The 57,043-nt window shown below is 61.7% G+C and carries 51 protein-coding genes and 1 pseudogene (1 of these 52 cut by a window edge); 27 read left to right on the top strand and 25 right to left on the bottom strand.

Features of this window, described 5'->3' with window-relative positions:
- The 8 genes from proP to PC358_RS03415 all read right to left on the bottom strand — a co-directional run.
- A protein-coding gene (gene proP, locus PC358_RS03450) for a glycine betaine/L-proline transporter ProP (RefSeq protein ID WP_033697543.1) crosses the window boundary here: on the bottom strand, positions 1–754 show its 5' portion. It extends 749 nt beyond the left edge of the window; 754 of the gene's 1,503 nt are visible here — the first part of the coding sequence; its start codon is at positions 752–754; its stop codon lies beyond the left edge, outside the window.
- A 247-nt stretch (positions 755–1,001) separates the two neighbouring features.
- Positions 1,002–1,976, bottom strand: coding sequence for a porphobilinogen synthase (hemB, locus tag PC358_RS03445; protein WP_033697542.1), 975 nt, complete (start codon positions 1,974–1,976; stop codon positions 1,002–1,004).
- A 155-nt stretch (positions 1,977–2,131) separates the two neighbouring features.
- The gene (locus tag PC358_RS03440; RefSeq protein WP_033697541.1) at positions 2,132–2,965 is read right to left on the bottom strand and encodes a substrate-binding periplasmic protein; all 834 of its coding nucleotides are present in this window, start codon (positions 2,963–2,965) and stop codon (positions 2,132–2,134) included.
- A gap of 34 nt (positions 2,966–2,999) precedes the next feature.
- Positions 3,000–3,668: an amino acid ABC transporter permease gene (locus tag PC358_RS03435; protein ID WP_033697540.1), complete on the bottom strand. Its 669-nt coding sequence runs from the start codon at positions 3,666–3,668 to the stop codon at positions 3,000–3,002.
- Positions 3,665–4,306 (bottom strand): amino acid ABC transporter permease, encoded by a 642-nt coding sequence (locus PC358_RS03430; protein WP_033697539.1) that lies wholly within the window; start codon positions 4,304–4,306, stop codon positions 3,665–3,667. The genes PC358_RS03435 and PC358_RS03430 overlap by 4 nt, the downstream gene beginning before the upstream one ends.
- Entirely contained in the window at positions 4,306–5,097 is a 792-nt protein-coding gene (locus tag PC358_RS03425) for an amino acid ABC transporter ATP-binding protein (protein WP_152604613.1), read from the bottom strand. Before PC358_RS03425 ends, PC358_RS03430 begins: the two co-directional genes overlap by 1 nt.
- 24 nt (positions 5,098–5,121) lie before the next feature.
- Complete coding sequence (locus tag PC358_RS03420) at positions 5,122–6,432, bottom strand: M24 family metallopeptidase (protein ID WP_033697536.1); 1,311 nt, start codon at positions 6,430–6,432, stop codon at positions 5,122–5,124.
- A gap of 96 nt (positions 6,433–6,528) precedes the next feature.
- Positions 6,529–8,565: an NADH:flavin oxidoreductase gene (locus PC358_RS03415; protein WP_033697535.1), complete on the bottom strand. Its 2,037-nt coding sequence runs from the start codon at positions 8,563–8,565 to the stop codon at positions 6,529–6,531.
- A gap of 126 nt (positions 8,566–8,691) precedes the next feature.
- Here PC358_RS03415 and PC358_RS03410 point away from each other — a divergent pair, with 126 nt between their 5' ends.
- Entirely contained in the window at positions 8,692–9,333 is a 642-nt protein-coding gene (locus PC358_RS03410) for a TetR/AcrR family transcriptional regulator (protein WP_033697533.1), read from the top strand.
- A 46-nt stretch (positions 9,334–9,379) separates the two neighbouring features.
- Here the strand turns inward: PC358_RS03410 and PC358_RS03405 are convergent, their stop codons facing one another.
- From PC358_RS03405 to glaH, 4 genes are all read right to left on the bottom strand, one after another.
- A complete protein-coding gene (locus PC358_RS03405) occupies positions 9,380–10,273 on the bottom strand; it encodes a PA4780 family RIO1-like protein kinase (RefSeq protein WP_033697531.1) in 894 nt (297 codons plus the stop codon).
- 111 nt (positions 10,274–10,384) lie between these two features.
- The gene (gene gabP / locus PC358_RS03400; RefSeq protein WP_033697528.1) at positions 10,385–11,776 is read right to left on the bottom strand and encodes a GABA permease; all 1,392 of its coding nucleotides are present in this window, start codon (positions 11,774–11,776) and stop codon (positions 10,385–10,387) included.
- Positions 11,777–11,921: 145 nt separating this feature from the next.
- Complete coding sequence (lhgO, locus tag PC358_RS03395) at positions 11,922–13,172, bottom strand: L-2-hydroxyglutarate oxidase (protein ID WP_033697527.1); 1,251 nt, start codon at positions 13,170–13,172, stop codon at positions 11,922–11,924.
- Positions 13,173–13,194: 22 nt separating this feature from the next.
- Positions 13,195–14,172 carry a glutarate dioxygenase GlaH gene (glaH, locus tag PC358_RS03390; RefSeq protein WP_033697526.1) on the bottom strand — a complete coding sequence of 326 codons (978 nt, stop codon included), beginning with the start codon at positions 14,170–14,172 and terminating at the stop codon, positions 13,195–13,197.
- Between the two features lie 195 nt (positions 14,173–14,367).
- Here glaH and csiR point away from each other — a divergent pair, with 195 nt between their 5' ends.
- Entirely contained in the window at positions 14,368–15,063 is a 696-nt protein-coding gene (gene csiR, locus PC358_RS03385) for a DNA-binding transcriptional regulator CsiR (protein WP_033697524.1), read from the top strand.
- Between the two features lie 89 nt (positions 15,064–15,152).
- On the opposite strand, the gene PC358_RS03380 is transcribed toward csiR, so the two are convergent.
- Complete coding sequence (locus tag PC358_RS03380) at positions 15,153–15,413, bottom strand: EamA family transporter (protein WP_033697522.1); 261 nt, start codon at positions 15,411–15,413, stop codon at positions 15,153–15,155.
- Positions 15,414–15,491: 78 nt separating this feature from the next.
- On the opposite strand from PC358_RS03380, the pseudogene PC358_RS26825 reads away from it, so the two are divergent.
- Positions 15,492–15,911, top strand: a pseudogene (locus tag PC358_RS26825) (helix-turn-helix domain-containing protein); the annotation flags it as partial.
- Positions 15,912–17,387: 1,476 nt separating this feature from the next.
- Here the strand turns inward: PC358_RS26825 and PC358_RS03375 are convergent.
- The 3 genes from PC358_RS03375 to PC358_RS03365 all read right to left on the bottom strand — a co-directional run bounded on the left by PC358_RS03375 (position 17,388) and on the right by PC358_RS03365 (position 20,965).
- Entirely contained in the window at positions 17,388–18,281 is an 894-nt protein-coding gene (locus PC358_RS03375; RefSeq protein WP_033697521.1) for a dihydrodipicolinate synthase family protein, read from the bottom strand.
- Between the two features lie 220 nt (positions 18,282–18,501).
- The gene (locus PC358_RS03370; protein ID WP_033697520.1) at positions 18,502–19,737 is read right to left on the bottom strand and encodes an aromatic ring-hydroxylating oxygenase subunit alpha; all 1,236 of its coding nucleotides are present in this window, start codon (positions 19,735–19,737) and stop codon (positions 18,502–18,504) included.
- Positions 19,738–19,999: 262 nt separating this feature from the next.
- On the bottom strand, positions 20,000–20,965 hold the full coding sequence (locus tag PC358_RS03365) for a LysR family transcriptional regulator (protein WP_033700014.1): 966 nt from the start codon (positions 20,963–20,965) through the stop codon (positions 20,000–20,002).
- A gap of 335 nt (positions 20,966–21,300) precedes the next feature.
- Between PC358_RS03365 and PC358_RS03360 the strand changes: the two genes are divergently transcribed.
- The 9 genes from PC358_RS03360 (at position 21,301) to PC358_RS03320 (ending at position 32,578) form a co-directional block, all read left to right on the top strand.
- Complete coding sequence (locus PC358_RS03360) at positions 21,301–22,461, top strand: quaternary amine ABC transporter ATP-binding protein (protein ID WP_033697519.1); 1,161 nt, start codon at positions 21,301–21,303, stop codon at positions 22,459–22,461.
- A 48-nt stretch (positions 22,462–22,509) separates the two neighbouring features.
- Positions 22,510–23,493 (top strand): glycine betaine/L-proline ABC transporter permease ProW, encoded by a 984-nt coding sequence (gene proW / locus PC358_RS03355; protein WP_276325164.1) that lies wholly within the window; start codon positions 22,510–22,512, stop codon positions 23,491–23,493.
- Positions 23,494–23,544: 51 nt separating this feature from the next.
- Complete coding sequence (gene proX, locus PC358_RS03350) at positions 23,545–24,573, top strand: glycine betaine/L-proline ABC transporter substrate-binding protein ProX (RefSeq protein WP_033697516.1); 1,029 nt, start codon at positions 23,545–23,547, stop codon at positions 24,571–24,573.
- A gap of 151 nt (positions 24,574–24,724) precedes the next feature.
- Positions 24,725–26,068 (top strand): dimethylsulfonioproprionate lyase DddP, encoded by a 1,344-nt coding sequence (dddP, locus tag PC358_RS03345; protein WP_033697515.1) that lies wholly within the window; start codon positions 24,725–24,727, stop codon positions 26,066–26,068.
- A gap of 193 nt (positions 26,069–26,261) precedes the next feature.
- On the top strand, positions 26,262–27,275 hold the full coding sequence (locus PC358_RS03340) for a GlxA family transcriptional regulator (RefSeq protein WP_033697514.1): 1,014 nt from the start codon (positions 26,262–26,264) through the stop codon (positions 27,273–27,275).
- Between the two features lie 50 nt (positions 27,276–27,325).
- Positions 27,326–28,645, top strand: coding sequence for an NAD(P)/FAD-dependent oxidoreductase (locus PC358_RS03335; protein ID WP_033697513.1), 1,320 nt, complete (start codon positions 27,326–27,328; stop codon positions 28,643–28,645).
- Between the two features lie 144 nt (positions 28,646–28,789).
- Positions 28,790–30,118, top strand: a complete 1,329-nt coding sequence (locus tag PC358_RS03330; protein WP_033697512.1) for an MFS transporter — start codon at positions 28,790–28,792, stop codon at positions 30,116–30,118.
- 64 nt (positions 30,119–30,182) lie between these two features.
- A complete protein-coding gene (locus tag PC358_RS03325) occupies positions 30,183–31,085 on the top strand; it encodes a dihydrodipicolinate synthase family protein (protein ID WP_033697511.1) in 903 nt (300 codons plus the stop codon).
- A 2-nt stretch (positions 31,086–31,087) separates the two neighbouring features.
- Positions 31,088–32,578, top strand: a complete 1,491-nt coding sequence (locus tag PC358_RS03320; RefSeq protein ID WP_033697510.1) for an aldehyde dehydrogenase — start codon at positions 31,088–31,090, stop codon at positions 32,576–32,578.
- Positions 32,579–32,591: 13 nt separating this feature from the next.
- Here PC358_RS03320 and PC358_RS03315 read toward each other — a convergent pair whose 3' ends face one another.
- Entirely contained in the window at positions 32,592–33,023 is a 432-nt protein-coding gene (locus tag PC358_RS03315; protein ID WP_033697509.1) for a multidrug/biocide efflux PACE transporter, read from the bottom strand.
- A gap of 93 nt (positions 33,024–33,116) precedes the next feature.
- Between PC358_RS03315 and PC358_RS03310 the strand changes: the two genes are divergently transcribed.
- From PC358_RS03310 to PC358_RS03295, 4 genes are all read left to right on the top strand, one after another.
- Positions 33,117–33,971: a LysR family transcriptional regulator gene (locus PC358_RS03310; protein ID WP_033697508.1), complete on the top strand. Its 855-nt coding sequence runs from the start codon at positions 33,117–33,119 to the stop codon at positions 33,969–33,971.
- 168 nt (positions 33,972–34,139) lie between these two features.
- The gene (capB, locus tag PC358_RS03305) at positions 34,140–35,885 is read left to right on the top strand and encodes a caprolactamase subunit beta (RefSeq protein WP_033697507.1); all 1,746 of its coding nucleotides are present in this window, start codon (positions 34,140–34,142) and stop codon (positions 35,883–35,885) included.
- Positions 35,886–35,898: 13 nt separating this feature from the next.
- On the top strand, positions 35,899–37,983 hold the full coding sequence (capA, locus tag PC358_RS03300; RefSeq protein ID WP_033697506.1) for a caprolactamase subunit alpha: 2,085 nt from the start codon (positions 35,899–35,901) through the stop codon (positions 37,981–37,983).
- Between the two features lie 149 nt (positions 37,984–38,132).
- The gene (locus tag PC358_RS03295; protein ID WP_033697505.1) at positions 38,133–39,089 is read left to right on the top strand and encodes an AraC-like ligand-binding domain-containing protein; all 957 of its coding nucleotides are present in this window, start codon (positions 38,133–38,135) and stop codon (positions 39,087–39,089) included.
- A 27-nt stretch (positions 39,090–39,116) separates the two neighbouring features.
- Here PC358_RS03295 and PC358_RS03290 read toward each other — a convergent pair whose 3' ends face one another.
- Together PC358_RS03290 and PC358_RS03285 are read right to left on the bottom strand one after the other, a co-directional pair.
- The gene (locus PC358_RS03290; RefSeq protein WP_050506043.1) at positions 39,117–40,025 is read right to left on the bottom strand and encodes a DUF2950 domain-containing protein; all 909 of its coding nucleotides are present in this window, start codon (positions 40,023–40,025) and stop codon (positions 39,117–39,119) included.
- Positions 40,022–41,377, bottom strand: a complete 1,356-nt coding sequence (locus PC358_RS03285; RefSeq protein ID WP_033697504.1) for a DUF3300 domain-containing protein — start codon at positions 41,375–41,377, stop codon at positions 40,022–40,024. The genes PC358_RS03290 and PC358_RS03285 overlap by 4 nt, the downstream gene beginning before the upstream one ends.
- A 180-nt stretch (positions 41,378–41,557) precedes the next feature.
- Here PC358_RS03285 and PC358_RS03280 point away from each other — a divergent pair, with 180 nt between their 5' ends.
- Positions 41,558–41,809 carry a hypothetical protein gene (locus tag PC358_RS03280; protein WP_033697503.1) on the top strand — a complete coding sequence of 84 codons (252 nt, stop codon included), beginning with the start codon at positions 41,558–41,560 and terminating at the stop codon, positions 41,807–41,809.
- 12 nt (positions 41,810–41,821) lie between these two features.
- Here the strand turns inward: PC358_RS03280 and PC358_RS03275 are convergent, their stop codons facing one another.
- The gene (locus tag PC358_RS03275) at positions 41,822–42,166 is read right to left on the bottom strand and encodes a hypothetical protein (protein ID WP_033697502.1); all 345 of its coding nucleotides are present in this window, start codon (positions 42,164–42,166) and stop codon (positions 41,822–41,824) included.
- Between the two features lie 179 nt (positions 42,167–42,345).
- Here PC358_RS03275 and PC358_RS03270 point away from each other — a divergent pair, with 179 nt between their 5' ends.
- Together PC358_RS03270 and PC358_RS03265 are read left to right on the top strand one after the other, a co-directional pair.
- Positions 42,346–43,065 carry a TorF family putative porin gene (locus PC358_RS03270; RefSeq protein WP_033697501.1) on the top strand — a complete coding sequence of 240 codons (720 nt, stop codon included), beginning with the start codon at positions 42,346–42,348 and terminating at the stop codon, positions 43,063–43,065.
- A gap of 287 nt (positions 43,066–43,352) precedes the next feature.
- On the top strand, positions 43,353–43,670 hold the full coding sequence (locus PC358_RS03265; protein ID WP_033697500.1) for a hypothetical protein: 318 nt from the start codon (positions 43,353–43,355) through the stop codon (positions 43,668–43,670).
- A gap of 50 nt (positions 43,671–43,720) precedes the next feature.
- Here the strand turns inward: PC358_RS03265 and PC358_RS03260 are convergent, their stop codons facing one another.
- Positions 43,721–43,933 carry a PLDc N-terminal domain-containing protein gene (locus PC358_RS03260; protein ID WP_033697499.1) on the bottom strand — a complete coding sequence of 71 codons (213 nt, stop codon included), beginning with the start codon at positions 43,931–43,933 and terminating at the stop codon, positions 43,721–43,723.
- Between the two features lie 500 nt (positions 43,934–44,433).
- Here PC358_RS03260 and PC358_RS03255 point away from each other — a divergent pair, with 500 nt between their 5' ends.
- Positions 44,434–45,441: a GlxA family transcriptional regulator gene (locus PC358_RS03255; RefSeq protein WP_033697498.1), complete on the top strand. Its 1,008-nt coding sequence runs from the start codon at positions 44,434–44,436 to the stop codon at positions 45,439–45,441.
- 6 nt (positions 45,442–45,447) lie between these two features.
- Here PC358_RS03255 and PC358_RS03250 read toward each other — a convergent pair whose 3' ends face one another.
- The gene (locus PC358_RS03250) at positions 45,448–46,119 is read right to left on the bottom strand and encodes a TetR/AcrR family transcriptional regulator (protein WP_033697497.1); all 672 of its coding nucleotides are present in this window, start codon (positions 46,117–46,119) and stop codon (positions 45,448–45,450) included.
- Between the two features lie 180 nt (positions 46,120–46,299).
- Between PC358_RS03250 and PC358_RS03245 the strand changes: the two genes are divergently transcribed.
- A complete protein-coding gene (locus PC358_RS03245; protein WP_033697496.1) occupies positions 46,300–47,184 on the top strand; it encodes a DMT family transporter in 885 nt (294 codons plus the stop codon).
- A gap of 4 nt (positions 47,185–47,188) precedes the next feature.
- Here PC358_RS03245 and PC358_RS03240 read toward each other — a convergent pair whose 3' ends face one another.
- Positions 47,189–48,073: an NHL repeat-containing protein gene (locus PC358_RS03240; RefSeq protein ID WP_033697495.1), complete on the bottom strand. Its 885-nt coding sequence runs from the start codon at positions 48,071–48,073 to the stop codon at positions 47,189–47,191.
- Positions 48,074–48,296: 223 nt separating this feature from the next.
- On the opposite strand from PC358_RS03240, the gene PC358_RS03235 reads away from it, so the two are divergent.
- The 4 genes from PC358_RS03235 to PC358_RS03220 all read left to right on the top strand — a co-directional run bounded on the left by PC358_RS03235 (position 48,297) and on the right by PC358_RS03220 (position 52,322).
- A complete protein-coding gene (locus tag PC358_RS03235) occupies positions 48,297–49,277 on the top strand; it encodes an aliphatic sulfonate ABC transporter substrate-binding protein (RefSeq protein ID WP_033697494.1) in 981 nt (326 codons plus the stop codon).
- A 16-nt stretch (positions 49,278–49,293) separates the two neighbouring features.
- Positions 49,294–50,685: an LLM class flavin-dependent oxidoreductase gene (locus tag PC358_RS03230; RefSeq protein ID WP_033697492.1), complete on the top strand. Its 1,392-nt coding sequence runs from the start codon at positions 49,294–49,296 to the stop codon at positions 50,683–50,685.
- A 106-nt stretch (positions 50,686–50,791) separates the two neighbouring features.
- Positions 50,792–51,628 carry a bifunctional allantoicase/(S)-ureidoglycine aminohydrolase gene (locus PC358_RS03225; protein ID WP_033697490.1) on the top strand — a complete coding sequence of 279 codons (837 nt, stop codon included), beginning with the start codon at positions 50,792–50,794 and terminating at the stop codon, positions 51,626–51,628.
- A gap of 88 nt (positions 51,629–51,716) precedes the next feature.
- Positions 51,717–52,322: an START domain-containing protein gene (locus tag PC358_RS03220; RefSeq protein ID WP_033697488.1), complete on the top strand. Its 606-nt coding sequence runs from the start codon at positions 51,717–51,719 to the stop codon at positions 52,320–52,322.
- Positions 52,323–52,347: 25 nt separating this feature from the next.
- Here the strand turns inward: PC358_RS03220 and PC358_RS03215 are convergent, their stop codons facing one another.
- Together PC358_RS03215 and PC358_RS03210 are read right to left on the bottom strand one after the other, a co-directional pair.
- Positions 52,348–53,766 (bottom strand): amino acid permease, encoded by a 1,419-nt coding sequence (locus PC358_RS03215; protein ID WP_033697486.1) that lies wholly within the window; start codon positions 53,764–53,766, stop codon positions 52,348–52,350.
- A 384-nt stretch (positions 53,767–54,150) separates the two neighbouring features.
- A complete protein-coding gene (locus PC358_RS03210) occupies positions 54,151–54,573 on the bottom strand; it encodes an Lrp/AsnC family transcriptional regulator (protein WP_033697484.1) in 423 nt (140 codons plus the stop codon).
- Between the two features lie 190 nt (positions 54,574–54,763).
- On the opposite strand from PC358_RS03210, the gene PC358_RS03205 reads away from it, so the two are divergent.
- The gene (locus PC358_RS03205; RefSeq protein ID WP_033697481.1) at positions 54,764–55,816 is read left to right on the top strand and encodes an ornithine cyclodeaminase; all 1,053 of its coding nucleotides are present in this window, start codon (positions 54,764–54,766) and stop codon (positions 55,814–55,816) included.
- 23 nt (positions 55,817–55,839) lie between these two features.
- Complete coding sequence (gene ctlX, locus PC358_RS03200; RefSeq protein ID WP_050506042.1) at positions 55,840–56,799, top strand: citrulline utilization hydrolase CtlX; 960 nt, start codon at positions 55,840–55,842, stop codon at positions 56,797–56,799.
- Positions 56,800–57,043: the final 244 nt, after the last annotated feature.

The raw sequence follows: 57,043 nt of genomic DNA, 5'->3' as shown, positions 1-57,043 counted from the left end.
TGAACGACACCTTGGGGCCGGAGGCCAGGCCTTCGCGGTCGCCTTGTTCGAGCTTTTCGACGTGCTGCTGGAATGCCGGTGTCTCCTCCAGCGCGTGGCGCAGGTAGAGGCCAATGATGCCCAGCGGCAAGGCCAGGAAGAACGGCAGGCGCCAGCCCCACTCAAGGAACTGCTCCTCGCCCAGCACGGTGGAAATCAACACCACCACGCCCGCACCGAGAACAAACCCTGCGATGGAGCCAAAATCCAGCCAACTGCCGAGGAAGCCGCGCTTGCGGTCGGGCGCGTACTCGGCGACGAAAATCGAGGCCCCGGTGTATTCACCGCCTACCGAGAAGCCCTGGGCCATCTTGGCCAGCAGCAGCAGGATCGGCGCCCAGATGCCGATCGAGGCATAGGACGGTATCAGGCCGATGGCAAAGGTGCTCAACGACATGATCACGATGGTGGCGGCGAGAATCTTCTGCCGGCCGAACTTGTCGCCCAATGCCCCAAAGAACAACCCGCCCAGCGGGCGGATCAGGAAGGGTACCGAGAAGGTGGCCAAGGCAGCGATCATCTGCACGCTGGGGTCGGCGTTGGGGAAGAACACCTTGCCGAGTGCGTAGGCGACGAAGCCATAGACGCCGAAGTCGAACCATTCCATCGCGTTGCCCAAGGCGGCGGCGGTGATCGCTTTGCGCATCTTGGCGTCGTCGACGATGGTGATGTCTTTCAGGCCGATCGGTTTGACGCTTTTCTTGCGAGATTTCATGCTTATATCCCTGTCGCTGAATGCTCTATGGCATCAGAGACTAAGGGACACTAAATAATTCAGCGCTTAATGAATTTTTGTAGTTTCAGGGCGGGCTGGGGGCTTGTAGGAGCGGCCTTGCGTCGCGAAAGGGCTGCGTAGCGGCCCCGGCGATTTTTGCTGCGCCACAGAACCTGGGGCCGCTACGCGCCCCTTTCGCGACGCAAGGCCGCTCCTACAGGCCGCCCCCACAAGGCAGCCGGCCCTATCAGATACCTTCGCGCGCCAGGTCCATGGCGAAGTAGGTCAGGATCAGGTCGGCACCCGCCCGCTTGATGGCACCGATGCTTTCACGCATCACGCGCCCTTCATCGATGGCACCGGCCAGGCCGCCGAACTTGATCATCGCGTATTCACCACTGACCTGGTAGGCCGCCAGTGGCAGGCGCGAAGCAGCGCGGATGTCGGCGATCACGTCAAGGTAGGCGCCGGCCGGTTTGACCATCAGCACATCGGCCCCTTCCTGCTCGTCGAGCAACGATTCGCGCACGGCTTCGCGGCGGTTCATCGGGTTCATCTGGTAGCTCTTGCGGTCACCTTTGAGGGCGGTACCGCCGGCCTCGCGGAACGGGCCATAGAGCGACGAGGCGAATTTGGTCGAATAGGCCATGATTGCCGTGTCATGGAAGCCTGCGGCATCCAGCGCACCCCGAATCGCCTGGACCTGGCCGTCCATCGCCGCCGATGGCGCGATGAAGTCGGCGCCGGCGGCGGCCGCGATCACGGCCTGCTTGCCCAGGTTGACCAGGGTGGCGTCGTTGTCCACACCGTGGTCGTGCACCACACCGCAATGGCCGTGGCTGGTGTATTCGCAGAAGCAGGTGTCGGACATCACCACCATTTCCGGCACGGTGTCCTTGCAGATCCGCGCCATGCGCGCCACCAGGCCGTTTTCGTTCCAGGTGTCACTGCCGACCTCGTCCAGGTGGTGCGAGACGCCAAAGGTCATCACCGACTTGATGCCGGCACGGGCGTAGCGCTCGATTTCTTGCGCCAGCAGTTTTTCAGGGATGCGATTGACACCCGGCATGCTGGTGATCGGCACGAAATCATCGATGCCTTCTTCGACGAAGATCGGCAGGATCAGGTCTTCAAGGCGGAACTCGGTTTCCTGGAAGATCGAACGCAGGGATTCGTTCTGGCGCAAGCGACGAGGACGAACGGAGGGGAAACGGTTGGACATGACAGCTCCAGGGAATATGGACGGCGTACACCATATGCCTGTTGAGCCCCAGTGAAAAGGCTGAATGAAGAGATTGTGTCTTGCATCAAGGGTAATAGCCTGGATTAGCCGTGCCTCTTCGCGGGTAAACCCGGGAAGAGGCTGGTATAGGCACTTCACTCCACCAACCGCGGCGCCCCCACATCTGCCGCCTGCCGATCCAGCCCATGCGCCTCAAGTATACGGGCAATCTCGCCACTGCCATGCAACGCCTGGATGTTGGCATCCAGCGCCTTGCCCAGTTCGACGTTGCTCAGCATGTAAGGGATGCTGGTCTGCCCCGGTTGCTCGGTCGCCTTGACCCGTGGATCCGGCTCGGACACTTTGATGCTGGCGCCCTTGTACGCCCCCTTCTGCTGCGAGGCGACGGCCACCGCATGGCTGTCGATGCCGGCCTCGATGCGCCCCGAGGCCAGGTCCTGGGCCATGGCCACCGGGTTGGGGTACAGCACCAGGTCGTCGCCCAGCACCGTCTTCAGGTCACTGACCCACAGGTAGCCCTGCACCGTCCCCACGCGCTTGCCCTCCAGCTCGCTGACCTTGGCATAGCCCTGGGGCGAGATGATGCCCATCACGTCCAGGTACAACGGCGCCGACAGCCCCAGCACCTTGCCGCGCTCCGCCGTGCGGTACCAGTCGCCAATGACCACGTCGGCACGGCGGGCCACCACCGACTGGATTGCCGCCGAGGGGTCGAGCACGCTGGCCTTGATGGTCAGGCACTCCCGGGCCGCGATCTGCTTGATGATCTCGCCATCAACGCCGCCCAGTGCCTGGCCGGTGCCAGGGATCGAGTACGGCGGGAAGACCCAGGCTGCGACGGTGAGCACACCAGGGGTCAGGGTTTCGAACGTGTGGGTGGGTTTGCACTCGGCCATGGCCTGGGCGCTGCCGACCAGGGCCAGGCACAGGCTCAGGCAACGGGTAACGCGCTTGAATGGTTTCATCACGGGTACCTTTCAGGAAGTGAATGTAAAAGCAGCATCAGCAAGCAGGTTGCACGCCGGGCGCCAAGCGTCGCTCCAGGGCAGCCACGCCCAGGCTGGCCGGCGCGCAGACTGCCGCGTACATCAGCCCGGCCAGCACCAGCACCGGCATGTACTGGAACGTCGAGGAGCCGATGGCCGAGGCGCGGCTGACGATCTCAGGCAAGGCGATGGTGAAACACAGCGAAGAAGCCTGGAACATCATGATCGAGAAGCCGAGCAACGACGGCAGCGCCACCCGCAAGGCCTGGGGCAGGATCACATAGCGCAGGGCATCGACCCGGTTCAGGCCAATCACATCAGCCGCCTCGTGCTGGCCACGGGCAACCGCCTCGATGCCGCCGCGGATGATCTCGCTGGTGTACGCCGCCGTGCAGTACGCCAACGCCAGCACGGCCGCCCAGAACGAGGTCAAGGTCAGGTTCACCGACGGCAGGCCGAAGTAGAAGTACTGCAACAGGATCAATGCCGGCGCCCCCCGCCCCAGTTCGACGATGATCAACGCCGGGTAGCGTATGGCCTTGCCCCTGGCGCCTACGCCCAGGGCCAGCAGCAGCCCCAGCGCGATGCCCAGCAGCAGGCTGATGGCGGTCACCTGCAACGACAGGACAAAGCCCTTCCATAACTCCGGAAACCACTGCGCCCACAGTGTCAGCAGCGCGTTCATAGGCTGATCCTCCGTTGCAAGGTGCTCGACAACCAGCGCGAAGCCAGCGCCACCGGCACGCTGAGCACCAGGTACACCAGCGCAGCCGCGCTGTACACGCCCAGCCCCTGGAAGGTTTGCTGCGAAACCTGGTACGCCTGGAAGCTGATATCCGCGACACCCAGCGTCGACGCCACCGCAGAGTCCTTGAGCAGGCCGATGGCGTAGGTGGCCGCTGTCGGGATGGAAATGCGCACCAGCTGCGGCAACACCACATCGAAGAAACGCTGCGGCGCTGACAGGTTGAGCACATGGGCGGCTTCATACTGGCCATCGGGGATCGCCGCAAAGGCGCCCCGGTAGACCTCGGCCATCTGCGCGGCGGTAATCAGGCCAAGGCCGACCACCGCTGCGACAAACGGCGACAACGTGACATAGCCGCCGCCAATGCCGAAAAAGATGAAGAACAGCCAGACGATCGGCGGGATCGAACGCAAGGTCAGCACCAGAGCCGCGCCCAATACCCGCAACGACGGCACCTGTGACATGCGCAGCGCACACAGCGGGAACCCCAGCACCACACCGACAGCAAAGGCGCAGACGGTCACACCCACGGTCCACGGCACGCCCGCCAGCAGCATCATGAGGATATCGTTCATCAGCGGTTCCTCACGGCCTGGAGGAACTTGCTCACCCGTTCATGGCGTGGCTGGCGCATCACCTGGGCACTCGGGCCCTGTTCGATGATGCGGCCCTCGGCCATGACCACCACGCGGTCGGAGACGGTCTCGGCAAAGTGCATTTCGTGGGTCACGACGATCATCGACATGCCCTCCCCGGCCAGCTCCTTCATTACCGCCAGCACCTCCAGGCCGAGCTCCGGGTCCAGTGCCGATGTCGGTTCATCGAACAGCATCAACTGCGGCTCCAGCGCCAGGGCGCGGGCGATAGCGATGCGTTGCTGCTGCCCGCCCGAACAGCGCGCCGGATAATGCCCGGCTTTGTCCGCCAGGCCCACGCGCTCCAGCAACTGCATCGAGCGCGCATCGGCCTCGCGCTCACTGCGCCCCAGGGTTCGGACCTGCGCCAGGCTGACATTGCGTAGCACCGTCAGGTGCGGGAACAGGTTGAACGACTGGAACACCATGCCGATACGCCGGCGCAGTTTCAAAAGGTCCGCCCGCGCCATCGGCGTGGCGGCGTCGATGTCCAGCTCATCAAGGCGGATACGCCCACGCGTCGGCGGCTCAAGCTGATTGATGCAGCGCAACAAGGTGCTCTTGCCCGAGCCGCTGGGGCCAATGATGGCCACGACCTCGCCCTTGCTCATCTCGAAGTTGACGTCGTGCAGCACCTCGTATTTGCCAAACTGTTTGTAAAGCGATTCCAGGCGCAGAAACGCAGGCTTCACTGCAGGCACTGGCGGCACCTGACGCAGGGGGATACTCATCGGGTTCATGTGCAGGCCCTCCCCTCAATAGCGGTCGTCGTCGACCAGCGGCGTGCTCGACAGCTTGACCGCACCCTGGGCGGTGATCAGCACCTGCTCTTCAAGCTTGACGCCCTCGCGCCCGCCTTGCTCGCCGATGTAGCTCTCGACCGAGACCACCATGTTCTCCTCGAACACGCCGTCGTAGCCCCATTCGGCAAAGTCCACGGCGTAGGCCACGCTGGGGTACTCGTCGACCAGGCCCACCCCGTGCAGCATCATCATGTAGCGGTTGTGCTCGAACCGCTGCGGCACCGGCCAGCAGTGCGCGGCGAACTCGCGGAATGAAAGCCCCGGGCGCAGCAGCTGGAGGTTATGGCTGACCTGCTGCGAGGCAATGTCGAGCAGCGCGCGCTGGGCCCCGGTCACTGGTTTGCCAGGGCAGACGAAGCTGCGCGAGATGTCCGACAGGTAACCGCCGGGGCCGACCATGTCGGTGTCGAAGCAGACCATCTCGCCCGCCTCGATGACTTTGTCGGTGGCGTCCTGGAACCACGGGTTGGTGCGCGGACCGGAGCTGAGCAGGCGGCTCTCGGCCCACTCGCCGCCCTGGGCCACGTTGGTGCCGTGGAGGATGCTCCACAGCTGGTTTTCGGTAATACCCGGCACCAGGCTGGCCCGCATGCGGGCGATGGCCAGGTCGCACACGGCCATGGACACCCGATGGCTGGCGATTTCCTCGGCGGACTTGATCAGCCGCGCCTGCTCCATCAACGGCTGGGCGTCGAACAACGCGATGCCTTTGGCCTTGAGCTTCTCGGCCCCCCAAGGGTCACAACGGTCAACCGCCAGGCGGCGATTGCCGCCACTGTGGCGCAGCATCAGCTCGGCCACTTCCGCCGCCCACAAGGCCGCCTTCTCATCGACCCTGGGGCCGGCCAGAAAGTACAACCAGGGCAGCGCCGGGCGGATCTCGTCGATGGTCTCGACGTGCTCGCTGTTGTGCCGGCTGCTGGTGAACTCGAACAGCACCACCGGCCCTTCCGTGGGCACGAACACATAACGGCTGGGCGAGTGCATCACCCACAGGCCAAGGTTGTTGGTGTCGGTGGCATAGCGGATGTTGATCGGGTCGGCGAGCAGGATGCCGCCATAGTCGTGCGCACGCAGTTGCTGGCGAATACGCTGCAGGCGGTATTCGCGCAGGGCCTTGCGGTCGATGGCGGCCTGGGCCGCGAGCAGGCCGCTGTCTACCGGTGCCAGGGCATGGCCGGTGACGCTGGCGTCGGTGCGAAACTGCAGGGATGACGGGGTGAGCAGGCAGGGCTGCTCGGTCGATTGGGTACCAATGTGCATGGTTACACTCTCCACTGGATATCGTTGTCGTTGTTGGAGCCAGGGCAGTAACAGCGGGTGGTGCTGGGTTTATAGTTTTAAGGTGCAGCGTACCGATCAGAGGTCTTTCACCAGGCGCAGCGCGTCATAGATGGCCGCGTGGGTATTGCGCGAGGCCACCGCGTCGCCGATGCGAAACAGTTGGAAGCGCCCGTCGTTGCGCCGGGCCACAGTTTGCGGGCGGCCGGCAATGAGGTCCATGTACTCCACCGCCCCTTCATTGCTGGACAACGGGCACAGCTGGAAATACAGCTCGTCCAGCGGGCGGGTGCCATGGTTGACCACCACCTGGTCGACTTGCCGGGTCTGGCGCAGCTCGCTGTAGTCGGTGCCGATGCTGGCCAGCAGGCCGGCTTCACCCTTGTGTACCGCCTTCAGCCGCCAGGTGACGGTGAAGGTCGTGTCCAGTTGCTGCAGGGTGCGCATGTAGGGCACCAGGTTCATGCCCATGACTTCTGGCGAGAAGGTTCGGTCGGGGGTCATGATCTCGGTGCGTGCGCCGCTTTGCGCAATGAACTCGGCGGCCTGCAGGGCGGCATGGTCCCCGGCATCGTCATACACCAGCACGTTGCGCCCAGGCTTCACGTCGCCGGAGATGATGTCCCAGCTCGACACCACCAGGTCGTTGCCGTGCTCCAGCACTTCGGTATGGGGAAGCCCACCGGTCGCGACGATGACCACATCGGCGGCCTCGTCGAGGATGATCTGGCTGTCGGCCCACACGTTGTAGTGGAAGGTCACGCCCAGGCGCTCGCACTGGGCCAGACGCCAGTCGACGATGCTGATCATTTCCTTGCGCCGCTCGGACTGCGCGGTCAGGCGGATTTGCCCGCCGGCCTTGTCAGCCACCTCGTACACCACCACTTCATGGCCACGCTCGCCCGCCACCCGCGCCGCCTCCAGCCCTGCCGGGCCGGCACCGACGATGACCACCTTGCGCCGCACCGGCGCCTTGGCGATGTCGTGGGGCATGCTGGTTTCGCGCCCGGTGGCGGCGTTGTGAATACAGTAGGCGGCACCACCGTGGTAGATGCGGTCCAGGCAATAGTTGGCGCCGACGCAGGGGCGGATCTGGTCTTCGCGGCCTTCGATGATCTTGCGCACGATGTGCGGGTCGGTCATGTGCGCGCGCGTCATGCCGACCATGTCCACCAGGCCTGCGGCGATGGCATGGCGGGCCGTGGCCACGTCCGGGATCTTCGCCGCATGGAAGGTCGGGAAGCCGGTCAGCGAACGGATCTCGCCGGCGAAGTCCAGGTGCGGGGCGTTGCGCATGCCTTGGATCGGGATGATGTCGGTAAGGCCTGCGTCGGTGGCGATATTGCCGCGTATCACGTTGAGAAAGTCGATCATCCCGCTGTTTTTGAGCAACTGCGAAATCTGCAGGCCTTCCTGCCGGGTCAAGCCGCCGGCCAGCACTTCGTCGCCGGTGTAGCGGATACCGACGATGAACGCGTCGCCCACCCGCTGCCGAATCGCGGCGAGCACTTCGAAGGTGAAGCGCAGGCGGTTTTCCAGGGAGCCGCCGTAGACGTTCTGCAACTCGTTGGTCAGCGGTGACCAGAACTGGTCCATCAGGTGGCCGTAGGCCTGCAGCTCGATGCCGTCGAGCCCGGCGGCCTGCATGCGTTCGGCAGCGTCGGCGTAGTCCTTGATGATGCGCTCGATGTCCCAGATCTCCAGGCGCTTGGGGAAGGCCCGGTGCGCCGGCTCCTGGTTGTGCGACGGTGACACCACTGGCAACCAGTCGCCTTTGTCCCAGCGGGTACGCCGGCCCAGGTGGGTGAGCTGGATCATCACCGCCGCGCCATGCTCGTGGCACTCGTCGGTGAGGTCTTTCATCCAGCCGACCACCTCGTCCTTGTAGGCCAGCACGTTGTTGAACACTGGCGGGCTGTCTCGGGAAATGGCGGCGGAGCCGGCGGTCATGGTCATTGCCACGCCGGCCTTGGCGCGCTCGACATGGTAGGCACGGTACAGCTGCTTGGGCATGCCGTCTTCGGGGTAGGCCGGTTCGTGGGAGGTGGTGATGATGCGGTTGCGCAAGGTGAGGTGCTTGAGTTGGTACGGCTGAAGCAACGGGTCATTTGACATGATTGTTCTCGCGTTCAGGGCATCAGGCAAAAACGACATTAGCCCCCATGTACACAGGTGTCAATTAATTAGACACAGGTGTACATTGCGCTTGCCAGCCTGCCATGGATACGGAAGAATGCGCCCATGAACATGACTTCGAAGACCCCAGAACTCGCCGCCCGCGGTTCGCTCGAAAGCTGGCTGAACGCCGCTTACGAAACCCTCAAGGAATCGGGGGTGGATGCTGTGCGGGTATTGCCGCTGGCGAAAAAACTCAACCTTGCCCGCACCAGTTTCTATTGGTACTTCGAGGACCGCGAGGCGTTGCTGGCAGCGCTGATCGAGCAGTGGAAGCGCAAGAACACCAGCAACCTGGTGAGCCATTCACAGGCGTATGCGGCGTCGATCAGCGAGGCGATACTCAATGTGTTCGATTGCTGGCTGAACAGCGAACTGTTCGATTCGCAGTTCGAATTCGCCATGCGCAGTTGGGCCCTGCAGTCGGAACAGGTAGCCGCCGAGATCGTCGAGGCCGACGCCCTGCGCATGCAGGCCCTGAAGCAGATGTTCGACCGCTTCGGCTTCAGCGAGGATGCCGCCGCCACGCGCGCCCGCTCGATCTACCTGGCGCAGATCGGCTACATCAGCATGAAGACCTACGAACCGCTGGCGCTGCGGATGCGCTTCATTCCAGAGTACCTGCGGATTTTCACCGGGGTTGAGCCTGAGGCCCATGAACTGGAGCGGTTCTACCAGCGCAACGGGTTTGTGCCGCCAGCGAACTGAACCTCGCCAGCGCCACAGGGTTGGGCCGCCAGGCGGCCCCAATGGACTACTGCATCCAGGGCGGAGGGGGTTCTTCACCCTTGACCGGGCCACGCTCGGCGTCCGCCAAGGCGGCGCGGCGGCGGGCGTCATCGAACCGCGCGGCTTCGATTTCACGCAGCACGCCATCCACGTCGGCTTCCTCGTCGTCGTCAGCGAACACGCCGGTCAACGGGCTGTCCGCTTTCAGTTCGCCCGCTTCGAACAACGCCCACATTTCCTGGGCATAGCGGGTGTCCTTGAGCTCCGGGGCGAAGCGGCCGAAGTAATGGGCCATGTTCGACACATCACGTTGCAACATGCTGAAGGCATGGTTGTTGCCGGCTGCATCCACCGCTTGTGGCAAGTCGATGATCACCGGGCCGTCAGGGCCGAGCAGCACGTTGAACTCGGAGAGGTCGCCGTGCACCAGCCCTGCGCAGAGCATCAGGACGATCTGGCGGATAACGAATGTGTGGAATTCGCGAGCTTCTTCGGCTTCCAGGTGCACATCGTTGAGGCGCGGGGCGGCGTCGCCGTCGGCGTCCGTCACCAGCTCCATCAACAGTACGCCATCCTGGAAATCGTAAGGCTTGGGCACCCGCACACCGGCGCTGGCCAGGCGGAACAGGGCCGCCACTTCAGCGTTCTGCCAAGCATCTTCGGCCTCTTTACGACCGTACTTGGAGCCTTTGGCCATGGCGCGGGCCTGGCGGCTGTTACGTACCTTGCGGCCTTCCTGGTACTCGGCGGCCTGGCGGAAACTACGCTTGTTGGCCTCTTTGTAGACCTTGGCGCAGCGCACCTGGGTACCGCAGCGCACCACGTAGACCGCAGCTTCCTTGCCGCTCATCAGAGGTCGCAGTACTTCGTCGACCAGGCCGTCTTCGATCAGGGGTTCGATTCTTTTTGGAGTCTTCATCAGGCTTGAGTTCTGGGGTCCTGTGGCCGAGCCGTGGAGGTGGCGGCCATCCTCTCACAGCCTGATGGATCTTGCTCGTCTGAGATGCAACGTTCGTCTGTTACCGGCCGCCTAGGCGCCCTGCCCCACGGTGCTGCCTGGCGCCACCCGCGCCCGTCGGCGCGTGATCAGCAACCCCGAGCACACCACGAATACCGCCAGCACCAGGGTGGAAACCACCTCAAGGCGATGGTCCGGGCGCAACAGCATCACCACCAGCACGCTGCTGATGAACAGGATCACCGCCCAGGTCAGCCATGGGAACAGCCACATGCGGTAGTTCAGTGTCTTGCCTTGCGCAGTCAGGCGCTTGCGCAGGCGCAGTTGGGAAATAGCAATCACCAGGTACACCAGCAAGGCGATGGCGCCGGAGCTTGCCATCAGGAAGCCAAACACCTTGGCCGGCACCAGGTAATTGGCGATCACCGCCAGAAACGCCGCACCGGTGGACAGCAGCACCGCGACAATCGGCGTACCGCTGCGGCTGGTCACTTGGGCACAGGCCGGCGCATCACCACGACGGCTCAGCGAATAGACCATGCGCGACGCGGTGTACAGCGACGAGTTCAGGCAACTGGTGACCGAGGTCAGCACGACGAAGTCGATGATGGCCTTGGCATGCGGCACACCAAGCGTATCCAGCACCGTGACGTAGGAGCCCTCGGTGGCCAACCGCGGGTCGGTCCAGGGCACCAGCGCGATGACGATGAAGATCGACAGGATGTAGAACAGCGTGATCCGCCAGATCACCGAGTTGGTGGCCTTGGAGATATGCTTGCCCGCCTCGTCCGACTCGGCGGCGGCAATGGTCACCACCTCGGCCCCAAGGAACGAGAACATGGTGATCAGCATGGCACTGAGTACCGCGCCGAAGCCATTGGGCATGAAGCCGCCGGTGTCCCACAGGCGCGAAACACCGCTGACGCCGGCGCTGGGCAGCAGGCCGAAAATGGCGCAGGCGCCCAGAATGATGAAGGCGACGATGGCAATGACCTTGACCAGCGCCAGCCAGAACTCGAACTCGCCGTAGTTCTTCACGCTGAACAGGTTGGTGGCCGTCAGCAGCAGGGTGATCACCAACGACAGCACCCAGATTTCCATCTGCGGCACATAGGTGTTGATGATGGTGGCGGCAATGTTGGCCTCGATGGGGATGATCAGCACCCAGAACCACCAGTACAGCCAACCGATGGTATAGCCGGCCCACTTGCCGATGGCGAGGTCGGCATAGGTGGAAAACGAGCCGGTATCCGGTGAGGCGACCGCCATTTCGGCCAGCATGCGCATGACCAGCACCACCAGCCCACCGGCCAGGATATACGCGAGGATGGTGGCGGGCCCGGCCTCGGCGATGGCCCGACCGGAGCCGACGAACAGGCCGGCGCCGATCACCCCGGCGATGGACAACATGGTGACGTGCCGCGATTTCAACCCATGACTCAAATTGTTCTTGTCTGTTTGCATGGCCTTACCTTCTTGTTCTTGTCATGCCCGCGCTGCGCCGTCTAGCGAACACGGGCGCGAAAAAGCCCACCCGGCCCTAAATGGTGAGTAGGGCCAGGCGGGTTGAGTAAAACGAAACGCAGATCCGCTGGGGTTGCCGGCCTGCTCAGCCGGCAGCGCGCTGCTTGCCGGCCAGGTCTGGCTTGGGCAAGCCGCCCCCCTGCAGGGCGACTTGTGCGCAGACCTTCTCGACGATGTAGGCGCCGATCGGGATGGCCGAGGTGGCGGCAGGCGATGGCGCATTGCAGACGTTCACGCTGCGCGCCGAATTGACGAAGAGGAAGTCGTCGATGAGCTTGCCATCGCGTGACACCGCCTGTGCCCGGACACCCGCCGGGTAAGGTGTGAGGTCATCCTTGGTGATGCTCGGGCAGTACTTCTGCACCTGCTTGAGGTAGCCGCCCTTGAACAGCGAATTCTTCATCTCGATCAGGCCCGGGCGCAGGTTCTTGGCCAGCACCTTGAGGATGCCGGGAGTGGTCAGGGTCTGGAACATGTCCGCCACGCTGACGTCGGCCTTGCGGTAGCCTTCGCGCTTCATCGCCAGCACCGCGTTGGGGCCCACGGTCACGGTGCCGTCGATCATGCGCGTCAGGTGCACGCCCAGAAACGGCATGGACGGGTCCGGAATCGGGTAGATCAGGTGGTTGACGATCTGGTTGTGCTGCTTGGGCAGCAAGTAGTACTCGCCGCGGAACGGGCAGATCACAAAGTGGGTGCGGATGCCAAGCATGCTCACCACGCGGTCGGCCATCAGCCCCGAACAGGTGACCAGGAAGCGGCTGTGCACCTCGTCGCTGCGGGTACGCACGACCACTTCGCTGGCGCGCTCCTCGAGGCCGACCACTTCGGCGCTGTAGCGGATCTCGCCACCGGCACGCTGGAACTCACGGCCCATGGCCGCCGTCACCTCGGCGTAATTGACGATGCCGCTGGAGGGCACGAAGATCCCGCCCAGGCCGACGATATTGGGCTCGCGCTCTTGCAGCTCGTCGGCCGACAACCACTGGCGCTCCAGGCCATTGGCCGCGGTGCGTTCCCACAACGCCTTCATGCGTTGCATTTCCAGGTCGTTGGTGGCCACCAGCAACTTGCCGCATTCATCGAAGGCGATGCCGTGCTGGGTGCAGAAGGCCTTGGTTGCCTTGTTGCCTTCCAGGCAGAAGCGTGCCTTGAGGCTGCCGGGGGTGTAGTACACCCCGGCATGGATCACCCCGCTGTTGTGCCCGGTCTGGTGGCGCGCCGGGCCGGACTCCTTCTCCAGCAGGAGAATCTTGGCGTCCGGGTACACCTTGATCAGGTGCATGGCGGTGGACATGCCCACAATGCCACCGCCGATGATGATGAAATCGTACACAGTGTTACCTCCCGCGCCGTGTTTACTGGCCGCGTTGGTACAGCGGCTTGGGGAAGGCGACATAGCCGCGTTGGCGCATCAGCTCGCGGCGCAGGCCGTCGTGCGGTGTGAAGCGGTCGCGGCCGTGGAGCCAGAACAGATTATTGATCAAGACGAAGCTGCCCACCGCCACCGGCACGGACAGTTTCTTGTCGCTGCCCTCCAGCGATTCGGACAAGGCGTTCAACCAGACGCCTTCCTCGAAGTTTTCCGGCTGCACGAACTGGTCGATGTAGCGCATGGTCGGCCGGCCTTCAGCGTCGTTGTCAAATACCGAATGGAACACGTCCTCGGCCACGTTCTTGCTGGGCGGCGCGGTCCAGCGCATCTCGCGGCGCGCCAGCGGGTGGCGGAAGAACGCCTCGCACTGCTCCCAGTCGTCCAGGTGCAGCAGCAGCGAGTTGCCGCCTTCCATGTTCCTTTCGTCGATTTTCAGCATCAGCACGTAGTCGGTGATCTGATTCACGAAGGTGCCGTCGTTGTGCAGCTCCATGACGCGGTGCGGCTGGCGCAGGTAGCTGTCGGAGTTGTCGCTGTTCACCACCACGAAGCGGGCGTAGTACTGGCCGCTCATGGCGTCGTAGTTGGAGCGGCCGATCAGGTGCGCACAGGCGGTGGTGAACTTGACCATGTCCTCGGCCTGGCTCACGTCATCCAGCCCCAGCGGGGTGATCAGCATGCCGCCACTGGCGCGGTCGAGGATGGTGTTGAGCAGTACCGGGCGCAGCGTGCCCTGGCACAGCTCGTCGAGGATCTCGCCCACCCGAAAACGCAGAAACGACTTGTATTCCAGCGCCTGCACCGGCCACTGGGCCACAGCCTCGACGAACGCCTGCACGGTCTCGCGGGCAAAGGTCAGTTCAAGCAGACGAGGCGACTGCTTCGACGGGGCGATGGTGTAACCACGCGGTTCGAGCGGCAGCGGCAGCACAGGTTGGTTGATCTGCGTAAAAGCGTTCATGGCTAGGTCCTGGCAGAAAAAGGAGATAGCACGGTCCAGTCGTGATCTGGATCAGTGCGGGCGAAGCAAAAATATCGCCACCCGCTTAAAATGTCTACATTTTTATAAAACGAAGATACTCCGCCTGTATGTCCATTGTTTTTCGTCCGCCAGCGGTTTCGGTATGATCGGCAAAACGTTTTGAGGAACAGGACTTTGGAAGCGCTCGCTCCCCGACAAAACTCAGCATTCAGCGGGTATGAGAGGCTCAAGAAGGACATCATCCGCGGCGTGTTCAAGCCTGGGGAGAAGCTCTTGATGAGCACCCTCAAGGACCGCTACGAACTGGGAGTGGGGCCGCTGCGCGAGGCGCTTTCGCAGTTGGTGGCCGAGCACCTGGTGATTGTCATCAGCCAGAAAGGCTACCGTGTCGCGCCCATGTCACTGGCGGAGATGAACGACATCTACGATGCCCGCGCCAACCTGGAAGCCATGATCATCAGCCTGGCCATCGAACGCGGCGACGACGCTTGGGAAGCGTCGGTGCTGGCCTGTTCGCATACCCTGGCCAAAGTGGTGGAGGTGAAAACCCGCGAGCAACGGCTGGATGTGTGGGATGAACGGCACAAGGCGTTTCACACCGCCATCGCCTCGGGGTGCGGCTCCAAGCACCTGCTGCAGGCCCGCACCTACCTGTTCGACCAGGCTGAGCGTTACCGCCATTTGTGGCTGACGCAGACGGTGTTTTCCGAGCAGGCGCTTGAGCTCAAGCGCCAGGAGCATTCGGCGCTGGTCGAGGCGATCCTGGCCCGCGATGCCAAGCGCGCCAGCGCCATGATGCACTCGCACCTGATGACCCCGGTGCCGATCATTGCGCAGATCATGTACACCGAGGGCATCGGGCGGTCGTAGCGGCGGCCTTCAGGCCGCTGCCTGGCGCTGGGCCACAGGGTTCAGCGTTGGCGCTGAGATGTACATCGAACCAGGTAATGGTCGGCGTATCAGCTCGTCTTGTTTCGGCCAACCGAGAACTTCCCACCAAAAATCACGAGCAGGGTGCCGACTACCAGCAACGTATCCAACGTTTCTCTGAACACGAAAACACCGATCAACGAGGCAAATACCAACAACGCGTAATTGAATGGCTGCAGTGTCACGGCAGTCGTGAATTTCAATGCCTGTAGCAATAGCCCGTTGCGCACCCCTCCATTGAATGCCACATAACACAAGGCGAAGAGCAGGAAGACCCAGTAACGGACCATGACTAGTGTGGTGTTTCAGAAATAACGCTCATATTTTGGGCTAGACTTTTGAGCACTCAAAAGTACTGGAGCAACGATATGAAAACTGGCCGACCTGCTGTTCCCATTGAGTTGAGCGATGAAGAGCGCTCTGAGTTGCTTCGTCGCTCCCGGCAACGCAAGGGGCCTGCCGAATCACGAATTCGAGCCGAAATTATTTTGGCGTGCGCAAGCGGTGAGTCGGGTACTTCTATAGCCAACAGATTCGGTATTGGGGTACACACCGTTTCGCGTTGGCGAGTGCGGTTCAGCCGACTGCGGCTCGATGGCCTGAATGACGAACAGCGCTCAGGCCGGCCTCGCAGCATCACTGATGAGCAAGTGCAAGCTGTCGTGGATCAGGTGCTGAAGTCCAAGCCGAAAGATGCCAGCCATTGGAGTACTCGCTCAATGAGTCAGGCGACTGGCATCTCTCCTGCCAGCGTGATGCGGATATGGCACGCTTTCGGACTAGGCCCTGACGAAAAGTTTTGTGGGAGCGGGCTTGTCCCGCGATGGCGTGCGAAGCGCTCCTGTACCCGATATCAAATGGTGTCAAAGAAGCCGCGAACTCAGGCTTTGCTGCCGCGTTGCGGCAGATCGCGGGGCAAGTCGGATCGCCGCACCGCCGCTCCCACAAAACTTTTCGTACAGAACCAGTTGCGCGATAGGAAGGTCCTTGACCAGCACCTTGGTGATACCGTCCTGGGCTGCAAAGAAGCCGCGAACTCAGGCTTTGCTGCCGCGTTGCGGCAGATCGCGGGGCAAGTCGGATCGCCGCACCGCCGCTCCCACAAAACTTTTCGTACAGAACCAGTTGCGCGATAGGAAGGTCCTTGACCAGCACCTTGGTGATACCGTCCTGGGCTGCAAAGAAGCCGCGAACTCAGGCTTTGCTGCCGCGTTGCGGCAGATCGCGGGGCAAGTCGGATCGCCGCACCGCCGCTCCCACAAAACTTTTCGTACAGAACCAGTTGCGCGATAGGAAGGTCCTTGACCAGCACCTTGGTGATACCGTCCTGGGCTGCAAAGAAGCCGCGAACTCAGGCTTTGCTGCCGCGTTGCGGCAGATCGCGGGGCAAGTCGGATCGCCGCACCGCCGCTCCCACAAAACTTTTCGTACAGAACCAGTTGCGCGATAGGAAGGTCCTTGACCAGCACCTTGGTGATACCGTCCTGGGCTGCAAAGAAGCCGCGAACTCAGGCTTTGCTGCCGCGTTGCGGCAGATCGCGGGGCAAGTCGGATCGCCGCACCGCCGCTCCCACAAAACTTTTCGTACAGAACCAGTTGCGCGATAGGAAGGTCCTTGACCAGCACCTTGGTGATACCGTCCTGGGCTGCAAAGAAGCCGCGAACTCAGGCTTTGCTGCCGCGTTGCGGCAGATCGCGGGGCAAGTCGGATCGCCGCACCGCCGCTCCCACAAAACTTTTCGTACAGAACCAGTTGCGCGATAGGAAGGTCCTTGACCAGCACCTTGGTGATACCGTCCTGGGCTGCAAAGAAGCCGCGAACTCAGGCTTTGCTGCCGCGTTGCGGCAGATCGCGGGGCAAGTCGGATCGCCGCACCGCCGCTCCCACAAAACTTTTCGTACAGAACCAGTTGCGCGATAGGAAGGTCCTTGACCAGCACCTTGGTGATACCGTCCTGGGCTGCAAAGAAGCCGCGAACTCAGGCTTTGCTGCCGCGTTGCGGCAGATCGCGGGGCAAGTCGGATCGCCGCACCGCCGCTCCCACAAAACTTTTCGTACAGAGCCAGTTGCGCGATAGGAAGGTCCTTGACCAGCACCTTGGTGATACCGTCCTGGGCTGCGAAGATGAACATTGAGAGCAGACAAAGGCAGAGGCCTATTCGCCTGCCACTGGTGTGGTTTGACACACTCGTTTGCTGAGTAACCGCGGTCATGCTTCGCTCCCCTGCCCTGTCAATCCGATGCCATCATGTTTTGAATTGCTTCAAGCGTGAGCGGACTCTGACGCGATCAGGTCACCCAGCGCAGCCTCAAGGGCAGCAAACTTGCCGCTCACCAGCCGCGCGAGGGGGCGACGCGGGATACCAGCACCGTAGCCGGTCAGTTCGGCAGCTGCGTACACAGACTGCACGTAATCACCCTGCCAGATCAGCGACATCACTGGCTCCAGCTTACGCCAGATCTCCCGGGCACCTACCCAGTCACCAGCCAGTGCGGCATTGACGAAGGCAACGCAGGTACGCGGCGCCATGTTGGCGCCACCCCAAATCAGTCCTGCGGCGCCCGCATACAAAGCGTAGGCAGCCAGGGGATCGGCGCCGTTCATGGTCGGCAGGCCCGTGCGCACCAGCGTTGCCTGGGCGATCAGGTCGCCACTGCTGTCCTTGACCGAAATGAAATTGGGGATTTCACTCAACTTGACGAACAGTTCAGGGCTCACTTCCACCCCGACCGCCTGCGGCACGTTGTAGCCAATGATGGGCAGGCCCGCCTGGGCAACGCTGCTATAGAAATCGATGATGCCCTGGTCGTCAGTCGGCCCCTCGAAAAATGGGGGTAACACCATTACCCCATCAGCACCGCAATCGGCGGCATGACGGGTGCGCTCCACCACTTCGTCAACCAGCAATGCAGAGGTCTGTACTATCACCTTGGCGCGACCATCAATGGCCTTGGCGCCGAAGGCTACGAGTTGCCTCGACTCTTCTCTGGTGAGGTACACATGCATGCCAGTGCCAGAGCTGAGCACAAAACTTTGTATGCCTGCGTGGAGGTAGCGCTCTATCAGATGTTCAAAACGGGCGAAGTCGATTTTGCCATCCGCGTCAAAGGGGGTGGTAATCGCCAAGTTGATACCGGGGAATGGAAATGCGGACATGCGCTACCTCTTGTAATTGTTAGCAGTGGGCAAATTCACACAACGTTGCGTGCAGTACCGAAACGTCTCTTGTATCAGGCACTCCGGACAGGATCAGGGATGAAGAATCGAGAGGGGCGTAGGGCCGGCCTTATCTATATCGCGGCATGGACAGACACGAGATTGATTCACACAGAAGCGGGTTCGACTCGCTCAAGGTCGCGCCGAACCCAATCAGGGCTTAACTCACGGACCGCAGTGCAATGGGGCCCTGCAGCCGCGTCAGCATGGTCTCGCAGTACCAGTCATCGAACTGGCAAACACCATTCTCGGCAATGTCGGAGAAGGGGCCAGGCTCGTACGTCGGCGAACTGACACCGGCATGGGTCCCCTCTACCAACTTGCGATCCTGATCATTGGTCGCGAGCCACACTTTGGTGAGCCGGTCTAGATCGTAATCAACGCCCTCCACGGCCGTTTTCGGCACCAGCCATTTGGTGGTGACCAAGGTTTCACCAGGGCCGATTGGCAGTACGCGGAAACTCAAGGCATGGTCGCCCAGGAAGTGGTTCCAGGTAGACGGATAATTGAAGTACAGCAGCGCGCCAATGTTCTCTTCGCCGCTCTGGTCCAGCCGGCCCGCAACGGCAGGCTTGCCATCCATGGTGTAGCTGACAGCACCCGCCGACAGCGGAATTCGTGTCATCCGGAAGCGGCCGTTCGGGTCCATAACCAATCGGCTAGGCATCCCCGCACGCTCACAACGATCCCAGTGCATAGCCAGTTCCGGGTCATCTTCCCCGCCGACGCCGGCTACCGAAAGATTTTCGACGAAGGAGTTCATCAACTCAGGGTGGGTACCATCGCAGTGGAAACACTCGCGGTTGTTTTCAAAGACGAGCTTCCAGTTGCCTTTTTCGATCAGGTTCGACTCGAATGCGACCTTGCAGTTATCCAGGAAGTGAGGGGCGATGAAAGGGCTTACCGAACTGCGGAAACTGTCAAAATCTGGCGCCGTTTCTGCGACGCACACGTAAATGTACGTGTGGACGATTTCACAGTGAACCGTCTTCAGGCCGTACTGAGTCTTGTCAAAATCGCTACCCATGTTACCTGCAAACAGCAGGCTGCCATCTAGCTCGAACGTCCACTTGTGGTAAGGGCAGACCATCTTGGCAACCTTGCCCTGAGCCTGCTCACAGACCTTTGCGCCGCGGTGACGACAGGCATTGTGGAAGGCACGAACCTTACCGTCCTTGCCCATTACCACGGCAACAGGATAGTCGCCAATCTGCAGGGTGAAATATTGACCCGGCTTCTCAATTTCAAAAGTATGGCCAGCGAATACCCAATCCGTGTGCCAGATATGTTCGAGATCGGCACGGTACACATCAGGGTCTATATAGAGTTCGCGGGGCAACGCATGGCGCGCTTTGCGCTTGTTAATCAGGCCAACAACGGACGCTTTGCTATTCATTATTATCCTCACTTCATCAACCGCTCGGGCATGATAAACATGCCCTACTCATTATTCTTAGACTGCCATTCCGAAATGATCAGCTACTGGCCTCGGCGCTAACACCGTGAACACATAACAGCCATTGAACACGGCGTGCGGGCAATATTGACCCATGCTTGGATCAAGGCTAAGGCAGGTGCTGGAGTGCCGACAAACGACTTTTTCAACCCCGTATGGATAAGGGCAGGTTATGGGTCACTCGCTGGCCCAGACTGGGCGCTCAGACACTCCAGCGGGTGAATTTCGACAACACCCAGTCACGTACCCTGCGACACGCCTCGTCATAGTCCGTGCCTTCGCGGCATGCCAGATAGTGCAGGCTATTGCGCAACGTGACCTGCTCACGCACCGGGCGCACCAAAACCCCTCTGTCCACCATCGCGCTCACCAGCTGATTCCAACCCAAGGCGACGCCTTGATGGGTAAGCACCATGTTGATGATCAGGTTGTAGTCGTTGGCATGAAACAAAGGCGGGCTTTCGGGCGGGCGCTCGTCGATATCAATGTTCTGAAACGCCAGCCACACACTCCAATCCACATGCTCGGAAACGCCCGACCTGCCGAAAGGACTGAGATCAAGCAATGAACTGTCGCGCAATCCTTCAAGCGTTGCGACCTCTGGATGTTGCGCCAGGAAGGCGGGCGAGCAGACGGGATAGATGATGTCATGGCAAAGCGGATAACTCTTGTAGCCTGAGCCCACCTTGGAGACTTTGGAAATAATGATGTCAGGCTCAACACCTGGTTCCATGTTGACGAAATTCTGGGTAGTGAACAGATTGAGTTCAATATCAGGATTATTGATTCGGAATTCGGGCAGATGGTGCGAAAGCCAGAACGCTGAAAAAGCGGGCGAACAGCAGATTGTAAGTACGTGTTTGTCGGTCGGCGTACTGCGGATTCTATCCGCAGCGTGCGCGATGTTGACGAATGACATCTGAGCGGCCTCGAAGAAAATCGAGCCTGCGGGCGTCAGCTCAACCGTTCTCCCTACCCGGACGAACAGTTGCGCCCCCAAGAATGTTTCGAGCTCACGAATCTGGCGACTGATGGCCGCTTGGGAAACGCACAGGGCTTCGGCGGCACGGGTAAAACTTTGGTATTTGGCGGCGGCGACAAATGCCTTGACTGCCCTCAAAGATGGCATACGCAGCAGCAAGGTGTCTGGGTCAACGTGCCGGCTCAACATAATAGCTCCCTTACGATCAGGTCCAAAGGCGGCCGAGGTTATCCCAGCCGCTGCTTGGATGACTACACGGCTGTCGCGATTGCACTGAAGCTGTCGCCCGCACCACCGTCTATAACCTTAAGTTATCCATGAAGGCGTGTAAATGTTGGTGGTACTACACCCGAGATGCTTATAGATTTTTAAAAAAGCCCGTTTCCAGGCACACAACAATAAAAACCAGGAAAGCCCCTCATGTGTAAAACACACGTTCCACACTGCCCTTCCATGCCACTACCGCGCGTTATCAGTTCGTCAACGATAACGTCAACGGCACAAAACCCTGGAGGGAAACGATGACTCACGCTGACGAAATCCTGTCCGTCAAAAACATTTATAAAGTTTTTGGTCCCCACGCGGACGTCGCAATGAACATGGTGCATGCGGGCGCCAGTAAACATGAGGTATTCGAAAAAACCGGCCAAGTAATCGGCGTTTTCGATGCCACATTCTCAGTTAAACGCGGCGAAATATTCGTCATCATGGGGCTGTCTGGCTCCGGCAAGTCCACGATGGTTCGATTGTTCAATCGTCTCATCGAGCCTACGTCGGGCAGCATCTACCTGAACGGCAAGGAAATTACTGGCCTCTCGGACAAAGCCCTGCTGGACGTACGCCGCAAGGAAATGGGCATGGTGTTTCAATCTTTCGCCCTCATGCCACACATGAGCGTGTTGGAGAACACAGCCTTTGGCCTGGAGATTTCCGGCATCAGCGAGACCGAGCGCAACAAACGTGCTCGTGAAGCCCTTTGCCAAGTTGGCCTTGCTGGCCACGAGCACAGTTACCCGCACCAGCTCTCCGGGGGCATGCAGCAACGCGTGGGCCTCGCGCGAGCATTGGCTAATGACCCAACGATTCTGCTGATGGATGAGGCATTTTCTGCTCTCGACCCGCTGATCCGCAGTGAAATGCAGGGTGAACTGATTCGTCTGCAGGCTGAGCAGAAACGCACGATCATCTTCATTTCCCATGACATTGAGGAAGCCATCCGCATCGGCCATCGCATCGCGATCATGGAGGGTGGCCGTGTCGTGCAGATAGGCACCCCGCAGGAGCTCATCAACCAGCCGGCGAATGACTACGTGCGCACCTTCTTCAAGGGCTTCGACAGCTCGCGGGTATTGAAAGCAGGCGATGTCGCACGTTTGGATCCGTCAGCAACCTGCCGTGCCAATGGCAACTTACCCACCTTCGCAGCGGGCATCGACTTCGGTTACCTGCTCGGCGATCACGGGCAACTGCTGGCGGTTGTCGATGCACACGATGACAGCGCGAGCGAGGCCATCCGGCACCACGCCCACGAGCAGCACCCCGTCTACCTTGACACCCCTTTGCATGAAGTACTGAACATTGCAGCCAGCCTGCCATACCCCGTGCCGGTACTCGACCACCACGGAGTCTTCAGGGGAACAGTGTCGAAAAACCAACTTCTGCAGACCTTGAGCCGCAATTAATTAGCCACGGTCCTGAACGTCAAATACCCACAGCCGGACTACCGCTGTCTGTGGCAACGATTCACGAGGAGTGTGCAGATGTCCGAGTTCAGTTTCCTAGACCCTTTTCAGTCGGTTGCTATCCCGCTTGGCGATTGGGTCACCCATACACTCAATTTCCTGGTGCATCACTTCCGCGATGTCTTCCGTGGTATCCGCTGGCCGATCGATCAGGTGTTGAACGGCATCGAGTTCATTCTGCAAAGCATTCCGCCCAGTATCGGCATCCTGTTGTCGTCGCTGCTGGGCTGGCAGCTGGCGGGCAAGCGCATGGCACTGTTGTGTTTCATCACGCTGACCTTGCTCGGGTTGATCGGTGTCTGGTCTGCTTCGATGACCACCCTGGCCCTGGTACTGACCTCGGTATTTTTCTGCGCGCTTATCGGCATTCCGTTAGGGATCCTGTGTGCTCGCAGCAACCGCCTGGAGCAAGTGACACGGCCACTACTCGATGCCATGCAAACACTTCCCGCGTTCGTGTACCTGGTACCCGTGGTCATGCTGTTCGGTATTGGCAACGTGCCCGGTGTACTGGTCACCATCGTGTTTGCTCTGCCGCCGCTGGTACGCCTGACCAACCTGGGTATCCGACAAGTGCCGGAAGACAAGATCGAAGCTGCCCGCGCTTTCGGTTGCACACCACGGCAGATGTTGACCCGGGTGCAGCTCCCCCTTGCGACCTCGAACATCATGGCAGGGCTCAATCAGACGCTGATGCTGTCGCTGTCGATGGTCGTCATCGCCTCGATGATTTCGGTCGGCGGCCTTGGGCAGATGGTACTGCGCGGCATTGGCCGCCTGGACATGGGGCTCGCCACGGTTGGCGGTGTCGGCTTGGTGTTGCTGGCAATTTTCCTTGACCGGCTAACCCAAGCCATGGGTGCGCGTACCGCTGCCGACCCTAGCCTGCGCTGGTATCACACCGGCCCGGTGGGCCTGATCACCCGCCTGTATGGTGCGGGCAGACCCGCAAGGCAGCCGCACTCAGCCTGACCGCCCAACAGGCCTGCATTCAAAACAATGACCAAAACAAGGTAAGCGACGATGTCTGAATTCAAACTTCTGCGCGCCCTCCTGCAAGGCGCGGGCGCCGTGTCACTTTCACTGGCAGCATTGTGCGCAAACGCGTCAGCAGACCAACCCGGTGAGGGCGTCAAGGTCACACCGATCTTCCCACCTATCGCAGAGGAACGTTTTCGCGGCGAGGTAGCCATGGCTGGCTTGAGGGCGCTCGGTTACAAGGTCGAGGAGCCCAAGGAAACCGAGTACGGCGTGATGATGATGGCGCTGGCCAACGGTGACGCAGACTTCACCGTGCACCTGTGGGACACGTTGCACGGCAAGTTCTACCAGCAGGCCGGTGGCGACGACGTGATGGTGAAAACAGGCGAAATCATGCCTGGGGTGCTTCAGGGCTACCTGATCGACAAAAAAACCGCCGATGCCCATAACATCAAGTACATCACAGACTTGAAAAACCCGGAGATCGCCAAGCTGTTCGACACCGATGGCGATGGCAAGGCAGACCTGACCGGCTGCAACCCGGGCTGGGGCTGCGAGCTGATCATTGATCATCAGATCAAAGCCTATGGCCTGAGCAAGACCGTACACGTCAACCAAGGCTCCTACTTCGCCCTGATGGCAGACACCATCACGCGCTATAAGGAAGGAAAGCCCATCCTCTACTTCACCTGGGTGCCGCAATGGATAGCCACCGTGCTGGTTGAGGACAAGGATGTGGTTTGGCTCGAGGTGCCGAAAACGGATCTGCCGGACGGCAACAACAATGTCGATACCACGTATAAAGGCAAAAACCTTGGCTTCGCGGTCGACAAGGTAGAAGCCGTGCTCAACAAGGACTTCGCCAAAGAGAACCCTGCAGCGCTGAAATTCCTGTCGCTCATGCAGATCAGCACCGCAGATGAGAGTGCGCAGAACCTCAAGATGCAACAGGGTGAGAAGAAACCTGCCGATGTTCAGCGCCATGCGCAGGAATGGGTCGCAGCGCACCGCCAGCAATTTGATGCATGGCTGCAGTCTGCCCGCGCCGCAGCCACGCAGGCGAGTAACTGAAACCGCAGAAGTGAAGCAGGTTGAACCTGCTTCACAGCCCTCACCGCTCGTCCCGGCCAGCCCTGCCGCGCGATTCTGCAAGCGGCACGCCCACCCGATCCGGCGTCAGGGAAATTCATCAGAACAATAAACACATAGCCTGGAGACCATGATGTCATCGCCTTTTTCCATTACCGCTGATGCGCGTCGTATCGATCCTGCCAGGCGCCGTGCTACAGCGCTCAAAGCAGATGGTTCGGTTGATGACAACGATCGGAGCGAGATCGGTCCGACACCCTTGGCCTTTGCCGAGTGGGAGCAACTTGGGTTGCAGCCCCCTCACCTACCGACCATGAGGGAGTACCGGTTGGCTCGCATTCGAGCACAACTGGTCGAGCGCGACCTGGCGGGTGTGTTGCTGTTCGATCCCCTTAATATCCGCTACGCCACTGACACCACCAACATGCAACTATGGACCACCCATAACCCAGCACGCGCGTGCTTCGTGGCGGCTAGCGGCCACGTGGTGCTATGGGACTTCCATGGCTGCGACCACCTCAGCGCACACCTTCCACTGGTCACGGAGCTGCGCAGCGGCGCATCGTTCTTCTACTTTGAAACCGGTGATCGTACCGAAGAGCACGCGCGTCGATTCGCCGCGCAGGTTGATGAGCTGCTGCGCGCGCACGCCGGCACCAATCGCCGTCTCGCCGTGGACCGAATAGAAGTTGCGGGCGTTCGCGCACTGGATGCATTGGGCGTACAGCTTTTCAATGGTCAAGAGGTGACCGAATTCGCCCGGCTGATCAAGGGGCCTGATGAAATCAAAGCCATGCGTTGCGCGGTAGCATCCTGCGAAGCAGCGGTGGCTGGAATGCAGCAAACCATGCGCGCAGGCCTCACCGAAAATGATATCTGGTCAGCGCTGCATGCAGGCAATATCCGCCGGGGTGGCGAATGGATAGAAACGCGCATTCTCAGTTCCGGCCCCCGCACCAACCCCTGGTTTCAGGAGTCTGGGCCGCGCGTCCTCAGCGATGGCGACTTGCTGTCGTTTGATACTGACCTGATCGGCGTTTATGGCATGTGCGTGGACATGTCTCGCAGTTGGATCTGTGGAGGCCGGGAGCCGACGGCCGAGCAAAAGCGCTTATACCGTATCGCGTACGAGCACATCATGCATAACACTGAGTTGGTCAAACCGGGCGTGCGTTTCACCGATCTCTCAGCGAGCGCCCACCGGCTGCCTGAGTCGTGTCGTGCTCAGCGCTATGGCGTGCTTTTTCATGGTGTTGGGCTCTGTGACGAGTATCCCAGCATTCGCTATCCAGAGGATGTCGAATCTTATGGTTACGAAGGGGAGCTGCAGCCCGGCATGGCATTGTGCGTAGAGGCCTACATCGGCGAGGTGGGGGGGCGTGATGGCATCAAGCTTGAGAACCAGTTGCTGGTCACCGAAACCGGGTATGAGCTACTTACGCACTACCCATTCGACGACAGCTTCCTGCGAGATTGAGTACCGTTAGAACTTTAAGCCGTCCAATGGATAACCATGAGTTATCCATTGGCGACCAGAAATGTTGCTGGACGTTAAGGGCGCTCAATAATAAATTTCAATGCATCTCTGCAGGCATCGACTTCGTGCACATAAAAACAATGTAAGCGCCTAGAGCGTAAATTGCTCACGGCCCAGCCTAGGCGGTAGCGTCATGAAAAGTTTATCCACCGGTTTCAGTGCAACCTTCGCAGATCGTAATCTGCAATATACCCGACCCGGCGGAACATCTCCGACCTTATCAAAAGTCGGCTTTCTACTTCTGGATAACTTTTCGCTGCCATGCTTTACCCAGGCGCTTGATGTTTTGGTGACCGCGAATGTCATCCGGCCCGGTTCCATCCGCATGCATACCTTTAGCCACAATCACGCGGAGGTCATGAGTGACCTTTCTATTCCTATAAGACCTGACACCCCACTTACTGATATCCGCCTTGCCGACCTTGACCTGATCATCATCTGCGGGGGGTTGAGATCACCCCGGACAGTCCCGGCTTGGATCAATACGTTGCTGCTCAAGCTCGCCAACCTTCCCATCACGCTGGGGGGGCTTTGGAATGGTGCCTGGTACCTGGGCAGGGCTGGCTTGCTGGACGGTTATCGTTGTGCCATTCATCCCGAACAGCGCCTCGCCCTGTCCGAAGGCTCACCGCATGCAAGCGTGACATTGGACAGTCTGGTGCTTGATCGGGACCGCGTCACTGCCGCGACCCCGGCCGGTGCCTTTCAGATGATGATCAAATGGTTGGAGAAATGCGCGGGCCGTACCCTTGCAGACGCCGTCATCGATTTACTTGATTACGATCAATCGCGAATCCGCAGTATAGAAACCACCCACACTAAAAAGCTGACTGGCCGCCTTCGCGAACTCGTCAAATTGATGGAGGCAAACCTGGAGGACCCTCTGGACCCTGTCCAACTTTCCCGCTGCGTCGGCCTTTCGCGGAGGCAGATGGAACGGCTCTTTCAAGGTCAGCTCTCAACAACGCCACAGAAATATTACCTGGAACTTAGAATTACCGAAGCAAGGCGCCTTATTCAGAATTCGAAGTCTTCCCTCATGGATGTGGCACTTGCCTGCGGCTTCGTGTCTTCCAGCCACTTCAGTAGAAATTACAGCCGATTATTTGGATACCCGCCCTCAAAAGAACTTCGCTATGAACTGTAGCGCCCGCTGTATCCCGCCAAGTCCATACAGCGAGAACCAGGACTCAACCCATGACAAAAATAACATCCCTGCCTGCTGACGATAACACCTGTGGCTGGTACCACTTGAGCAAGGGTCGGCAAGTAAAGCCGGGCCATCAAGGGCATACCCAAGCCCGGTGGGTAATCGTGGGCGCCGGTTACACCGGATTGGCCGCGGCTCGCCAACTGGCGTCGCATTTTCCAGACCAGCCGATCGTGCTCATCGAGGCACAGGAAGTCGGTTTTGGCACGTCCGGACGCAACGCAGGTTTCGCCATTGACCTGCCCCATGACATCGGCGCTGAAGACTATATAGGCGATATCGCAACTGCCAAGACCACCCTGAAGCTCAATCTCAGTGGTCAGTCTTACCTCAAGGCGTTGGTAGAACGCTTCAAGATCGATTGCCAGATGAAACACTGCGGCAAGTACCAGGCGGCGGTGGAAAAACGGGGGATAGCCGTACTCGACGCCTATCGAAATGGCCTCGACAAGTTGGGGCAACCCTACCAGATGATCGAAGCAGATGAGTTGCCTGAGCACATTGGAACTCGTTTTTACCGTAAGGCGTTGTTCACCCCCGGTACGTCACTGATCCAGCCGTCAGCGTTGGTCAAAGGGCTGGCCGACTCGCTTCCCGCCAATGTCACCCTTTATGAGAACACCCCAATCACCGACATCGAGTACGGTGAGAAGACCGTCCTCAAACATGCGCACGGGTCCATTACCGCAGACAAGCTGATCTTGGCCAACAACGCGTTCGGGATGAGTTTCGGTTTTCTCAAAGGTCGGATGCTACCGGTATTCACCTACGCCAGCCTCACGCGCCCCATGACTGAAGAAGAACAGCTACGCCTTGGCGGAAAACCCTACTGGGGGCTGATTCCGGCAGACCCGTTTGGTACCACGGTAAGGCGCACACCAGACAATCGAATTCTTATTCGCAACAGCTTCAGCTTCCACCCCAACGGGCGAAGTGACGCCAGATACCTGCATCGATTCGTCAACCGTCACAGGACCTCTTTCGAACGCCGTTTCCCGATGCTTCCCGGCCTCCCCTTCGAATATACCTGGGGTGGTGCGCTGGCCTTATCGCGCAACCACGAGGGCTATTTTGGTGAGCTGCGGCCCAATGTCTACGGGGCCTTGGGATGTAACGGGCTGGGTGTGACCCGCGGTACCGCGACTGGAAAGCTGATGGCTGACTGGCTGGCGGGCGAGCGCTCGGAGCTAATCGACTTCGTGCTCGGCTCTGCGGGGCCTTGTGCCAATCCGCCTCCAGCGCTGGTATCACTGGGGGTCAATCTGAACTTGAAATGGGGTCAGTACCGAGCAGGCCAGGAGAGCTGACCGCACCCGGACTGCCAGCTGTACATTCCAACAACAATAAAACTGCCATCGCTCATTGAGTTTTTGAGGAGGCCTCGACCGCACGACGGCAACGTTATGTGGATTCGCTCTGCCCTAACCAAAAAAGCAATATCAGGTACAAGAATGACAAGCCCGCATATTTCAGTTGAAGATGTTCCGCTCAATACTTTTCACAAACTACTCACCCTGCGCTCGGGTGGGGGATCGTTCGTTGATGGCTACGTCCTGAGCATTATTGGTGTGGCCCTTGCCTCTATTTCAGGATCCTTGGCACTGACCAGCTTTTGGCAGGGCATGATCGCCGCTTCGGCGCTGATCGGTATCTTCTTCGGTGGCTTCCTCGGCGGCTGGCTCACCGACCGGTTGGGCCGAAAGCGCTTGTTCTTCGTCGGCCCGATCCTGTTCGTAGTGGCTTCCGTTGCCCAGTACTGGGCAGATACAGCGTTGGCTATCTTCCTGCTGAGGTTAATGATCGGTATTGCCGTCGGTATCGAGTACCCGGTTGCCACCTCGCTGCTCGTCGAGTTCATGCCCAGGAAGTACCGTGGCCCTCGCCTGGCCATGCTGACGATCCTCTGGTTTGCAGGGGCTGCATGCGCATACATGGTGGGCGAAGTGATCTTGAGATTCGGTGGTGATGATGCCTGGCGCTGGGTGCTGGCGAGCTCGGCGATCATTGGCCTTGGTTTGTTCCTGGTACGGCTGGGCACGCCAGAATCACCCCGCTGGTTGTTGAGCAAAGGCCGGGGCGCAGAGGCCGAGGCCATCATCAAACAAGTCTATGGTGATGATTTCTCGCTGAAGAACCTGCCCGAACAGGATAGCCAGTACAAAGTTACCATCTGGAACCTGCTGTACGCCGGCTATGGCGCCAGGATGCTGTTCGTCATCGTTTTCTGGACCTGCTGCATCATTCCGCTTTTTGCTGTTTACGCCTTCGCGCCGAAGGTTCTGGGGGCGATGAATGTCAGCGGCGACAGCGCTTCGATCGGCTCCGTACTGATTACCTTGTTCTTCGTGGTTGGCTGCATCATCGCCACAAAGATCATCAACCGGATCGGCCGCCGAAGCATGCTCCTCTACAGCTTCCTGTTTTCAGGGCTAGCCTTGCTATGCCTGGGTGCCTTCCACGCCAGTGCCGGTATCTGGATCCTGCTGTTCTTTGCTGTCTATGCCTTGTTCATCGGCGGCGCACAAGTACTCACCCTGGTGTACCCCAACGAAATATTCCCGACTGAGATTCGCGCATTCGCAGTTGGCGTAGGTACATCGTTTTCGCGCATCGGAGCGGCAATCGGAACCTATCTGGTACCCATTTCACTCGACGTGCTCGGCATCGGCCAAACCATGTATGTGGCTGCAGCCATCACGTTGGTAGGGCTGCTGCTGTCCTGGATGCTGGCCCCGGAAACCCGTTCGCTCAACCTTCAGCAGGCAGCCTCTCTAGGTTGATCCAAACACCCCGCGCTGACCGGGTCAGCGCTGACTAACAGTGATAGTGACTGGAGCGATATCAATGAAATTCGAAGGCATCTACACCCCGGCAATCACTCCGCTGGCTGCGGACGGTTCGATCGACAAGGCGGCGTTCGCCGACGTGCTCGATTACCTGGTCGAATCGAAAATCCACGGCGTGATCATCGGTGGCTCCACCGGCGAGTACTACGCCCACACCGCGCAAGAGCGTATCGAACTGGCCGCCCAGGCCAAGGACGTGCTCAACGGCCGCCTGCCGCTGATCATCGGCACCGGCGCGATCCGCACCGAAGACTCGGTGGCGTTCGCCAAGCACGCCAAGGAAATCAAAGCCGATGCGCTGCTGGTGGGCACCCCGCCGTACGCGCTGCCGACCCAGCAGGAAATCGCCCTGCACGTCAAAGCGGTCGACGCTGCCGCCGGCCTGCCGATCATGCTCTACAACTACCCAGGCCGCATGAGCGTGAGCATGGGCGAAGCGTTCTTCGATGCGGTCGCCGATGTGAAAAACATCGTCGCCATCAAGGAAAGCTCTGGCGACATGGCCCAACTGCACCGGCTGGCCATCCAGCGCCCGAACATCCAGCTGTCGTGCGGCTGGGACGACCAGGCCCTGGAGTTCTTCGCCTGGGGCGCCCAAAGCTGGGTGTGCGCCGGCTCCAACTTCATCCCGCGGGAGCACGTGGCCCTGTTCGAGGCCTGCGTGGTCGAGAAAGACTTCGACAAAGGCCGCCGCATCATGAGCGCCATGATGCCGCTGATGGACTTCCTGGAAGGTGGCAAGTTCGTCCAGTCGATCAAGTACGGCGTGGCCCTGAACGGCCTGAGCACCGGTGGCGTGCGCAAGCCGCTGTCCGAGCTGGACGCTGCCGAGAAGCAGGCACTCGAGCGCGTGGTCACTGAACTCAAGCGCAACATCGCCCAGATCACCGGAGGTGCCTGAAAATGGCTGAATTACTGAGCAAGGCACAGTACGCGGCCATCGCCGCCGACCTGCAACTGCGTACCCAGGCGTTCATCGACGGTGAATTCCGCGATGCTGTCTCGGGCCGCACCTTCGTCACCAGCAACCCGGCCACCGGCAAGCAACTGGCCGAAGTCGCCGCTTGCGACGTGCAGGATGTCGACCTTGCCGTGGCAGCAGCCAAGCGCGTGTTCGAAGACGGTTCGTGGTCCAAGCTGCAACCGGGTGAGCGCAAGCACATCCTGCTGAAGTTCGCCCAGTTGCTGGAAGACCACAGCCATGAGCTGGCGGTACTGGAAGCGTTGGACAGCGGCAAGCCGGTCAGTGAATGCCAGAACGTCGACGTGCCGGAAACCATCCACACCATCCGCTGGCACGCCGAGCTGATCGACAAGATCTACGACAGCACCGCGCCGACCGGCAACGCTGCCGTGACCATGGTGGTGCGTGAAGCCATCGGTGTGGTCGGCCTGGTGCTGCCCTGGAACTTCCCGCTGCTGATGCTGGCCTGGAAGATCGCCCCGTCGCTGGCCGCCGGGTGCTCGATCGTGGTCAAGCCGGCCAAGGAAACCACCCTCAGCGCCCTGCGCGTGGCCGAACTGGCCCACCAGGCTGGCGTACCGGCGGGTGTGTTCAACCTGGTGCCTGGCGGTGGCCGTGAAGTGGGCGAAGCCATCGGCCGCCACATGGACATCCCGATGGTCAGCTTCACCGGCTCCACCGACACCGGCCGCCTGTTCCTGAAATACGCCGCCGAGTCCAACCTCAAGCGCATTGTCCTGGAGCTGGGGGGCAAGAACCCGGCCGTGGTCATGAATGACTGCGAAGACCTGGACGAAGTGGCCCAGTTCGTCACCGCCGGTGCGTTCTGGAACATGGGCGAGAATTGCTCGGCCTCTTCGCGCCTGATCGTGCACAAGGACGTCAAGGACGAACTGCTGACCCTGATTGGCAAGCACTTGAAGGACTGGAAGCTGGGCGACCCGCTCGACCCGGAAAACCGCCTGGGCGCGATGGTCAGCAAATCGCACTTCGAGAAGGTGAAGTCTTACCTGGAATATGCCGCCGAGCAGAAGCTCAACGTGGTGCAGGGCGGTGAGACCGAGCAGGGCGTGTTCGTGCAACCGACCATCGTCGACGGGGTTACGCCTGATAACCGGTTGTTCGTCGAGGAAATCTTCGGCCCAGTGTTGAGCGTAACGTTGTTCGAGACCATTGACGAAGCGATCGAGCTGGCCAACGACACCGTCTACGGCCTGGCCGCTTCGGCCTACACCGGCAGCCTGCGCAATGCCTTGCGCCTGTCGCGGGAAATCCGCGCGGGGGTGGTGACGGTGAACTGCTTTGGCGAGGGCGATGCGTCGACGCCGTTCGGTGGCTACAAAGAGTCCGGCTTTGGTGGGCGTGACAAGTCCATCTGGGCCCATGACCAGTACACGGAGTTGAAGACCATCTGGATCAACGCTGCGTGAGCTGGTCGCGGCTTCAGGCCGCTGTCTGGCGCTGGGCCACATGGTGCCGGAGCTTGTCGAACACCCAGTTGTACACCACGGTGTAGGGCAGGATGATCACAAAGAAGCCCAGCTCGACCATGAACGCCTGCAGCAGCGAAATATCCAGCATCCAGGCCGCCACAGGCAGGCACCACACCACCAACCCCGCCTCGAAGCCCAGGCCATGCACCACGCGCGCCCGGGCTTTCCAGTGAACCCGCTCGGTCTGCACAAAGCGGTCGACCACTGCGTTGTAGACCATGTTCCACACCATGGCGATTACCGACAAGGTGACCGCCAGTGTGCCCGCGGTGGCCAAAGACTTACCCAGCACCCAGGACAACAGCGGTGCGCACAGCAGCACGGCGAACACTTCATAACCCACCGCATGGACCATACGCTCGGTGAAAGAGACCTTTTTCATTACTAATTCCATCGATTGCTTAAGACGTGCTTTCTATTTTCTTTGATAGAACAGATACTCGCGACATAGCACCCATCGATTTTATCAATACCTATGCGCTACTCACCGGAAGCCCTGCTTGCCTTTGTCGAAGCTGCCTCGCTCGGCTCGTTTTCTGCGGCGGCGCGCAAACTCAAGAAAAGCCAGTCCACCGTCAGCATCGCCATTGCCAATTTCGAGGCCGATATCGGCTGCACTCTGTTCGACCGAGGAGGCCGCCACCCCACGCTCAATGCCGCAGGCCGACAGGTGTTGCCGCACGTCGAAGCGATCCTCGATGCCAGCGCCGGGCTCGACGCCCTGGCGCTGAGGTTGGGCGAGCATGTTGAAGCGCTGGTCTCGGTGGTGATGTCGGACAGCTACAGCGTCACGTTCCAAAGTGCGGTCATGGCCGGCTTCGCCGACCGCTACCCGCACACCGAACTGCGCTGCGGCCCGTCTGAAGACGCTGATGTGATCGAGCTGGTGCAACTGGACATGGCCCAGATCGGCATACTGGCCGCACAGCCCCACTACCCTGCCGACGTCGCCGTGGCGCGCCTGCCTGAACAGGCGGAGTTTTGCGTGTATGTCAGCGCCGACCACCCGCTGGCGGCACTGCGCACGGTGCAGCGCCAGCAGCTGGAGAGCGTGCGCCAGCTGTACATCAAGACGTACGCCCCCAGCTTGCATCACGACCGCGGCCAAGCCTGGTCAGCACCGGATTACCTGACCTTGCTGGAGTTCGCCGACCGTGGTTTTGGCTGGGCAGAACTGCCCAAAGCGCTGGTCACACGCTTTGGCAGCGGCCTGGTGCAATTGCAGGTGGCCGGTTACCCGCGGCGGGTCGACATGGATATCGCCTGGTCACGCCGCCGCGCCCTCGGCCCGGCCGGGCAGTGGCTGGTACAGCAGTTGCTGGGCCGATAGGCCGCCGCCACAGAACCCCAGCGGAATAATTGCCCGACCCCGTGCACCCACGCGCAACAAGCAGTACACCCACCGACAAGTCAGCCGCCCCCCTCCCCCCGTAGCCTGTCACCACGCGCCGAGCTCTGCGGCACGCACCCAAAGCACAACAAGAAACGTTGGTGACCCATGAAAACAGTAGATCCGATCACCCTTGCGGTTGTCCGGGGTGCGCTGGAGACAGCGCAGCGGGAAATGACCTTGACCCTGGAAAAGACTGGCCGCTCCAGTGTGTTCAACCTGGCCCACGACTACTCGAACTCGCTGTTCGACCACCTCCCCGAAATGATCCTGCAAGGCCAGGACATCCCCATCCATCTGGGTTCGCTGATCCCCGCGATGAAGTGCGTGGCCGAATTCTTCGGTGACGACATCGCCGAAGGTGACGTGATCTACCACAACGACCCGGCGTACAAGGGCAGCCACATCCTCGACTGCTGCATGTACAAGCCGGTGTACTACCAGGGCGAGCTGGTGTTCTGGACCGTGTGCAAGGGCCACCTGACCGACATCGGTGGGCCGGTACCCGCTGGCTACAACCCGGACGCCAAAGAGATCTACGCCGAGGGCCTGCGCATCCCGCCCGTCAAACTGTGGGAAAAGGGCAAGCGCCGGGAAGACGTGATCAACTTCATGCTCACCAACATGCGCGCCCGCCCGTACCAGGAAGGCGACCTCAATGCCCAGTACGGGGCCTGCAAAGTCGGTGAACGGCACTTGCTCGACTTGCTCGACAAGTACGGCGTCGAGCAAGTACGCGCCTGCATCGCCGAGCTGAAGAACATGGCCGACCGCCACATGCGCGCCCTGCTGCGCGACGTGCCGGACGGCCAGTACAGCGGCACCGCCGTGCTCGAAGACTCCGGCCACGGCCTGGGCGAGCTGGCCATCACCGCCCATGTCGAGATCCGTGGCGACCAAGCCCACGTGCGTATCGAAAGCCCACCGCAGGTGCCTTACTTCATCAACTCCTACGAGGGCAACTCGGTTTCCGGCGTGTACCTTGGGCTGATGATGTTCGCCCAGGTCGCACCGCCCTACAACGAGGGCCTGTATCGCTGCGTCACGGTCGATGTCGGCGCCAAGGGCACCCTGTGCAACGCCCAGGAGCCGGCACCGCACGTCAACTGCACCACCACCCCGATGGAAACCCTGGCCGATGCCGTGCGCACGGCGCTGGAGCAAGCCTCGCCGCAGCGGGTCACCGCCTCGTGGGGCCATACCAGCGGCATCAACATTGCCGGCCACGACCCGCGCCATGGCAACAGCGAGTACGTCACCATGGTACTGGCCTCGATCATTGCCGGCGCCGGCGCCAACAAAGTCATGGATGGCTGGCACGCATGCGGGCCGTTGTGCTGCTTTGGCGCGCTGATGAGCGGCGACATCGAGTTGCTCGAGCACGCCTACCCGGTGCTTATCCACCGCTACAGCCTGATGGCCGACAGTGGCGGTGCCGGTGAGTTTCGCGGCGGTTCCGGCACCCGCCTGGAGATCGAACCGCTGCAACACGCGATGACCGTGGTCGGCTTCGGCGAAGGCCGCCAACTGCCCACGGCCGGCGCAGCCGGAGCACGCAATGGCCTGCTCGCACCCAAGCTCGGCCGGTTGATCCACCAGCACGCTGATGGCACGCAAGACCACTACACCCAGAACCCCATGCTCACCCTGCAGCCCGGCGAGCGGATCATCAACATCAACCCTGGCGGTGGTGGCTACGGCGACCCGTTGCGACGCCCGGTAGCTGCCGTGCTGCAAGACCTGCGCAACGGCCTGGTGTCGCCACAGGGCGCAGCCCTGGACTACGCAGTGATCGTCGATGCCGACGGCCAGCTCGACGAAACCGCCACCCGCCTTGCCCGCGACCTGCACTGACCGGAGACCCATCATGCGCAATCAATATCGCCTGGGCATCGACGCCGGCGGCACCTTTACCGACTTCATCCTGGCCGACCGCGACGGTGGCGTGCAGCTGTTCAAAGCCCCATCCACGCCGCAGGATGGCACCCTGGCCATTCGCGCCGGCCTGGCGCAGATCGCCGACGCCACCGGCCGCACGCCGGCCGAGATCATCGCCAACTGCGACCTGTGCATCAACGGCACCACGGTCGCCCTCAACGCCCTGATCGAGCGCACCGGGGTCAAGGTCGGCCTGCTGTGCACCGAGGGCCACGAAGACAGCCTGGAGATCCGCCTCGGCCACAAGGAAGAGGGCCACCGCTATGACGCCCACTACCCGCCGGCGCACATGCTTGCCCCGCGTCACCTGCGCCGTCCCATCGGCGGCCGGATCCTCGGTGATGGCCGCGAACACACCCCGCTGGACGAACGCGCGGTACACGAGGCCATCGATTACTTGCGTGCCGAAGGCGTGCAAGCGGTGGCCATCTCCTTCCTCTGGTCGGTGCGCAACCCCAGCCATGAGCAGCGCGCCGCCGAGCTGGTACGGGCGGCGCTGCCCGGGGTGTTCGTCTGCACAGGCGTTGAAGTGTTCCCGCAAATCCGCGAATACACCCGTACCTCCACCACCGTGGTCAACGCCTACCTGAGCCCGGTGATGGCGCGTTACGTGGCACGCATCGACAGCCTGTTCGAGGAACTGGGCGCGCAGCAACCGGTACGCTACTTCCAGTCCAACGGCGGCCTGGCACCCGGCCACCTAATGCGTGAGCGTGCGGTCAACGCGATCAACTCGGGACCTGCCTCGGCGCCCCAGGCCGGGCTCGCGGTAGCGCGCCCGTTCGGCATCGACAACGTCATCACGGTGGACATGGGGGGCACCTCGTTCGACATTACCCTGACCAACGTCGGGCGCACCAACTTCAGCAAGGACGTGGACTTTCTACGCCAGCGTATCGGCGTGCCGATGATCCAGGTGGAAACCCTGGGCGCCGGCGGTGGCTCCATCGCCCACCTCGACGAATTCGGCATGCTCCAGGTCGGCCCACGCAGCGCTGGCGCCACGCCCGGCCCGGTGTGCTATGGCAAAGGCGGCACTGAACCCACCGTCACCGATGCCAACCTGGCCCTGGGTTACCTGCCCGACGGCGCATTGCTCGGTGGCAGCATTCGCCTGAACCGCCAGGCGGCGCTGGACGCCATCCGCATCAAGGTCGCCGAGCCGCTGGGCATCAGCGTGGAACGCGCCGCGTTTGGCATTACCACCCTGGTCAACCTGAACATGGTCAACGGTATCCGCCGGGTGTCCATCGAACGCGGCCACGACCCTCGCGACTTCGCCCTGATCGGGGCGGGCGGCGCGGCGGGCATGCACGTGGTGCGCCTGGCCGAAGAAATCGGCATGCACACCGTGCTGATCCCCAAGGTGGCCTCAGGGCTGTGCGCCTTCGGCCAGATCCTCTCGGATGTGCGTTATGACCAGCTGACCAGCCTGTCGATGCGCCTGGACGCGCAGCACGCTGACCTGGCGCAGCTCAACCATGCCCTCGCCGAGCTGCGCCAGCAAGGCCTGGCGAACCTGCGCGAAGACGGTTTCGGCGACCAGGCCAGCAGTTGCCACTACACCCTGGAAATGCGCTACCGAGGGCAGATCCACGAATGCAGCGTGCAGCTGGAACGCCACGCCCTGGACAGCAACGGGCTGGCAGCGCTGATCGAGGCTTTCCACGTGCGCCACCAGACGCTCTATTCGTACAGCGAGCCAGAGAGCCCGGTAGAGCTGGTCAACCTGGAGTGCTCGGTCATCGGTCACCTGCCCCGCCCGCCACAGCCAACGCTGCAAGGGCCGGCCCAGCCACCGGCGGCAGCCCCGGACAGCGAGCGCCCGATGCTGTTCAGTGCCGACAGTGAGTGGCAACGCACGCCGGTGTTCAACGGTAACCGCCTGCTGCCTGGGCAGACCGTGCAGGGACCCTGTGTGATCGAGGAGGACACCACCAACATCGTCGTGCCGCCAGGCTGGCAAGCCTGCCTGGAGCCGTCTGCCACCTACCGGGTGACACGCGGCGCTTGATCTGAAGGTCGGCACGCGCCGATCATGGGCGTGATACCTGCCCGGCCGCTTTGCGCAGCCGGGCTTTTTTGCACAATAACAAGAGCTGCTTGAGTAGCTTGCCTGCAGTTCCTTTTTTCAATGCTGCCCTCTTTGAAAAAGGACCCACCATGCCCACAGAACTCTCGACCCACGGCTGGGCGCAGCCCGAACGCCAGGCACGCTGGGCCGAAGCGATCAGTGATACGTACTTCCCGTTGAGCCTGGAATTTGCCGCCGAACAGCCATTCGACGGCCACTTGCAGCGCTGGAGCACGCCCACCACCCCGCTCAGCCTGTCACGCCTGCGCTCCAGCCAGCTCGGCTATTCACGCAACAAGGCGCACATCGGCCAGGACTCTGACGCGTTCTACCTGGTTACCGTCCCTAGCCGCAGCGAGGTGCATTTCGAGCAGGATGGCCACCAACTGAGCTGCCGCCCTGGCGGTTTTATCGTCGAGCGCGGCGACGCCCCTTACCGCTTCCACTACCGCGCGGACAATGACCTGTGGGTACTGAAGCTGCCGGAGCGTGCGCTGAAGGCGAACCTGCTCGGGCACAGGCGCTACACCCGCCACTGCTTCGACGCCAGCCAAGGTTTGGGGCGCATCTTCGTCGAGCAGCTGGACCTCTGCGCGCGCCACTTCGACGCCAGCCCCACAGCGGCACGCCACCTGCTGCTGGAGCAAGCAAGTGCGACTCTGCTGCTGGCCCTGCAACAGGATGAGCGCGTGCTGGGCAGCGAAGGCTCCAACCTCAGCACGCTGCACCTGACCCGGGTCGAGCGTTATGTACTGCAAAACCTCGGCGACCCCGACCTGTCACCGCAAGCCATCGCCAATGCCTGCGGCCTGTCACTGCGCTACCTGCACAAGCTATTCTCGATCACGCCCTACACCCTCGGCGAATGGGTGCGCCAACAGCGCCTGGAGGCGGTGCATCAGCAACTGCGCGACCCGCAATGCCACCAGGCGATCGGCGAGCTGGCGTTTCGCTGGGGCTTCACCGACCAGGCCCAGTTCACCCGCGCCTTTCGCCAACGCTATGGCTGTACCGCACGCGAGGTGCGCGCGGTGCGCACGCACTGAATGCAGCGGCGCAAGGATGCGCCGGCTTCAGCCGCCAACAGGGGTATCGACCAGCTTCCAGCTGTCGTCGGGGTCGAAGCGCTTCATGGCCTTGGCGAGCTTCTCTCCTTCTGGCCCCAGGTCCTTTTCGAAGACCTGCCCGTCGTGGCTGATCATGAAACTCATCACCCCGCTGTCGTCATATTTGGCAGGCCAGGCAACCAGGGCGAAACCACGGCTCATCTGGTTGCCGATCAGGTAGCTGTAGGCGCCCCCGGGCGCTGACGGGCCTTGTGCAGCGAGGATGCGGAAACGGTAGCCGTACCAGTCATCACCGACCACATCCCGGCCGAACAGTGGCCCCAATGGGCTGACCTGGCCATCGCCGGCATCTTCCCAGTACAGGCCGTCGTGCTTGCCGGGCGTACTGAGGATCTTCTGTGCATACTCGAGCGCACCGTTGCCATTGCGGTCCTGCGAGGCGTAATCGAGCTGCGCGTCGTGGTAGGCCAGCACCGACTGCAACGCCGCCAGCTCGTTGCGGCCGATGCGCCTGGCGCGGATTTCGGCGCTGCCGGCCTTGAGGTCGAAACGCCAACCGCGGCTGCCTTGGATGATGGGAATGGGCAGTGTCCATCGTTCGTGCCCCACTGCCAGGATGGCCTGGTGCTCATGGGGCCTTTCAACGCGGTGCGCTTCGCGGTACTGCTGCAAGAACGCATCCACGTCGCTGCGCTGTACGCCGCCGCTGGGGATATAGGTTCGCCAGTCATCCCCCAACAACTGTGCCAGGCGTGTCTCGTCGGCGTGCTCCTTGCCCAGCGCTGCAACAAAGGCTTCGGCGGCCTTTTCGGGCGTCGGGAAGGCCTCCTGCGCCGTCACCAGGCACGAGCCCGCCATCCCTGCGACCAACAACCAGCAACGGGCACAGGCAACCCACCCTGATCGACGGTTCATCGACGGCCCCCTCCACCACGGCGCATGGGCGCACTGGGCCTGGAAATCTGATGTCCGGCGGCTCGCGCAGTGTGCGGCCGCTGGGCAAACGACTGGCTGATGCGACCTCGGTCGGCCTGCGCACGGGTGCTCGATGGCGAGCGCACGCCATCGAAGGCGTTATTGCGGGCACGGCCAGCGCTGTTGGCCGGCCGCGCTTGCGCCACCTGCTGCCTGGCCTGCAGGTTGTCACGGCTACTGCCCGCCTGCGCTCGGCGCTCGGCAGGCCGTGGGGTGTTCGCCTGCGCCTCGCGCACCCGGTCGCGCGCCTCGCGGTTGCTGGTGGCAGGCCGTTCGATGCCTGCCCTGTCCATCGAGGCGCGCGCCTTGTCCCGTGCCTGGGCACGCTGGGCATCGTCACCCCGGAAGGCGGTGCGCTGCGCGGCGCCGTCCAGTTGCCGGCCATATTGCTGACGGCTGCGTGCATCGCGGTATGGCACGCCTTCGCGATTTACCGCATTGTGCTGCCACTTGTTCTGGTTGTTGCTGATGCGGTTGTTGACGTTGATGTTGTTGTAGCGATTGACGTCGATATCGATGTCGTTGTGGCCCCAGTCGCAATTGCCCCACAGCGAACTGACAATCGCAACGCCGGTACCGAACGCCAGCCCCGCCACCAGTGCGGAGCCTGCGTAATACATCGGCGGCGGCGGGTAATACACCGGCGGTGAGGCCGGGTAGGCCCAGGTGCCGTAGGCGGTGGTCGGGTTGTAGCTGGGCACGTACACCACCTGCGGTTCGGCGGGCTCGATGATGATGGTGGTCGGCGCGCTGCTGGCCGGAGCACTGGCCTTGGGCGCCGGTGCCGCCTGCACAGTCACCTGCTGGTACTGGTTGCTCTGCAGGTTACCGGCAGCCTGGGCCTGGTGACGCAGGCGCTGCACGCCATTCATGACATCGTCGGGTTGCGCGAGGAAGGCATCGCCCAGACGCTGGACCCAGACCGGGTCCTGGCCGAGGGTTGCCAGCACCTGCGGAAAGGCGACCAGCGCCTGCACACTCGGGTCCCAGGCCTGGTTGGCCACTTGCTTGACCGCAGCGTCGCCAGTGGCCTTAGGGTTGGCCTTGGACCAGGCCACCGCCTCGGCCACTTGCCCGGGGTAGGTCGCCGCCATCAGTACCTGCGCCAGCAGCGCATCCGGGTAAAGGGCAAGGGGCGCCAGCATCTGGTCCAGTTGCTCCTGGGTGAACACCGCCTCCTTGGCGGCGACTGCGGCGGTTTGCGGCGCCGCAGCATCCTCGGCCTTGACCAGCCCCGGTACGCCTTGCAGGCACAGCACCGCCGACAAGACCCCGAACAATGGCATGCGCATGACTTATCCCTATGTGGTCGAACCGCGTGGGTTAACGGTAGCAAAGCTCAGCCGTATTGCCCGCCAGAAGGTGCTGTCGATAGTCACTATCGAGCAAGGCAATTTCTACTGATCGAGGATGCCCAATAACCTTGCTCCATCGCTTCGATCCCTGCGCCCCCCAAACTCTGGAGCTGCTCGATGAAAACCTCGGCCCGCCTGTTGCTCACTGCCCTGATTGCCACCGCCATGACCGTGTTGAGCGGCTGCGCCAGCCACCCTGAACTGCGCGCCTACACCGCCGAGGAAACCCGGCAGTTGCAACTCGAAGCGTTGCAACGCCAGGGCCTTTCCCTGGACGAATACGAACAACGGCGGTTGGTCATCCAGCGCGCTGGCAGCGATCAAGTGGTGACAGAGGTTGCCGAACGCTCCTCCTCCAGCCAAGGCTAGGCCCGGCCACGTTCAGTGCGCGCGAAAATTCCAGATGATTTCCACCACCCGCGACGCCAGAACCAGGTACAGCAAACACAGCGCAACCTGCAGCGCCGTGTGATACGGCAGCTTGGCCAAGCGATGCAGCGTATCGCTGACATTCAACAGCAGCAGCAATGCCGACACGATGATCAACCCCCAGCCGGTCACGCTCGGTACCCACAGCCCGAGGAACACGGGGTCGCTGTTGTGCAGGGCATCCGTACCGGCGGCAAACAGCAGGCCGCAGACCAACAGGTTCTTGAAATTGTCAAAAACCTTGGTGCTCAGGTCCGCATCCAGCAGGTCGAGGTATTTCCGCCACAGTCTGCGCATGGCCTGGGCCTTGGAGTGGAAAGTGTTCAGGCAATTCTAGAAGAGAATGTGCGACGCTCGGGCGTAAACGCACGATCAGCGCTAGCCCTGCCGCCTGGGTGGCGCGCCGAACGGTTTGCACCCTTGGCCAACACGGGTATCCTTGGGCGCTCTACAGCAAGCCTTCCAGGACGGTGACCATGACCAGGCCCATTCTGTTGCTGAGCGCAGCGCTGCTGTTCAGCGCCGCGTTGCAGGCCCAGCAGATACAGCGCCAATTGGGCGATTTCGACTTCAAACTTGGCACTACGCCGACGCGCAGCATGGCCCAGGGGCTTATTTCGCCGAGCGCCGTGGGGGCCTTTCATGGCGGCCTCGACCTCAGCCACCTCAACGGCTGGTACTTGGGGCAATACGCCCCGAGCATGGGCCTGTCGCCCGACTCCACCCTGCGCCTGGACAGCTACATGGGCTACCAGCACCACTTCGACAGCACCCTGGGCTATGAAGTGGGGTTGATCCACTACAGCCAACCCAACCTCTCAGGCCCTGACAGCTACGCCGTCTACGGGGGCATCTCGGTATACGGCAGCCGTTTTGGTGGCGCGTTGCGTGACAACCCCGACAACCGCACCAGCACCCTGTTCGCCGACCTCGGTCAACTGCCCCTGCTCGACGCCGACTTTACCGTCAAGCTGGCCCATCATCGTTTGGGCACGCCGTTCACGATTGGCGATGGCAGCCAGGTCAGCGCGTTTTCCGACTGGTCGCTGGAGCTGTCGCGGCCTTGGCTGGGCATCGACCTCAATTTGATCTACAGCAACTCCAACCTCAGCGGTTCCGGTTGCGATGCCTATGCCGGTATCAATGCGTATTGCGAGAGTGTGGTCACGTTCAAGGCGCAGCGCAGTTTCTTCTAGCCTGAGGCGCTGATCAGTCCGTTGCCGCCACGGCCTCGATTTCCATGAACATCCCGTCCAGCGCCAAGCGCGGTAGCGGTATCTTGGCCGGCGATATACAGCAACTCGCACGGGGGAAGAAAGGCCCGAGTATCAGACCTCGCGTTAGCTTGAGGTCAAGAACGCCGTAAGACTTTTCTGATAGCGAAGTCGGAGCATTGAACCACGTGTGTGTTTTCAGCGAGGTCTGTCAGCCGCTAGATTGCAAGACCCGGCACGGAGGCCAGCCTGCAACAAGGAAAGCGACAATGACCAAGCATCATTTTCAACTCGCCTACACCATCAACCCACGGCATGAAGGCGATGAGGACGAAGCCGCGAGCGCACGCCTGCATCTGCGCAAAATCGGCTGGGATACCGTTGAGCACATTGAAACCACGTTGTTGGGTGTGGTTCACCTCTACCATGCGACGACGGCGGACCGGATCGACGAGGCCGAGAAGCAGATACGCGACCGCATCCACGAAGAGCTCAAGAGCTTGCGTGTGCTGTCGCGCGTCAGGTTTCACGGCTGCTTGATGGTGGATGGCCTGGGCCAGGCCATCCGGTTCAGCATCCTGCCCTGAGGCGTTGACGGTGGCCGCATCAGGCGCCCCCGCGCCTGATGCTCTGGCTATTACTTTTCCTGCAATACCGCCCTGCCCTTCACTGCGCGCGGCCCGCGCCAAGCCCAGAACAGCAAGCCTGGCAACGGTGCATAGACCACGAATACGACCCATAGCATCTTGCGCTCGGCGCGCCGGTCACTGCCGATGATGTGCCAGATGGCCCAGATTTCCAGAAGAATCACGACGGCTGCGAGGATGATCCAGATCGTTCCGATTTCCATGAGCGCTCTCCCATTGGCGTGTAATGCGTTGGGCTGTGGCAGGCGCTGAGGGTTCAATTTGGTTAGAAGGTACGCCGTCAGGGTTTCGGCGCCTATGAGATCGAGCGCCGCCCGCGCGGCGCTTCGCGGGGCAAGCCCGCTCCCACTGTCTACCTTCGGCCAATTATGCCTGTGACATCTTCACTGTCCGCCTCGTATGTTCGACTCGATATCGAGCCGGTGCATCGTTCGGATCCCCTTAAGCTCATGCCATGCACCAAGGCTTGCAGTGGAGATCTCACTGACAAAACTGGCCGGAGGTGGACAGTGGGAGCGGGCTTGCCCCGCGAAGCACCGCGCGGGCGGCGCTCGATCTCATAGGCGCTGGAAAATTCAAGCCATGCACTCCCCCCGCCCAATTGCCTGAACACGACCTCAAATACGACACCCCCACCCCGGAGATTGTCTTTCCCCCTGCCACCGAGCACACTCCCCAGGCCAGCCAGGAAGCGGAGTCCAGAGTGCCCACCCCACGTCAGTTCAGCAAAAAGACCAGCACCAGCAACATGCTGCGGCTCAAGTCCACCACCGCAAATGCCCAAGCGCCCTATCGGGTCGACTTCGTATTGCTGGAACACTTCTCCATGGCCAGCTTCACCGTGGCCATGGATGTGCTGGTCACCGCCAACCTGCTGCGCACCGACAGCTTCCAGTTCACCCCGCTGTCGCTGGACGGTGACCGGGTGTTGAGCGACCTGGGGCTGGAGTTGGTGGCCAGCGACCTGTCGGCCGAAGCACTGCGCGAGCTGGACCTGCTGATCATCTGCGGCGGCCTGCGCACGCCGCTCAGGTACCCTGAACTCGACCGACTGCTGCACGACTGCGCAGCCCACGGCATGGCCCTGGGCGGCCTGTGGAACGGCGCCTGGTTCCTCGGCCGCGCGGGCGTGCTGGATGACTATGGCTGCAGCATCCACCCCGAGCAACGCGCCAGCCTCTCGGAGCGCAGCCCGCAAACCCGCATCACCCCGGCCAGTTTCACCCTCGACCGTGACCGCCTCAGCGCCGCCAGCCCCAATGGCGCCATGGAGCTGATGCTCGGCCTGGTTCGCAGGCTCTACGGCGACGGCCTGGCCGAAGGCGTCGAAGAAATCCTGTCGTTCTCGGGCGCGCGCTATCGCCAGGTCGGCCCGGGGGCGAAAAAGTCCATGAGCCTGCACATGCGCACCATCGTCGAGCTGATGGAGAACAACCTCGAAGAAACCCTCAGCCTCGATCAGCTGGCCGCCTACAGTGGGCGCTCGCGGCGCCAGATCGACCGCTTGTTCCAGGCCCAACTGGGCACCTCGCCGCGGCGCTACTACATGGAATTGCGCATCACCAAGAGCCGCCGCCTGCTGCAGTACTCCGACCTGTCGGTGATGGACGTGGCAGTGGCCTGCGGGTTCGTTTCGGTGTCGCACTTCAGCAAGTGCTACGCCGCATACTTCGGCTACCCGCCGTCACGCGAGCAACGGCTGGGCGAATGACACCGCTCAGGCGCGGATGTAGCGAATGACCGCGTCACCGATCATGGTCTTGTGGCGCTGCTTGATGGCTTCGTCGGCGAGGTCTATCTGGAAGATCTCGCCGAAGGTGTGGCGGTTCGACACCCGGTAGAAACAGAACGAGCTCATCAGCATGTGCAGGTCGATGACCTCGATACCGGCACGGAACACGCCTTCCTGCTCGCCCCGGCGCAGGGTACTGCCAAGGGCTTCGAGCACCAGGCTGCTCATTTCGCGAATGACCGGCGACTGTTTGACGTACTCGCCGTAGTGAATGTTCTCGGTGCAGATGATGCGCACGAAATCGACATTGCGGTCGTGGTGATCGAAGGTGAACTCCACCAGACGGCGGATCGCCTGCTCGGCCGGCAGCGACTCCAGGTCCAGGCTTTGTTCGGTCTTGCGGATATCACCGTAGAGTTTGACCAGGCACTCGACGTACAACTGCTCCTTGCTGCCGAAGTAGTAGTAGATCATGCGTTTGGAGGTGGCGGTGCGCTCGGCGATGGCATCGACGCGCGCGCCGGCCAGGCCCTGCTGGACGAACTCGTTGATGGCGGCCTGAAGGATATCCTCGCGCGTTTTCTCGGGGTTGTTCTTGCGCGACTTGCGCCCCCCTTCGATCTCAGGCTGGCCGAGGCTGACTACGGAATCACTCATACCCACTCACAGGCTGTTTATTGGAATACGGTGATTATCCGTGAGCGCGGCCATGCAGGGAAGCACGCTGTTGGTCGGGTAGCCACGAAACGGCGTTACAGGCAAACCGCCGACGGCGCTTGAAGTCACGCCCCGCAACCCGCTAGCCTGCGTTCCTCTGCCCTGGACGGACCCTGCCCCATGCAACCGCGTGACTTTGCCGCCTACCTGTTTCTGGCCATTGCCTGGGGATTTTCCTTTCTGGTCCTGCTCAAGGTGGTGCACGCCTTCGGCTGGGTCGGCGCGGTCAGCCTGCGGGCGCTGATTGCCGGCAGTACCCTGGCGATTCTGGCCGCCTTGCTCGGGCGCACCCTGCGCCTGCGCCCGCTGTTGAAACCACTGCTGGTGATCGGCGCTACCACCGTGGCCGGGCAGTTGATCGGCATGTCCTATGCCACCCCGCGGATCGGTACGGCCATGGCGGCGATCTTCGTGGCCACCATCCCACTGTTCTCGATGATCATCGGCCGTGTCTGGGGGCTGGAGAAAATCACCTTGCAGGGCCTGGCGGGCCTGCTTCTGGGCTTCGTCGGTATCGCCATGCTGGTGGGGTTTCCGGCCCAGCCGGTCAGCGACGTGTTCATCCACGGCTGCATCGCTTCGCTGTTCGGTGCCTTGAGCGCCGCGTTCGGCAGCAACTACGCCAGCCTGCACCTGCGTGGCCAGGACCCGTGGACCGTCACCGGCGGCGCCTTCCTGGCCGGCGGCCTGCTGACCCTGCCCCTGCTGTGGGTGGTGCCGGTGCCCAGCGTGCCGCAAGCCAGCGACTGGCTGTACTTGATGATCAGCGGCGCGGTCATGAGCGCCACCACGTACGTGCTGTATTTCGGCCTGGTGGCGCGCATCGGCGCCACCCGTGCCCTCAGTGTCGAGTTCGTGGTGACGTTGGTCGCGGTACTGGTGGGCGCGCTGTTCCTCGACGAAGCCTTGAGCCTGCTGCAACTGGCGGGCGGCGCGGTGGTGCTGGTCGGCTGCCTGCTGGTGCTGGGCCTGCTGCCAGGGCGCAAACCGCGCCTGCCAAACTGAGCCCTCAGTCGCGCTGCGCGGTATTGCGCTCTACCGGAGGGGCCAGGTGCAGTACGCGGTTACGCCCGCCTTCGGCAAGCAGGTAACCACCTTTGCCATCGGCAACGATTGCCTGGGGCGCCTTGAGGAACGACAGCACCGTCTGGCGCGTGCCATCGGCATCGATGCGCAGCAGGCGGGCGCGGTGCGTGTTGTCTTCGCTGATCCACAAGCCGCGCTGGTCGCAAAACAGGAAGGTCGGGTTGCGCAGGCCATCGACCACCACCGGGTCCTGGCCGTCCTCGGACAATGCGCGAACCTTGCCGTTGGCTTTCTCGGTATACAGCAGGCGGCCATCGTTGCAGCGGGTCAGGCCTTCGGTTTCGCTGAGCCCTGTGCGCAGCACATCCAGCTGGCCGCTGCGCCAGTCATAGCGCATCAACCGCCCATTGCCCTTGCGGTCTTCGATCGCATAGAGGTGATCGCCATCGTTCCACAACCCTTGCACGCTCTCGCCGTCGAACAGGTGGGTGACCTGGCCGTCGCGAGACAGGCTGACCGGCGCAAGGCCACCCTCCTGGCTGAAGACCCAGCCGCCCTCGGCCGCGACCATGCCGTCGGGCTTGGACAGGTTGTCGATCACCACCACGCGGTCACCCTGGGCAGTAATCTTGAGGATGCTGCCACGGCCGTCGTCCAGCTCGCGGCTGACCAGCAGGCTGCCGTCGGCCTGCGGCAACAACGACGCAGCCTTGGTCACGTCGCGGTGCAACACCTCGACATCCCAACCGCTGGCAGCCTGGACGGGGTAAAAACTCTGCCAGGCGAAGAAGCCCAGCGTGGCAGCGAGCAGGCTGGCGGTGGCGGTCAGGGCGATGCGGGTGCTGCGTTTGCGCAGGATGTGCGGCATGAAAAAGGGCTCCTCGAGAGTGCGGGGATCCTAGCAAGAAGATGTGAAAAAAAGGTCATGGCACACTGCTATTTGCCGTGTAACGGGTGCTGAATCATGAATTACAAAAAGGATATAAAAATAACTAAACATTCTAACTAAATGGAATAAACAAATTGAAAGCCAAACGCCACCTCCTTAGTCTGGGCGCATCGATTGCCACCCCATTCAAGGAATACGCCTCATGCCCGTCCGTGCCTTCTCGCCCCTGCGTCGCCTGCTAATCGGCGGCCTGCTGGCCAGTGTCGCCAGCGCCCTGTTGCCTTGGTCCAATGCCCTGGCCGAAGACGCCAAGACCCTGCGTATCGGTTACCAGAAGTTCAACAGCATCAATATTCTCAAAGGCAGCGGCGCCCTGGAGAAAGCCCTCGCCCCGCAAGGCGTGACCGTCAGCTGGCACGAGTTCGCCGCAGGCCCGCAATTGCTCGAAGCCCTGAGCACCGGCGCCATCGACCTCGGCCACGCCGCTGACGCCCCGTCAGTATTTGCCCAGGCCGCCGGTAAACCGGTGGTCTACCTGGCCGCCGAACAACCCTACCCACGCGGTATCGGCCTGGTGGTACGCGAGCAAGACCACCTCACCAGCGTGCAGGACCTCAAAGGCAAGCGGGTAGCCACCGGCCGCGGCTGGAACGCCCAGTACCTGCTGGCCGTCGCGCTGGAACAAGCCGGCCTGAGCTACCAGGACATCACCCCCGCCTACGTCAATAATGCCGCCGACGCAGTGGCGGCCCTGCAATCAGGCAGCGTCCAGGCCGTGACCCTGTGGGACCCGTTCCTCGCGGCGGCAGAAAGCCAGCCAGGGCTCAAGAACTTGCGCGACGGCAGCGGCCTGACCAACAACCGCACGTTCTACCTTTCCACTGCTGCGTTCGCCGACCAGCACCGCCCGCTGCTCAAGGCCTTCTTCGCCGAACTGGGCAAGGTCAGCCAATGGGCCAACGCCGAGCCTGCGCAAGTCGCCGCGCTGCTGGCGCCGCAGTTGGGGATCAAGGCCGACGTGCTGCAAGTGGCCAGCGAACGCCGTAACTACAACGCCGTCGCCATTACCCCGCAGATCGTCGCCGAACAGCAGAAGCTGGCCGACACCTTCCAGGGCCTGGGCCTGATTCCGCGCAAGTTGCAGGTAGCCGATGCGGTCTACCCGGCTTCCGTGCTGCCGTGACCGGAGACTGATCGCCATGCCCCGTCCCATCCGCTTCAACGCCTTCAGCATGAACGCCGCCAGCCACCAGTCCCCTGGCCTGTGGCGCCACCCGCGTAACACCAGCGTGGCTTTCAACCGCCTGGACTACTGGACCGACCTGGCCCGCCTGCTGGAGCGCGGCCTGTTCGATGCGCTGTTCATCGCCGATGTGCTGGGCATCTACGACGTCTATCAGGGTGGCCCCGAAGCAGCCCTGCGCGGCGGCGTGCAGGTGCCGGTCAACGACCCACTGCTGCTGGTTCCGGCCATGGCCGGGGTCACCGAGCACCTGGGCTTTGGCGTGACCTTCTCACTGACCTACGAGCACCCCTACCCCTTTGCCCGGCGCATGTCCACGCTTGACCACCTGAGCAATGGCCGAGTCGGCTGGAACATTGTCACCGGCTACCTGGACAGCGCCGCGCGCAACCTGGGCCTGGCTCGCCAGCTTGGCCACGACCAGCGTTACGACCTGGCCGAGGAGTACCTGCAGGTGCTGTACAAACTGTGGGAAAAAAGCTGGGACGACGATGCGGTGGTGCTTGAGCGTGACAGCGGCCGCTACATCGATCCTGCCCGGGTACACCCGATCAGCCATGCCGGCGAGCACTTCCAGGTGCCTGGCATGCACCTGTGCCAGCCCTCGCCGCAGCGCACGCCGGTGCTGTTCCAGGCGGGGGCCTCGGCACGCGGCCAGCAGTTCGCCGCGCAACATGCCGAGTGCGTGTTCATCAGCGGGCCTACGGCCACGGTGCTGCGCCGCTATGCCGACGGCATCCGCCAGGCCAGCGAGGCTGCCGGGCGTGGCCGCGACGAGGTACTGATCTACGCCCAGGCCCTGCTGATCGTCGCCCCCACCCGTGAAGAAGCCGAAGCGCGCTTCGCCGAGTACCGTGGCTACGTTGACCTGGACGCCGCCCTGGCCCTGCTGTCGGGCTGGACCGGCATCGACTTCGCCGGCCTCGACCCGGATGCCCCCATCGAATATGTCGAGAACGATGCCGGCCGCGCGGCCCTGGCCGCCTTCACCGCGGCCGACCCCAACCGCCGCTGGACCGTGCGCGAGGCCGCCGAGTTCGTTGGCCTGGGGGGCCGCGGCCCGGTGCTGGTGGGCGCAGCCAGTGATATTGCCGATCAGTTGGAAAGCTGGCTGGACGAGACCGGCATCGACGGGTTCAACCTCACCTACGCCGTGCAACCTGATGACCTGGCCAATGTGGTCGAGCTGCTGATACCCGAGCTGCAACGTCGCGGCCGCTACCCCCTGCACTACCAGGACGGCACCTTGCGCCACAAGCTGTTCGGCCAGGGCAACCGCCTGCCGGAGCAACATGCAGGGCGCCAGGTTAGCATTCAGCCGGCAAATACCGGGTATTCCAACATTTAATTTGTAGATGGCACGCGCTCGACCCTATTCTGTCGGCACATCCCCTGCGCCGCACCGGCCGGTGCGGTTCACGGCACGGGGAGAGAACAACAAGTCGAGATCGTCCATGTCGAATCATTCCTACTTCGCCCCCCACGGTGGGCACCCGGCTCAAACCGAGCTGCTGACTGACCGTGCCATGTTCACCGAAGCCTATGCCGTCATCCCCAAGGGCGTGATGCGTGACATCGTCACCAGCCACCTGCCGTTCTGGGACAAGATGCGCATGTGGGTCATCGCCCGCCCGCTGACCGGCTTTGCCGAGACCTTCTCGCAGTACATCGTCGAAGTTGCCCCGGAAGGCGGCAGCGAGCGCCCGGAACTGGACCCCAACGCCGAAGCCGTGGTGTTCGTGGTCGAGGGTGAGCTCGACATCACCCTGGAAGGCAAGCACCACACCCTGACCCAGGGCGGCTACGCCTTCATCGCCCCAGGCGCCGAGTGGAGCCTGCGCAACCACAGCAGGGCCAACGTCACCTTCCACTGGCTGCGCAAGCACTACCAGAAGGTTGAAGGCCTGGACCTGCCAGAGTCCTTCGTCACCCACCGCGACAATGCCACTGTCATTGAAATGCCGGGTACCGAAGGCCGCTGGATCACCACCCGCTTCGTCGACATGGCCGACATGCGCCACGACATGCACGTCAACATCGTGACCTTCCAGCCAGGCGGCGTCATTCCGTTCGCTGAAACCCACGTCATGGAGCACGGCCTGTATGTGCTGGAAGGCAAGGCGGTGTATCGCCTGAACCAGGACTGGGTCGAAGTCGAAGCCGGCGACTTCATGTGGCTGCGCGCCTTCTGCCCGCAAGCCTGCTACGCCGGTGGCCCAGGCAACTTCAGCTACCTGCTGTACAAGGACGTCAACCGCCACGTGCACCTGACCCTCAACCCACAGCGTTGAGCCCAGGCTGATGGTCCGAAGCCCGCCACCTGGCGGGCTTTCTGTTTGCCGCTCATACTGATCACCCCTGCCCTGCGCGGTGCTCATCATGAACCGCTATCGCCTGCTTGCCGCCCTGTTGCTGGCGCTGTCCGGCGCTGCTCAGGCAGCCGACGACTGGAACCTGGCCTACGACAGAGAAGGCATCCGCGTCTACCTCAGTGCCGCTGCCGGCTCCCCTTACCAGCAATTTCGCGGTGTCAGCACCATGAAGGCCAGCGTGCGCACGCTCACCGACCTGCAGGAAAACCTGCGGGTGGCATGCAAATGGCTGTACGCCTGTGCCGAAATGCGCCTGCTGGAGGTCGACGGCGACAGTACCTGGGTGTACCTGACCACCGACCTGCCGTGGCCGACGATGCCGCGGGATATCGTGCTCAAGGTCACCACCGAACTGCGCGACGATGGCACCCTGTTGCGCCACCTGCGCGCCGACCCCGGCAAGGTCCCCGAGGTGGCCGGGCTGATACGCGTGCAGCGCCTCACGGGCGAATGGGTGATGAAACCGCTGGGTGAACGGCAAACCGAGGTTACCTACCAGCTCAAGGCAGACCCTGCCGGGGATGTGCCCGGCTGGCTGGCCAACCGCTTCGTGGTGGATGCGCCGGTGGTTACCCTGCGCACCCTGCGGGCGGTGGCCGAGCGCCAACGCTGAGGCCCGCTCGCCGATGCCTGGGGTTTCAGGACACCGTGGCAGCCATCTGGCGGGCACACACCTTGACCCGTCGCCGGTAGGCCAGCAGCAAACCGATATACCACAGCGGCATGACATACAGCGCCGTACGCGTATCAGGCTCCAGGGCCAGCAGGCACAACACGAAGATCAGAAACAGCTGCGCCATGGCCGCCGTCGTCTTGCCACCCGGCAGCTTGAACCTAGACTGCTCATGTGCCTTGGGGTTCTGACGGCGGTAGGCGAAGTAGGACATCAGAATCAACGACCAGGTAACGATGATCATCACCGCAGAAATGGTCGATACCAGGGTGAACACGGTCATGACCTCGGGGATCACGAACAGCAGCGTCAGCGCAATCGCCATGCACACCCCCGAGAACATCAACGCCCTGACCGGCGTACCCGACCCGGACAGGCGCCCGAATGCCGTGGGTGCCTGCTGTTGATGCGCCAGGCCATAGAGCATCCGCGACCCCGAGTACACACCGCTGTTGGCGGACGAGGCCGCAGAGGTCAGCACGACAAAGTTGATGATCCCGGCAGCAGCCGGCAGGCCGCCGAGCAGGAACAGCTCGACGAATGGGCTGCGATTGGCAGGCACGTTGGCCCACGAGACCACACTGATGATGCACACCAGCGAACAGATGTAGAACAGCAGGATACGCACCGGAATGGTGTTGATCGCCTTGGGCAGGGTCCTTTCGGGGTCCTTGGCCTCGGCTGCCGCCGTACCGATCAGTTCGGTGCCGACAAACGAGAAGATCGCGATCTGGAACCCGGCAAGGAAGCCGAGAATGCCGTGGGGCATGACCACACCGGGCGCCACCAGGTGGCTGAAGGAGGCTGTGACCCCGCCTGGGGTGGTGTACGACGTGGCGACCATCACCAGCCCCGTCACCACCAGCAACACGATCGCAACGATCTTGATCAGCCCGAACCAGAACTCGACTTCGCCGAAGGCCTTCACGGCAAGCATGTTCAGGCCCAGCAGCAGGAACATCGTGGTAAAAGCCGGTAGCCAGGTGGGCACGCCGGGGTACCAGTACTGGAAGAAACCTGCCACCACCACCACATCGCCCACCGCCGCCACCACCCAGCTGAGCCAGTATGACCAACTGAGGATGTAACCGGCACGCGGCCCCAGGTAGTTATGCACCAGGTCTGCGAACGACTCCATGTGCAGGTTGGCGAGCAGCATCTCACCCATCGCACGCATGATGCAGAACACGAAAAAGCCGATGATGGCGTACACCAGAATGATCGAGGTGCCTGATAGCGCGATAATCTTGCCCGACCCCATGAACAGCCCGGTACCGATCGCGCCACTGATCGAAATGAGCTGAATATGCCTGTTTTCCAGCCGTCGTTTCAGTGTGCGGCCAGCCTCCGGAGTCGCGTCTTGCGAGTTGCACGTTGGATGCATAGTTGACCTCTTATTCTTTTTCTGTAAAACCCTCGCCCTCGCCACTGCGGCCGTTAGTTGGCACGAAAGTGCAAACGCCTTGTGATAGCAAGCGTCAGGAGGTAGGGGTATTAATGCAGATGGATAAGCACGCCCAGATGAACTTTTCATCAGGCCTGAGAGTGATTGAAAGCCCACCACAAGTGCACGCCCATTATTCGGGGAGATGCCTGGCAAGACAGTGTTGAACGTGAAATACATGGCGCTGAAGCTGTTTCATTTTGCCAGCCGATAAGGTCAATCGGAACGCTACAGAGTGCGCACACGAAATGGGATATGGTGCACAGTGAAAAGCCCGGGTGACAGTTTGCTCTACGCCGCTACCCAATTGGGTTATCGACCTGATCACATCTTGTAGGTGGAGAGCAAAATGCTGGTCTCGGTGTTTTCGATGTGCGGTATCGAGCGGATGGTGTTCAGCGCCCGGTCGAAGGCTTCGAGGGTGTCGGCCCGCAGCTCGGCCATCAGGTCCCAGCGGCCATTGGTGGTGTGGATGGCCACGACATTGGGATGCCCGCGTAGCGCGTGCTTGACCTCCGCCGCGTGATGGCCACTGATGCCGATGCTGGTAATCGCCCGCACGCCCTGGTCCAGGGCATCAGACCTCAGGCGTATCGTATAACCGATGATTACCCCTTGTTCTTCAAGCTTGGTGATGCGGTTTTGCACCGTTGCCCGGGCGACCTTGAGCTTCTTCGCCAGGGTCAGGATGGGCGTGCGCGCATTATCACGCAATAGCGCGATCAGTTCCCGATCTACAGTGTCCATGGTGCCTGCCAAGTAATCAGATTGTTATTCTGGGGTAACAGATTGTCTAGAAAGTTGACGAAACTGGCAACCTGCTCTCTTCAATTTGACGCAACCTTTCATCAAAATTGTCGTGCTGGCAACCCCTCAACAATCGTAAGCGTTCACCCTGCGGCAACGGGTGAGAACGCCCACAATAAGGTGCAAGAGCATGACGTATTTCATTGATGTTCCAACCATGTCCGACTTGGTGCATGACATTGGCGTAGCGCCGTTCATGGGTGAACTGGCCGCCGCCCTGCGCGAAGACTTTAAACGCTGGCAGGACTTTGATAAGTCCGCACGCGTTGCCAGCCATTCGGACGTCGGCGTTATCGAATTGATGCCAGTCGCGGACACACATCGATATGCCTTCAAATACGTCAACGGGCACCCGGCCAACACTGCCAAAGACCTGCATACGGTCATGGCATTTGGCGTGCTGGCCGATGTGGCGACGGGGTACCCGGTGTTACTGTCGGAACTGACCATCGCCACTGCCCTGCGCACCGCCGCAACCTCGCTGATGGCCGCACAGGCACTGGCCCGGCCAAACTCGAAGAAAATGGCGCTGATCGGCAATGGCGCGCAAAGCGAATTCCAGGCGCTGGCCTTCCATAAGCACCTGGGGATCGAAGAAATCGTCGCCTACGACACCGACCCGCTGGCCACCGCCAAACTGATTGCCAACCTCAAGGAATACACGGGCCTGAGCATTCGCAAAGCCGGCTCGGTGGCAGAAGCGGTCAAAGGTGCCGACATCATCACCACCGTGACCGCCGACAAGGCCTACGCAACCATCATCACCCCCGAGATGCTCGAACCTGGCATGCACTTGAATGCGGTAGGCGGCGACTGCCCAGGCAAGACCGAACTGCATGCCGACGTACTGCGCAACGCGCGCGTGTTCGTCGAGTACGAACCGCAAACCCGCATCGAAGGTGACATCCAGCAGTTGCCCGCCGACTTCCCGGTCGTTGACTTGTGGCGTGTACTGCGCGGTGAAACCGAAGGCCGGCAAAGTGAAAGCCAGGTGACAGTGTTCGACTCAGTAGGCTTCGCGCTGGAAGATTACACTGTACTACGGTACGTACTACAGCAAGCCGAGAAGCGCGGCATGGGTTCGAAGATAGACCTGGTACCGTGGGTGGACGAAGACCCTAAAGACCTGTTCAGCCACACCCGCGGCCGCGCTGCAAAAAGCCGTATCCGACGCGTTGCATAACTCTCCTACTCTCGGTATTCCAGATGGCATTTCCAACGCGTTCCATTCAAGCACCTGCGGCCGTGGTCATGGTCAGGCCGCACGCCTTCACCCCCAACCCGGAAACAGCAGCAGACAATTCGTTCCAGAGCACCCACCCCGACATCACCGCCCAGGCCTTGGCCAATGTGGCGCGCGACGAGGTTACCCAGGCAGCAGGCAGGCTCGAAGCAGAGGGTGTGCGGGTGCACCTGTTCGATGACTTCGGCGAGCAGAACACGCCGGACTCGGTGTTCCCCAACAACTGGTTCTCTACCCACCCGGGTGGCCATGTCGCGATCTACTCGATGTACTCGCGCAACCGTCGGCGCGAGCGCCGCGCGGACGTCATCGAAATGCTCAAGCATGAGTACCGCGTGCAGGATGTGATCGACTATTCCGGCCTGGAGCAGGACGAGCTGTTTCTGGAGGGCACCGGGGCGATGGTGTTCGACCATCTGTCCAGGGTTGCCTATACCGCACGCTCCAACCGCGCCGACCCGATCGCCCTCGAGCGTTTCAGCACCCACTTCAACTTCGAGCCCATGGTGTTCGACACGGCAGACGAGCACGGCACGCCGATCTATCACACCAACGTGCTGATGTGCGTAGCCACCGAGTTTGCCCTGGTCGGCTTTGGCACGTTCACCAACCGCGCCCGCGCACTAGAGGTGCGCATGCGGCTGATCGAGTCGGGCCGGGATGTCATCGACCTGAGCAACCAGCAGATCAGCCAGTTTGCAGGTAACGCCATCGAGCTGTCGGGCAGCGATGGTCGGATTCTGGCGCTCTCGCGCAAAGCGTTCGACAGCCTTACCGGTGAGCAGCGTCAACGCATCGAGCGTTCGGCGCGGCTGGTGCCGCTGGATGTACCGACCATTGAAATGGCCGGCGGCTCGGTGCGCTGTATGATCGCCGGGATTCACCTGTCACCGAGGGGCGCGCGGGGGGGGGCGGTTGACTGATCTGGGGTGTATTGCTGAGTTTTGAGGATCGCCTGGGAGGGTATTGAGGCTAGCGGTGCCTGTCTTGGTTTCTTCAGGGGGGCGGATATCGAGCGCCGCCCGCGCGGCGCTTCGCGGGGCAAGCCCGCTCCCACTGTCTAACTCCGGCCAGTGCTGTCAGTTACATTTCCACTGCCAGCCTTGGTGCATGCATGAGATTGAGGTGAAGCAAACAGCACCCGCCTCAATATCGAGTCGGGCACAC

The organism is Pseudomonas capeferrum, assembly GCF_000731675.1.
GTDB classification, from domain to species: Bacteria; Pseudomonadota; Gammaproteobacteria; order Pseudomonadales; family Pseudomonadaceae; genus Aquipseudomonas; species Aquipseudomonas capeferrum.
The sequence above is the reverse complement of the archived record's forward strand: the minus strand, read 5'-3'. Positions and strand labels throughout refer to the sequence as shown.

What these genes read in the sequence shown, in the direction of transcription:
- hemB (WP_033697542.1), bottom strand. Translation starts at nt 1,976, where the DNA reads ATGTCCAACCGTTTCCCCTCCGTTCGTCCTCGTCGCTTGCGCCAGAAC.
- PC358_RS03435 (WP_033697540.1), bottom strand. Translation starts at nt 3,668, where the DNA reads ATGAACGCGCTGCTGACACTGTGGGCGCAGTGGTTTCCGGAGTTATGG.
- PC358_RS03430 (WP_033697539.1), bottom strand. Translation starts at nt 4,306, where the DNA reads ATGAACGATATCCTCATGATGCTGCTGGCGGGCGTGCCGTGGACCGTG.
- PC358_RS03425 (WP_152604613.1), bottom strand. Translation starts at nt 5,097, where the DNA reads ATGAGTATCCCCCTGCGTCAGGTGCCGCCAGTGCCTGCAGTGAAGCCT.
- PC358_RS03420 (WP_033697536.1), bottom strand. Translation starts at nt 6,432, where the DNA reads ATGCACATTGGTACCCAATCGACCGAGCAGCCCTGCCTGCTCACCCCG.
- PC358_RS03415 (WP_033697535.1), bottom strand. Translation starts at nt 8,565, where the DNA reads ATGTCAAATGACCCGTTGCTTCAGCCGTACCAACTCAAGCACCTCACC.
- PC358_RS03410 (WP_033697533.1), top strand. Translation starts at nt 8,692, where the DNA reads ATGAACATGACTTCGAAGACCCCAGAACTCGCCGCCCGCGGTTCGCTC.
- PC358_RS03405 (WP_033697531.1), bottom strand. Translation starts at nt 10,273, where the DNA reads ATGAAGACTCCAAAAAGAATCGAACCCCTGATCGAAGACGGCCTGGTC.
- gabP (WP_033697528.1), bottom strand. Translation starts at nt 11,776, where the DNA reads ATGCAAACAGACAAGAACAATTTGAGTCATGGGTTGAAATCGCGGCAC.
- glaH (WP_033697526.1), bottom strand. Translation starts at nt 14,172, where the DNA reads ATGAACGCTTTTACGCAGATCAACCAACCTGTGCTGCCGCTGCCGCTC.
- PC358_RS03380 (WP_033697522.1), bottom strand. Translation starts at nt 15,413, where the DNA reads ATGGTCCGTTACTGGGTCTTCCTGCTCTTCGCCTTGTGTTATGTGGCA.
- PC358_RS03375 (WP_033697521.1), bottom strand. Translation starts at nt 18,281, where the DNA reads ATGTCCGCATTTCCATTCCCCGGTATCAACTTGGCGATTACCACCCCC.
- PC358_RS03370 (WP_033697520.1), bottom strand. Translation starts at nt 19,737, where the DNA reads ATGAATAGCAAAGCGTCCGTTGTTGGCCTGATTAACAAGCGCAAAGCG.
- PC358_RS03360 (WP_033697519.1), top strand. Translation starts at nt 21,301, where the DNA reads ATGACTCACGCTGACGAAATCCTGTCCGTCAAAAACATTTATAAAGTT.
- proX (WP_033697516.1), top strand. Translation starts at nt 23,545, where the DNA reads ATGTCTGAATTCAAACTTCTGCGCGCCCTCCTGCAAGGCGCGGGCGCC.
- dddP (WP_033697515.1), top strand. Translation starts at nt 24,725, where the DNA reads ATGTCATCGCCTTTTTCCATTACCGCTGATGCGCGTCGTATCGATCCT.
- PC358_RS03340 (WP_033697514.1), top strand. Translation starts at nt 26,262, where the DNA reads ATGAAAAGTTTATCCACCGGTTTCAGTGCAACCTTCGCAGATCGTAAT.
- PC358_RS03335 (WP_033697513.1), top strand. Translation starts at nt 27,326, where the DNA reads ATGACAAAAATAACATCCCTGCCTGCTGACGATAACACCTGTGGCTGG.
- PC358_RS03330 (WP_033697512.1), top strand. Translation starts at nt 28,790, where the DNA reads ATGACAAGCCCGCATATTTCAGTTGAAGATGTTCCGCTCAATACTTTT.
- PC358_RS03325 (WP_033697511.1), top strand. Translation starts at nt 30,183, where the DNA reads ATGAAATTCGAAGGCATCTACACCCCGGCAATCACTCCGCTGGCTGCG.
- PC358_RS03320 (WP_033697510.1), top strand. Translation starts at nt 31,088, where the DNA reads ATGGCTGAATTACTGAGCAAGGCACAGTACGCGGCCATCGCCGCCGAC.
- PC358_RS03315 (WP_033697509.1), bottom strand. Translation starts at nt 33,023, where the DNA reads ATGAAAAAGGTCTCTTTCACCGAGCGTATGGTCCATGCGGTGGGTTAT.
- PC358_RS03310 (WP_033697508.1), top strand. Translation starts at nt 33,117, where the DNA reads ATGCGCTACTCACCGGAAGCCCTGCTTGCCTTTGTCGAAGCTGCCTCG.
- capB (WP_033697507.1), top strand. Translation starts at nt 34,140, where the DNA reads ATGAAAACAGTAGATCCGATCACCCTTGCGGTTGTCCGGGGTGCGCTG.
- capA (WP_033697506.1), top strand. Translation starts at nt 35,899, where the DNA reads ATGCGCAATCAATATCGCCTGGGCATCGACGCCGGCGGCACCTTTACC.
- PC358_RS03295 (WP_033697505.1), top strand. Translation starts at nt 38,133, where the DNA reads ATGCCCACAGAACTCTCGACCCACGGCTGGGCGCAGCCCGAACGCCAG.
- PC358_RS03290 (WP_050506043.1), bottom strand. Translation starts at nt 40,025, where the DNA reads ATGAACCGTCGATCAGGGTGGGTTGCCTGTGCCCGTTGCTGGTTGTTG.
- PC358_RS03285 (WP_033697504.1), bottom strand. Translation starts at nt 41,377, where the DNA reads ATGCGCATGCCATTGTTCGGGGTCTTGTCGGCGGTGCTGTGCCTGCAA.
- PC358_RS03280 (WP_033697503.1), top strand. Translation starts at nt 41,558, where the DNA reads ATGAAAACCTCGGCCCGCCTGTTGCTCACTGCCCTGATTGCCACCGCC.
- PC358_RS03275 (WP_033697502.1), bottom strand. Translation starts at nt 42,166, where the DNA reads ATGCGCAGACTGTGGCGGAAATACCTCGACCTGCTGGATGCGGACCTG.
- PC358_RS03270 (WP_033697501.1), top strand. Translation starts at nt 42,346, where the DNA reads ATGACCAGGCCCATTCTGTTGCTGAGCGCAGCGCTGCTGTTCAGCGCC.
- PC358_RS03265 (WP_033697500.1), top strand. Translation starts at nt 43,353, where the DNA reads ATGACCAAGCATCATTTTCAACTCGCCTACACCATCAACCCACGGCAT.
- PC358_RS03260 (WP_033697499.1), bottom strand. Translation starts at nt 43,933, where the DNA reads ATGGAAATCGGAACGATCTGGATCATCCTCGCAGCCGTCGTGATTCTT.
- PC358_RS03250 (WP_033697497.1), bottom strand. Translation starts at nt 46,119, where the DNA reads ATGAGTGATTCCGTAGTCAGCCTCGGCCAGCCTGAGATCGAAGGGGGG.
- PC358_RS03245 (WP_033697496.1), top strand. Translation starts at nt 46,300, where the DNA reads ATGCAACCGCGTGACTTTGCCGCCTACCTGTTTCTGGCCATTGCCTGG.
- PC358_RS03240 (WP_033697495.1), bottom strand. Translation starts at nt 48,073, where the DNA reads ATGCCGCACATCCTGCGCAAACGCAGCACCCGCATCGCCCTGACCGCC.
- PC358_RS03235 (WP_033697494.1), top strand. Translation starts at nt 48,297, where the DNA reads ATGCCCGTCCGTGCCTTCTCGCCCCTGCGTCGCCTGCTAATCGGCGGC.
- PC358_RS03230 (WP_033697492.1), top strand. Translation starts at nt 49,294, where the DNA reads ATGCCCCGTCCCATCCGCTTCAACGCCTTCAGCATGAACGCCGCCAGC.
- PC358_RS03225 (WP_033697490.1), top strand. Translation starts at nt 50,792, where the DNA reads ATGTCGAATCATTCCTACTTCGCCCCCCACGGTGGGCACCCGGCTCAA.
- PC358_RS03220 (WP_033697488.1), top strand. Translation starts at nt 51,717, where the DNA reads ATGAACCGCTATCGCCTGCTTGCCGCCCTGTTGCTGGCGCTGTCCGGC.
- PC358_RS03215 (WP_033697486.1), bottom strand. Translation starts at nt 53,766, where the DNA reads ATGCATCCAACGTGCAACTCGCAAGACGCGACTCCGGAGGCTGGCCGC.
- PC358_RS03210 (WP_033697484.1), bottom strand. Translation starts at nt 54,573, where the DNA reads ATGGACACTGTAGATCGGGAACTGATCGCGCTATTGCGTGATAATGCG.
- PC358_RS03205 (WP_033697481.1), top strand. Translation starts at nt 54,764, where the DNA reads ATGACGTATTTCATTGATGTTCCAACCATGTCCGACTTGGTGCATGAC.
- ctlX (WP_050506042.1), top strand. Translation starts at nt 55,840, where the DNA reads ATGGCATTTCCAACGCGTTCCATTCAAGCACCTGCGGCCGTGGTCATG.